Raw genomic sequence first — 54898 nt, 5'->3', positions numbered from 1 at the left:
GACCAGGGCGATCGGGAAGTCGTGCAGGTGCTTTTCGGGGTCGGCGGTGTAGCCGAGGTACATGGTGCCCAGCAGCGCCGCCAGGATGGTGACCAGGGTGATCGGGGCCAGCCAATCGCGGATCGGCATGTTGCGCTGTGTGCGGGTGGGCGCGGTGTTGTCAGTCATGGCAATCGTCAATGTAGTCAGCGACAACAAAGTAGTCAACGCAAACATTGGGTGTCTGTCGGATATCCTGCTCGTACCATGTCCCTGCACACCCCGTACCACCACGGAGACCTCCGCGCCGCGCTGCTGACGCGCGCCGAGGCGACACTGCGCGAGGCCGGCGTGGACGGGCTGTCGCTGCGTCAACTGGCCCGCGACACCGGCGTCAGCCATGCGGCGCCGAGTCGTCATTTCCGCGACAAGCAGGCGCTCCTGGACGCACTCGCCGTCACCGGGCTCGAACGCCTCGGCGCCTGCTTCGAACAAGCCGTGATCGAAGGACCCATCACGGCACGCCTGCAAACCGTCGCCTATGCCTACCTGCGATTCGCCGTCGACAACCTCGAGCTCTTGCCGCTGATGTTCGCGCGCCGAAACAACTCCACCTCGGCTGATATCCAGCAGGCCGCCGACCGGGCGTTCGCGGTGCCGATCACCCTCATCGCCGACGGTCAGGCCGCCGGCGAGATCGTGGCAGGTGACCCGAAACGGCTCGGCGTCACCGCCCTGGCCGCACTCCAGGGCTTGGCGACCTTCGTCGGCTCCGGCTACACCGCCGACTACGACTCCGAACAGCTACTCGACGACCTGGTCCGCCACCTCACCCTGGGCCTGCTCCCCCGGTCCTCCCCCAGCTGACGATCCACGGAACGCGGCGTGCGCGCCCAATGCTCAGTTGGATCCGGCCAGGACCACCGGCCGACCGTTGCGCGGCTGGGTGGGTCGGTTGCTGTGCGGGAACAGCGCGCGGTAATTGTCGACATCAGGGGCGGTGACCGGCGCAGGGTGGCGCAGCACGATCCACTCGACGCCTTCGGTGCACGGGGGCGTGGTCAGAGAGCCCTGGTAGCGGAACTGGGCGCGGTCGGCCGGGAGGAATTCACGCGGATCGACCGTGGTCACCGCGCGGGTGAGCCCTGAGCGGTTCGGGGCGGCGGTGAGTATTCGACTCAGCGGGGTGGGGTCGGTGTGGGTGTTCAGCAGGACGGCGAGAACGGCCAGTCGGCCCGATTGGGCGGTGTGGACGAAATGCAGTTCCATGGCGGTCTCGGCGCCGTCGACTGTGTGCTCGCTGGGGAGATGGAAGTGAAACTGGGTCAGGGTGAACGGCGTTCCGTCGACGACGATGCGGTTGCCGGAGTCCGCCGGGGCGCTCACCTGCAAAGTGTGTCCGTTGTTGAGCAGGTTCACGGACGGAATGGGGCGGTAGTCGATCTCGATGTGATCGGACGGATGCAGTTCGGTGGGGCTGTCCAGGTCGATCGGCGATTGGGCGTGGCCGACCCGGCAGGCCGAGTAGCCGCGGTCGAGGTCGGCCCAGTGCTCGGGACCCTCGGCGTCGTAATCCCAGTGCGGCTTGCCCGTGGTGGCCGCGACCGAACCGCCGCAACCGGCGGCAGCGAGCAGTGCCAGTGCGGCGAGGGCGCCGCGGCGGGTGAGGACGGGGCTGAGGTCATTGTGACGAACCGGCACCGGTGTAGCTCCTTGCCATGATTCTGCCGTCGGCCCGGAGGTACACGTCCCGGGACGGCAGTGTGCGCGTGTCGAAATCTGCGAGTCGTCCACCGACCGATAATGTCCGGTTTGCACCGAATATCCTTCTAGTACAGTAGATTTCGCCCCTGCGCGGGGTCTCAGGCTATGCCGGTCGTCACCGCGCAGGCCAGACTCGAGGGCGGCGAGATACGTCACATCGGCGGTGGCCGCGGCTCGAGCTAGGCGCCTAGGGTCGGATCATGATCGAGATTCCACAGGTCTTCGCCCGCGCAACGATCAGTCGCGAAGGCGAACCCGGGCGGGCATGGATCGCGGGACTGCCCCTACTGGCGGAGGAGTTACTGCAACGGTGGTCGTGCACGCCTGACGGGCCGCTCATGCACGGCCATGTCGGCGTCGTCATTCCGGTGTCGCGTCCGGATCTGGCGCCCGCGGTCGTCAAGATCTCGTTTCCGCACCCGGGCAACGTGTTCGAGCCGGACGCGTTCGCCACCTGGAACGGACGGGGTGCGGTGCAATTGTTCGACCGTGATGACGCACGGTTCGCGATGCTGCTCGAGCGCACCGGCCACCGAACTCTGGCCGACATCACCGACTTCGACGAGGCAGTCGGCATACTCGGGCAGCTGTCCCGTCGCTTGGCTGTCGACGCCCCTGTCGGGCTTCCGCGCTCGAGCGACCTGGTCGCCGACTGGACGGACGAGATCCGCACGACGGCCGCCGAACTGGGCGATCCACTCCCCCGCCGCGTTCTGGATGCCGCGTTCGAAACCTTGCGCGACCTCGGTCCAGGTCAGCCCGAGACCCTCGTCCACGGTGACCTCCATGATGCGAATGTGCTGGCGGGCGAACGTGAGCCTTGGCTGGCGATCGACCCCAAGGGATACGTCGGTGATCCTGCCTACGACACGATCACCGTTCTTCGCAGTTACCGGTTCGCGCCGCTGTTGTTCGCCGCCGATCCTGGTGCCGGTGTTCGTCGCGGGCTGGACTTGTATTGCGAGGCAGCGGAGATCGACCGTGATCGTGCCCGCCGGTGGGCGCAGGTGCGTGCGGTCAAAGCGGCGCTGTGGGGTCGGTGTCACGGCGATCCCGACTGGTTGATCGCGGCGACCGACCAGCTGGCCGGAGTCCTGATGTGAGAACCCGAACGGTTCAGGCGGGGTTGGACGGCCAGTTCTTTTCCATCCACTGATCCGGTTTCGGGTGCGGGGTGAAGCCGTAGGCCCGGTACAGGTCGTGGGCGTCGCCGGTCGCGAGGGCCATGCGACGTAGTCCCCAGTCGTCCGCGTCGGCCATGATGCGATCGAGCAGGTGCTTGCCGACACCTTGTCCGCGCTGGGAACGGTCGACGTAGACGTCGGAGAGCCAGGCGAAGGTGGTGCGGTCGGTGACCAGGCGGGCGAAGGCGATCTGGGAACCGTCGCGGAACACGCTGTAGGGCAGGGAGTTCTCGACGAGGCGCTGCACCCGCTCACGGCTACGACCGAGTGCCCAGTACGCGTCGGTGGACAGCCGGTGGTGGAGCCAATCGAGGTCGACGGCGGCGGGATCGGTGGAGAAATCGAGCATCGGTCCAGGATAGGACTGTTCGCCGGTACCGCCATTGCGTATCAGTCACCAGGCGCCGCGTTGGGCATGGCAGTGATCTTGCGGGTGCTCACCGCGTGGCGGGTTCTGTCCCGATGTGCTTCCCCGGAAAGTGGCCCCAGGGAAGCACATCGGGTGTTCAGGCGCCGACGTAGGTGGCCAGGTGTTCGCCGGTGAGCGTGGAGCGGGCTTCGACGAGGTCGGCGGGGGTGCCTTCGAAGACGATATGGCCGCCGTCGTGGCCCGCGCCGGGGCCGAGGTCGATGATCCAGTCGGCGTGGGCCATCACCGCCTGGTGGTGTTCGACGACGATGACGGACTTGCCGGATTCGACGAGGCGGTCGAGCAGGCCGAGGAGTTGTTCGACGTCGGCCAGGTGCAGGCCGGTTGTCGGTTCGTCGAGGATGTAGACCCCGCCCTTGTCGGACATGTGGGTGGCGAGCTTGAGGCGCTGGCGTTCGCCGCCGGACAGGGTGGTCAGTGGCTGGCCGATGGTGAGGTAGCCCAGGCCCACTTCGGTGAGGTGGGTGAGGATCTTGTGGGCTGCGGGGGTGCGGGCTTCGCCGTCGCCGAAGAACTCGCGTGCTTCGTCGACGGGCATCGAGAGCACTTCGCTGATGTTCTTGCCCGCGAAGGTGTATTCGAGGACTTCGGCCATGAAGCGTTTGCCCTCGCACACCTCGCACATCGTCGACACGCCGGCCATCATCGCCAGGTCGGTGTAGACCACGCCCGCGCCGTTGCAGTTCGGGCAGGCGCCCTCGGAATTGGCGCTGAACAGGGCCGGTTTGGCGCCGGTGGCCTTGGCGAACGCTTTGCGGATGTGGTCGAGCAGACCGGTGTAGGTGGCGGGATTGCTGCGGCGCGAGCCCTTGATCGGGGTCTGGTCGATGGAGATGACGCCTTCGTCGATCGGGATCGAGCCGTGCACGAGCGAGCTCTTGCCCGAGCCCGCGACGCCGGTGATCGCCACGAGAATGCCGAGGGGGATGTCGACGTCGACTTTGTCGAGGTTGTTGGCGGTGGCGCCACGAATCTGCAAGGCGCTGGTCGACTTTCGCACCGAGTCCTTGACCGAGGCGCGGTCGTCGAAGTGGCGGCCGGTGACGGTGTCGCTGGCGCGCAGCCCGTCGACGGTGCCCTCGAAGCAGATGGTGCCGCCCTTGGACCCGGCGGCGGGACCGAGGTCGACGATGTGGTCGGCGATGACGATCGTTTCGGGCTTGTGCTCGACGACGAGCACCGTGTTTCCCTTGTCGCGCAGGCGCAGCAGCAGGTCGTTCATCCGCTGGATGTCGTGCGGGTGCAGGCCCGCGGTGGGCTCGTCGAAGACATAGGTGACGTCGGTGAGCGAGGACCCGAGGTGGCGAATCATCTTCACGCGCTGGGCTTCACCGCCCGACAGGGTGCCCGAGGGGCGCGACAGCGACAGGTAGCCGAGGCCGATCTCGACGAACGAGTCCAGGGTCTGACGCAGCGACTCGAGCAGCGGCGCCACCGACGGGTCGTCGACCTGCTTGACCCATTCGGCGAGATCGGTGATCTGCATGGCGCAGGCGTCGGCGATGCTGATGCCGTCGATCTTGGACGAGCGGGCCGCGGCGGACAGCCGGGTGCCCGCACAGTCGGGGCAGGTGCCGAAGGTGACGGCGCGTTCGACGAAGGCGCGCACATGCGGTTGCAGCGAATCGATGTCCTTGGACAGCATCGACTTGCGCAGTTTGGGGATGAGTCCTTCGTAGGTGAGGTTGATGCCCTCGACCTTGACCTTCGTCGGCTCTTTGTACAGCAGGTCGGCGAGCTGCTTCTTGGTGTACTTCTTGATCGGCTTGGCCGGGTCGAAGAAGCCAGAACCCTTGAAGATGCGGCCCATCCAGCCGTCCATGCTGTAGCCGGGGATCTTGAACGGGCCGTCGTCGAGGGAGAGGTTCTCGTCGTAGAGCTCGGTGAGGTCGATGTCGTTGATCTGGCCTTTGCCCTCACAGGTGGGACACATGCCGCCGGTGATGGCGAAGCTGCGGCGTTCCTTGACGGTGACCCCGTTCTTCTCGACCTCGACCGCACCGGCGCCGCTGATCGAGGCGACATTGAACGAGAACGCCTGCGACGACCCGATGTGCGGGTCGCCGAGGCGGCTGAACAGGATCCGCAGCATCGCGTTGGCGTCGGTGACGGTGCCGACAGTGGATCGCGGGTCGGCGCCCAGCCGGGACTGGTCGACGAGGATGGCGGTGGTCAGACCCTCCAGGACGTCGACGTCGGGGCGGGCCTGGCTGGGCATGAAGCCCTGCACGAACGCGCTGTAGGTCTCGTTGATCAGGCGCTGCGATTCGGCGGCGATGGTGCCGAAGACCAGGGAGCTCTTACCGGATCCGGACACGCCGGTGAAGACCGTCAGCCTGCGCTTGGGGATCTCGATGCTCACATCGCGCAGATTGTTGACCCGCGCGCCGTGCACGCGGATCAGATCGTGGCTGTCGGCCGGCTCTATTGTGGTGCCGGTCTTCTTGGCCGTGCTCATGGGTCTCCCTCGATCAGTCGACATCGCCGGATTTCGAATCTACCGGCGCGATGGCTTACTTGGTCTGCTGGATGCGGACCATATTTCCGGCGGGGTCGCGGAAGGCGCAGTCACGGACGCCGTAGGGCTGATCGGTGGGTTCCTGGACGATCTCGATGTCTCCGGCCTGCAGCTTCTCGAACAGGCCGTCGAGGTCGTCGGTGGCGAGGTTGACCCCGGCGTAGGTGCCCTTGGCCATCATCTCGCTGATGACGCGGCGTTCGTCGTCGGTGAGGCCGGGGTCGGCGGCCGGTGGGTGCAGCACGATGGAGGTGTCGGGCTGGCCGGTGGGGCCCACGGTGATCCAGCGCAGCCCGTTGTAGCCCACATCGTTGCGTACCTCGAAGCCGAGCGTGTCGCGGTAGAAGGCGAGCGCGGCGTCGGGATCGTCCTGCGGCAGGTAGCTCGAGTGAATGGTGAGGTTCATGCCGACCACGCTAATTGTCGGCCGGAGCGGAAGCTTCTCGATTCCTGATCGGTCTGGTCACCTTCTTGACCACGCACGACGGCATGCCCGCGGTCTGTTCGTCCTGCAGCTGTTTGTAGGTGCTGGGCGGCACACCGACGAGTTCGGTGAAGCGGGTACTGAAGGTGCCCAGCGAGGACGAGCCGACCGCGAAACACACCTCGGTGACACTCAGGTCGCCGCGGCGCAGCAGCGCCATCGCCCGTTCGATGCGGCGGGTCATCAGGTAGGAGTACGGCGATTCCCCGTAGGCGAGACGGAATTGCCGGCTGAGGTGCCCGGCCGACATGTGGACGCCGCGGGCGAGCGCTTCGACGTCGAGTGGCTGGGCGTATTCACGGTCGATGCGGTCGCGCACACGACGCAGCAGCGCGAGGTCGCGCAAGTGCTGTGGTTTCGCGGGTGGGCCGGTCACATAGCCGATCGTCCCACGTCGGACGGTGTTGCCGACACCGGCGGGTCGGTGTGGGTGTCGAGGACCCCGGCGAGTTCGGCGCGGAAGTGAGGGCAGGTGCGGAAGTCCTCGGCGTCGCAGTCCAGGACGTGGGTGACGGCGTCGAGGGCGGCGCGCGTGCGGGCGATCTGGTCGGCGAGGCGGTCGCGATGGGCTTCGAGTACTTCTCGGCGGGTGCGCCGATCGGGGGAACGGATGAACAGGATGGCGAGATCGTCGAGGGACAAGCCTGCCTTCTTGCCCAGGACGATCATCGCGATCGTGTCGATGTCGGTGCTGCGGTAGTGGCGGCGTCCGGCCGAGTCACGGGCTGGAGTGAGCAGTCCGCGGTCTTCCCAGTGGCGCAGCACGTGGGTCGCGAGCCCGAACTGTGCCGCCACCGCACCGATCGTGGTGTGTTCCTCGGCCATCCGCCGAGCCTATGCGGTGACGCGGTAGCAGGTGATCACGGCGACGGGATGCCAAGGCAGACGGACTGTTTCGGTGTCGACCGAGCCGAATTCGGTGCTGAGTGCGCGCCGGATCTCGCGGGTTCGGGTGAAGCGGAAGTCGAAGATCGCGGCGGCGCCGCCGGGGCGGAGCACTCGACGCAGTTCGGTGACGGCGGCGGGCAGGTCCGGCCATTCGTGCATGCTCAGGCTCGACACGGCGAAGTCGATGCTGTCGTGCGGGTGGGGCAGCTCGGCGACGTCGGCGACGGCCAAATCGATCGGCTGTCCAGCGAGGGTACGCCGGGCGATCTCGATCATGTGCGGGGACAGGTCGATGCCGTGCAGGCGCAGGTCGGGGCGACGAGTTGCCACGTGGGACAACAGCTTTCCCGGACCGGTGCCGAGGTCGAGGACCGTGGCCGAATCGGGGGTGTGGGCGTCGATGTCGGTGGCGATCCGCCGGTACAGGCCGGTGAGGAGCCGGGTGGCGCGCCGGTCGTAGCCGAGGCTCTGTTCGTATCCGAAAGTGGTCATGAGACCACCGTGGTTGTTCAGGTCGACCTGAAGTCAAGCTCGTCGGTCGGGCGCACGGCCGCGGTGCGACCGGGCGCTTGCTGGAATTGCCAGTACAGGTTCGTGTGGGCGATGACGTCTTCGGGTTTCGGTGCGCCCCACCGGGTCTTGTCGCCGGTGGTGTGGGCGTCGGCGACAAGGGTGACGTCGTAACCGCGCACGAACGCGCCGTGGATGGTCGAGCGGACGCAGGCGTCGGATTCCGCGCCCGTGACGACCAGGTGGCCGGCGCCCACCGCCGCGAGCAGTCCCTCGAGCTCGGTGTCTTCGAAGGAGTCCCCGTAGTGCTTGTGCACCAGCGGTTCGGTGTCGGTGCGGGTGAGTTCGGGAACGTAGTGCCAGGGATCGCTGTGTTCGACCAAATCCTCGGAGGAGTGCTGGATCCAGATGATCGGGACATCGGCGGTGCGGGCCCGGTCGACAAGGGCGTTGATGTTCGCGACGACCTCGTCGCGGCGGGGTGCTTCGTCGACGACACCGTTCTGCACGTCGACGACGAGCAGTGCGGTGTTCGGGCGGTCGGGCAGCGTGGTCATGGCGATTCCTCTGCGGCGGTCAGAGCGGGCGAAGGACGACGACGCCCGGGACGGTCTGGAGATACTCGGTCAAGGGGGTGTCGACGACCTGGTTGTTCGCCGCGAGCGAGGAGGCGTTGCGGAAGACCGGACCGGTGGGGGTCGCGACGATGATGCCGACATGGGTCACGTCGAGACCGGCGTCGGGGGTGTAAGCGCCGAGGAAGTCGCCGGTGCGAAGGGCGGCCTGGACTGTCCCGTCGACGGCGGCCGCGGGAATGTGGGTGACGGCACGGTCGACCACGGCAACGCCGGGCAGGTAGGTGCTGCCGTCCGCTTTCGCGTTGAGGTGCTTGGTGGTGGTCACCGCGGCGGGGCTCAGGCTCGCGGTGATGTCGGTGGCGGCGAGCCGTTCGCGGGTGGCCCAGTCGGTGAAGAAGTGCTTGCGCTGGGCGAATTCGACGCGACCGTCGATGTAGCGAGTGGCGACCAGGTTGGTGAAGAACTCGTCGCGGGTGCTGGAGCGGGAGGCGGCATCGATGTAGTCGAGGTAGGTGAAGCAGTCGACCCGGCGCAGATCCGCGACGAGCTGTTCGGGCTCGGTGGCCGAACCGATCAGCATGTTCGCGCCGTACGGGGTGCCGAGCAGCCGCGCGGAGAGTCGTTCGAGGAGTTCGCCACGGCCCAGACCGCCCGATTCGGCGCGCACGGTGAGGAGTTCGTCGATCTTGCGTGCGGAAGCGTCATCGACCGACGGTGCGGCCGAGGCCGGTGCCAGCGCGCACACGAGCGCGGCGAGCACGAGCATGATCCGGACGATGATGCGCAAGACGCCTCCAGCTGGCCACGGGTCGATCGGTGCGAGCGCTGTCCACCGTAGCCGAGGCAGCGGACAAGATCGGTGACTCTGGTTCCCTGTGCCGCGATGATGGAAGAGTGTGCCGTTCTGCCATCGGCGATGCCGATTGTTCGCGAATGGTCTCGTATCGACCGGGCGATGGGTTGTTCGCGTACCGTTGTCGCAGGTAGTCCGTGTTCGCGGCGAGTTCGCGATGGGGTTGCTCCCCCGGGTGTCGTGGATGTGGTTCGTGCAGACGTCGACCGTTGGCCCGTCCGGGCGGAAGGGATGCCGAAATGCGTGCGTTGACAGTGGTTCCCATGCAGAAGCAATCGTTGCGGGTGGAGGATGTGCCCGACCCGGTCGTCGGTCCCGGCGAACTGCTCGTCGACGGGATCTCGCTGGGCATCTGCGGCACCGACCGCGATATCGCGCAGGGCAACTACGGCTGGCTGCCACCGGGCAAGTCACAGATGGTGCTCGGGCACGAATCTCTGGGCCGGGTGAAGACCGCGCCCGCGGGCAGCGCGTTCGCCCCCGGTGACCTCGTCGTCGGGATCGTGCGCAGGCCGGATCCGGTGCCGTGCGGGGCGTGCGCGCGCGGCCAATGGGACATGTGCCGCAACGGGATGTACGTCGAGCGCGGGATCAAGGAGATCGACGGGTACGGGTCGACATCCTGGGTGGTGCGCGAGGACTTCGCGGTGCGACTCGATCCGGCCCTGGAGAAGGTCGGGGTACTGCTGGAACCGACGACCGTGGTCGCCAAGGCCTGGGATCAGATCGAGAAGATCAACAACCGCGCCTGGTTCGATCCGCGCACCGTCCTGGTCACCGGCGCCGGGCCGATCGGTCTGCTGGCGGCACTGCTCGGGCAGCAACGCGGCCTGGACGTGCACGTCCTCGACCGGACCAGCGGCGGGACGAAAGAAGAGCTGGTCAAAGCGTTGGGCGGCACGTTCCACACGGGGACGGCGGCCGCCGCCGCGAAAGAGATCAGCCCCGACATCGTGATCGAGGCGACCGGTGCGCCCGCGGTGGCGTTGCAGGCGATGGAGATCGACAACCCCGGCGTGATCGTCTGCCTGACCGGGGTGTCGACCCCCGGTGTCGACACCGATGTCGATGTCGGCGGTTTGAACCGCAACATCGTGCTCGACAACGCGGTGGTGTTCGGTTCGGTGAACGCGAACCGCCACCACTACGAACAGGGCGCCGAGGCGCTGGCCAAAGCGGACGAGTCGTGGCTCGAACGCCTCATCACCCGGCGGCTGCCGCTGGAGAGGGCGCTCGAGGCGTTCGACCCGGGCGGGTCCGATATCAAGGTCGTCATCGACCTGGCCTGATTCGCCGAAACGCGGGGCCGCGGTGGTCAGTCGGCCGCCGCGGACTCGGTCGTGGGGACCGCGCAGCCGTCAGGTCCGCAGCTGTCGCCGTCGGCGATGAGCTGGGGAGCAGGTCGATCGTTCCAGGCGGTGTTCAGTGCCCGGGTGAACGTTTCGGGGGGCTGGGCGCCGGAGACCGCGTACTTGCCGTCGAAGACGAAGAACGGGACGCCGGTGGCACCGAGGGCGGCGGCCTCGGCTTCGTCGCGGCGGACCGCGTCGGCGTAGGCGTCGGGGTCGGCCAGCAGCGCACGCACCGAGTTCTCGTCCAGGCCCGCGCGCACAGCCAAGGCCACGAGGCGTTCGGTGTCGCCGAAGACGGGCTCGGGTTCGGCGAAATTGCCTGCGTAGAGAGCATCGAGCATGGCTTCCTGCTTGCCCTGGTCGAGGGCGTAGTGCAGGAGCCGGTGCATATCGAAGCTGTTGCCCGAGTCGCGGCCTGCGGTTCGGTAGGGCAGACCCATCGCCGCGGCCTGGGCGCCGATGCCGCGTTCGTTGGCAGCGGCCTGGTCGACGGTGATGCCGTATTTCTCGGCGATCGCCGGGATGACCGGGCGCGTGGAACCGGCGGGCAGCGTTGGATCGAGCTCGAAGGACCGGTGCACCACCTCGACGTCGTCCCGGTGCGCGAAGCCGGCCAGCGCTTCTTCGAAGCGGGCTTTACCCAGGTAGCAGAACGGGCAATTGATGTCGGTCCAGATCTCTACTCTGGTGGACAAGCGGGCCTCCTGCGGCGCATCGAGGGGTGCGGCGGTGGTCCGCCGGACAGTTCTGGACAGGCGTTCGAATTCGGGGAATGTAACGCCGGCAACGAGGCCGCTATTCCCTGGCGCGTCCGGGCACGACGGGACGAGCACGAGGGGTATCGATGGGGTTCGAGCAGCGGAGGGGGTGGGTGCAGGTGCCCGAAGGATTGGTGGTGCCGCGCGCGCTGGGTGGATTGTGGGCGGTGCGCCACGCGCAGAGTGAGGCCAATGTGTGGTTCTCCGACCCGGCGACCGAGCAGCGGCCGATGCAGGGCACCGATTCCGGGGTGGAACTGACCGCACACGGGCAGTGGCAGGCGCACTGTCTCGGCGATTGGCTGGCCGGGTTGGCGGGCACGCAGCGACCCACGCTGGTGGTCTGCTCCCCCTACCTGCGCACCAGAGTCACCTGGGCGGTGATGGCCGAGGCCGCCGCCACCCGCAACCGGCACCTGCACCCGATCCGCACCCTGGTCGACGAACGGTTGCGCGACCGGGAGATGGGGGTGTTCGAACTGCACCCGTATCGGGCGATCCGGCGACGCGCACCCGAGGAGGGACTGCGTCGTGAACGGGTCGGCAACTGGGTGTATCGGCCGCCGGGAGGGGAGTCGCTGGCCGATGTGGCGTTGCGGGTGCGCAGTTTCCTCGACGAGCTCGATGTGGTGGCCGCGGGCGAGCAGGTGCTGGTGGTGACCCACGACGCGGTGGTGGTGTCGTTGCGCTACATCCTCGACGGACTCGGTGCGCCGGTACCGGATTCGCTCGAGCCGGTGCCCAACGCGTCGGTGTCGCAGTGGCGGCGTGAGGGCCCACGACTGGCATTGCGCGTGTGGGGCTCGGTCGACCACCTCGCGAAGGACGCGGAAACGGGATAGGGGTCGGCGCCACAGACCGATGTCGTCCGCAACTGTTTTCGTGGCGGTCGGTACCGGCGCGGCTGTCGTGGGCGGCGTCGACGGACTGATGGGTCCGTGGGTGGGAGAATGCGCGAGTGGATGTCGCGATCGGTCTGGTTGTCCTCATCGGCTCGGCGACCGCGCTGGCGGCGCTGGCGCGGCGATTCGGGGTGTCGGAACCTCTGGTGCTGACGTTGGCCGGGGTGGCCGCGTCGTATCTGCCGATGGTGCCGCAGGTGCACCTCGAGCCGGAGGTGGTGCTGCTGGGGTTGCTGCCGCCGCTGCTCTACACCGCCGCGCTGCGCACCTCGCTGGTCGATTTCAAGGACAACCTGCGCACCATCGCGTCGCTGTCGGTCGGTCTGGTGCTGTTCAGCACGTTCGCGGTGGCGCTGGTGGTGTGGTGGTTGCTGCCGGTGCCGTTCGCGGCGGCGGTCGCGTTGGGTGCGGTGGTCGCTCCCCCGGACGCGGTGGCAGCGACCGCGGTGGCCCGACGCACGGGGATGCCGCGCAGCATCGTGACGGTGCTCGAGGACGAGTCGCTGTTCAACGACGCGACCGCGCTGGTGGCGTTGCGTTCGGCGATCGCGGCGATGGCCGGTGCGGTGACCGCGTGGCAGATCGGCGGCGATTTCCTGCTCGCGGCCGTCGGTGGTGGTGTCATCGGGGCCGTGGTGGCGGCGGCATTGGCGATGTTGCGCCGGCGGATCACCGACCCGGTGCTCGATACCTCGGTGTCGCTGCTGGCCCCGTTCGTGGCGTATCTGCCCGCCGAGCACTTCCACGCCTCGGGCGTGATCGCGGTCGTGACGTGCGGAATGATCCTGGGCCACGGCGCGCAACGGTGGCAGGGCGCGGCCTCGCGGGTCGCCGAGACCACCAATTGGCGCACCATCCAGTTCATTCTGGAGAGCGCGGTGTTCTTGATCATCGGGTTGCAGGTGCGCTGGATCGTCGACGCCGCCTGGCACAGCGGGTTGGATCACGCCACGCTGGTCGTCGCGGCGGTGGGCGTACTGGCCGCGGTGATGCTGGCGCGCCCGGTGTGGGTGTTCACGCCCGTGCTGGTGGCCAGGCTGTTCGGGCGCGCGACCGAACCGTTGAGTCATGCGGCGGTGGTGTCGTGGGCGGGCATGCGCGGGGTGGTGACTTTGGCGGCGGTGTTGTTGCTGCCCGAATCGACACCGCAGTTGCCGGTGCTGGAACTGCTCGCCCTGGTGGTAGTCGGCGGCACGCTGCTGGTACAGGGCAGTTCGCTGCCGTGGCTGGTGCGGTTGCTGCGGTTGCGCGGACCCAGTCGCGAGGAAGACGCACTGGCCAAAGCCGATCTGCTGCAACAGGCTTCGACCGCCGGTCTGGCCGAACTCGACCGCAGCATCGGACCCGACACTCCCGAACCGGTGATCGAATCGCTGCGACAGCGACTGATCTGGCGCTCCAACGCCGCCTGGGAACGGTTGGGCCGCCCGGAGGCCGAACTGGTGACACCGACCGCGGAGTACCGGCGGCTACGGCTGGCGATGCTGGCCGCCGAACGCGATGCGGTGCTGAAGGTTCGCGACGCGGGGGCGGTGGATTACGAAGTCCTCCAACATGTGCTGGCCCGGCTCGACCTCGAGGAGTCGATGATCGACCGTTTCGACGAGAGCGACGACGATCGCCGCGCCGAACCGCTGTCCACTGCCGCCGGTGCGGTGGGGTGCGCCCATCTGGACGACGCGCCGCTACTGGCGGAGCCGCCCGTCGGCGAACTGGTGTGTCAGACGTGTCTGGACGAGGGTCTGCGCTGGGTGCATCTGCGAATGTGCACCGCCTGCGGGAACATCGGCTGCTGCGAGTCCTCGATCGGCGACCACGCGAGCGCGCATTTCCGGGACTCGGCGCATCCGGTGATGCGCAGTGTGGAGCCTGGGGAAGCTTGGCGATGGTGCTACGTGGACCAACTGCTCGGCTAGCTCACCGACGAGGTCTCACCGACGTGGTCGTCAGCCGCGGTGGGAGTAGATCAGACGCGCGTATTCGGCGAGCAGGTGGTCGAGTTCGGTGGATTCGCCCGCGGCGGCGAGCTGTTGGTAGCCGATGATCATCGCCATGCCGAATTCGGTGACGACGGTGGCGGTGGCCGTGTCGTCGACGACACCGTCGATGACACGGTGCACGGTGCGCCGACGCGACTCGTCGACCCGCTTGACGGTGACGTGTACCGATTCGTCGTTGGCCGCCCAGGCGCGCAGCGCGGCTTCGGCGCCGTGTTCGAGTCCGCTGGCGAGCACCGACATCGCCCGCACGTCGGCGTCGGCGTCACCGTGGCCGACGTCGAGCGCGCGTAGCTCGACCATCTGACGGTTCTCCCAGTGTTCGAGCAGGGTGTCGACGAAGCCCTGCCAGGAGCCGAAGTGGTGATAGAACGAGCCGCTGGTGACGCCGAGGCGACGGCACAGCACCCCGATGTTGAGACCTTTGAAACCGAACTCTGCGAGCACCGCCACCGCGGTGTCGAAGTACTGCTCCTTGGTGACCACTCGGGACATCGCGATGCCGTTCTGTTCGTGCGGGCAGGGCCGAAGAATCCGAACAGTACCCCATCGTATCGAGCCCTCGCGCGTACATAACGTTGTCTACGCTGTGCTCCAACGGGCCGACCGAACAACGAAATACCAAGTGGCGGAACGAAATACGTGCACAAAGGCCCAAAAGCCCATCCGAATGGAATAGCAGAGCGGACGCTCTGTAAACTTTTGTTCATGCCGAGACCGCGTACCCACGACCCGGAGACCGTGCTGGACGCCGCCGAGAAGCTGGCAGCCGGCGCCGGACCCGCCGCTGTCACGGTGCGCGCGGTCGCCGCCGCAACCGGAGTATCCAATGGCGCGCTCTATCACACATTTCAGTCCCGCCAGGTTGTCCTGGCGCGCACGTGGTTACGCGCCGCGCACCGATTCCTCGCCCTCCAGTCGGCCGATATCGACCGCGCCGTCGCCGCGCCCGACCCCGAGACCCGCATCGACGCGGTCCTCGACGCCGCCGAGGCACCGGCGCGACTGGCCGAAAACCATCCCGACTCCGCGCGTCTGCTGCTGATCGTCGACCGCGCCGAACTGCTCGCCGGCGACATCGCGCCCGCACTGGCACAGGAGATCGCCGACACCGAGAAGGCTCTCGTCGCCGCGCTCAACCGGCTCGCGCGCGCCCTGTGGGGTCGCGCCGACCGGCGCGGCGTCGCCACCGCCACCACCTGCCTGGTAGACCTGCCCACCGCGTTGCTGCTGCGCCGCGACCGGCTCACCGACCCCCTGGCCCGCGCTCAGCTGCGTGCTGCCGTGCGTGCCGTCCTCGACCTCGGTCCCCACTGAAAAGGAAACAGTTCCATGCCCACACTGCGCCACCACGATTCGATCGCCGTGCTCGACCTCGGTGACGGCGAGAACCGCTTCTCCCCCGACTTCCTCGACGAGATGAACACCCACCTCGACGCGGTCGTCGCCGAGGGCGCGTCCGCGCTGGTGACCACCGCGACCGGCAAGATCTACTCCAACGGTCTCGACCTGGACTGGCTCTCGGCCAACGGTGACCGGGCCGCCGAATACGTCGCGGCGGTGCACACCCTGTTCGCCCGGGTCCTCACCCTGCCCATGCCGACGGTCGCCGCGATCGGCGGACACGCCTTCGGTGCGGGTGCGATGGTGGCGATGGCGCACGACTACCGGGTGATGCGCGCCGACCGTGGTTACTTCTGTTTCCCCGAGGCCGACATCCGCATCCCGTTCACCAACGGCATGGCCGCGCTCATCCAGGCCAAGACGACCCCCAAGACCGCCGTCGCCAGCATGACCACGGCCCGCCGCTTCGGCGGCCCCGACGCGCTGGCATTGGACCTGGTCGACGCCACCGCCGCGGAAAGTGAAGTCCTCGACACCGCACTGGCTTTGGTAGCGCCGCTGGGCGGCAAGGACCAGACCACGATGACAGCGATCAAATCCGTGATGTTCGCCGAAGTCCTCGACGCGCTGCGCAACCGGGACTGAACGGATCAGGGCAGCCGGGGGCCCTTGCCCAGGTAGATGTCGCCACGGTCATCGCCTGCCCAACCGCCCCCGGTGTAGTCGCCCAGCACGAAACACGCGTCGCAGAACTGCTTTCCGAACACCGTCAGGTAGATGCTGCGGTAGGAGCTGATGGCCCGCATCTTCACCGACTTGTAGGCCGCCTGCGCCGGTGGTTGTGCTTCCAGGAACGCGTAGCGTCGAAAGTCGGCGACCGGTTCGGTGGAGAAGCGGACCAGTCCGAGGCGACTGAGGTTGCCCAGGTAGTGGTGGTCGCGGTCGGGTAGGGCGCACCCGGCCATGGCGGCGATCATGTTGATGCCGTCGGCCAGCCGTTGCGAGCCGATCCCGAACGGCGCCTTGGTGCGGATGTCGATCGCGGGCTGCGGCCCGGCGACGGCCAAAAAGCGCAGGATCCGGGCTTCGTCGGGTGTCAGGTCGTGCAGGATCGGCACGAACGAGGGGTGCAGCTCACGCGGTTGCTGCGCGGAGTCCCAGCCCTCGGTGATCATCGCGTCGCCCATCGCCTTGAGATCCTCGGCGTCGACCTTGGTCTCGACCGGGCCGTAGACGCCGGTGGCGGTGCTGGTCAGACCGAGCGCGCTCAACGCCGCCCGACGAAACAGATCCACGCGCTCGTCGAAGATCTGCGATATCGGTTCGCCGGAACGGAGGTCGTCGACGAGATCGGTGGCGGTGTGCACAGCGCCCTTGGTCACCGCGCCGACGATGTGGCGCAACGACAATCCCGCGATCCGCGCCAAACCGAGCAGATCGGTCGGGATCCGGGGTTCGCGATCAGGGTTGGGCTCCATTGCTCACGCTCCGAAGATCAGCAGGTGCAGCGCACCGATGAAGGCACCGAGCACGCCACCGTGCAGATACAGCAGCCAGGCGTCCTGTTCGATGGCGGTGTAGAGCATTTCGACGAACTCGTCGGGTGGAAGTTCGCGCAGTTTCTCGGTGGCGAGCCGGTCGACGCTGGCCGCAGTGGTCTGAGAGAACTCCACGTCCTCGACCAACCACGGCTTCATCTCGGTGGCCAGGCTCGCGCCCGCGGTGGCCTGGATGGCGTCGAAATGGCGGGGTCCGATCGCGAGCCGGGTCACCGACCGCAGCGGGCCCAGGATCCGGTCGATCTCGGCCTCGAGGAAATGGGCGATGACCGCACGCGTCTTGTCACCACTGGGCCCGTCGAGCAATTGCTCGGTGACGACATCGAGGGTGACGATCTGATACCCGATCGCATGCCCCAGATCCGCTGCCGCCTGGTACTGCCGTTTCGCGAATTTCGCGACCCCCCACGGATATCGGTAGCGCGGCTGCGGCACGGCGGGCTCGAACACCACCTTGATCGCGATGATGTTGACCAGCACACCCACCGTCGCGCCACCGGCGAGCACCCATGCCCACGCGGGCAGGAAATGCAGGATCTCGTAGAGCCAGCCGGGCAGCGAGATCACCGCGGGGGTGTCACCGTGGGGGGTGCTGTAGTGCAGCAACGACAACCACAGCGCCACGATCACCCCGAACGGGAATCCCAGCACCCCACTGCGGATCATGAACCGCAATTCCGGGGCGCCGAGCCCGTAGATCACGTCCTTGAGCAGTTCGGGCCTGCGCCGCAGGTAGCCCACGACCATCAGCTTCACGTCGAGGAGCTGGTCGATGTTCTCGCCGATGAAGTCGAACGCGCGATCGGTGATCGCGGGCAGCTCGGCCTCGACCCGCGTGTAGATGGCTTCGCGTGCGCGCGGCGGCATGTCGGCCCACAGGCGCGGATGCTCGGTGACCATGATCGAGTCGACCATCGAGCGCACGTTCGGCATCGCCACCAGCGCGACCTGCGCGGAGATCTTGCGCGGATCCATCTGGTCGAAGAAATCCTTGGCGGTGCCGATCTTGGCGACCGCGTTGTCGACCATCAGGCTCGCCATCTTCTCCGAGCGGGCCGGAATGAAGCCTTGGAAGCCGAGGATGCCGCCGGGGGCGAAGGTCGGCAGGATCTGCACCTTGCGCGGCAGCAGCGGGAAGATCGTTTTCAGGCCCGGCACGTAGAAGCCGGTGAACCGCACCGGCGCGAACAGCATGATCACCCCGGTCCAGTTGGTGATCAGACCGGCCATGGCACTGAAAATCGGGATGGTGATCATGTCGACCCAGAACTTGCTCAGACCGGTCGTCTTCTCCCAGTCCAGCAGGCCGAAGAAACCCGCCGCCTCGATCCCAGCATTCATCCGGCGTCCACTCCGTTGTGTGGCGAACATCGCGCGTACGGTCATCATAGGCGACCGAACTCCCCGGTCCGGGCAAGTTCGGCGGTTACCCGCTAAACCGGAGCAAACACCCGATCAAGACCAATCTCGGCACTCTCACCACGCCCGTTCGAACGGCGATCGCCACGAACGTGGTGTCCACCAGCTGATTGGCGGCCGACACCTTACCGAGGCTCCAGCGCGCGACGGCCGGAGACTCAGTGCGTGGTGTTGACCAGCAGCAAGTTGGTGTCGATGTCGTGGGTCACCTTGTTGGCCACCGAGCCCAGAAGACGTGCGGGACCGCTCATTCCACGGTTGCCGATCACGACGAGGTCGTATTTCCAGGCCGAGTTGCAGATTGCCTCCGCCGGGGGGACCCCGGTGAGGATGTCGCGTCCGAACAGTTCCGGGTCCTCGACCGCGATCTGACCTTCGACGTCGATCAGGATGTCGGCACCGTCGTCGTCGGTCTTGGCGGAAGTCACCAGGAACGGGCGCGCGCTCAGGGCCAGGGCGAGCTCGTAGCCGCGACGGACCGCGGTCAGCGAACTCGCCGATCCGTCGGTGGTGAGCCCGATGGTGGTCCAGCGTTTGGGGACCTTGTTGGTGAACACGACATCGGTCTGACTGTGGTGGGAGACGTAATTGGCTGTCGAGCCGAGCAGTCGTGCCTTGGAACTGCCCAGGCTGCCGCCACCGATCACGAGCAACGTGCCGGGTTCGCGTTCGGCGATCTCGAGCAGCAACGCCCCTGCCGTGCCGTCGAGTTCGGTGCGGGCGACCTCGGCCACACCGGCTTCGAGCAGGGCTTCGGCGGCCGCCCGAGTGTTGGCTTCGGCCCAGTCGGCGTCGGTGGCCGACTTGCGCCCCGCGTCCTTCCACACACTCACCGCGGTGACCGCGACACCGAGGCGCACCGCGAACTCCCCCGCCACCGCTACCGCCGTCTGCGCGGCCTCCGAGCCGTTGGTTCCCACGACGATGCGCTGATAGCACCCCATGTGACGCTCTCCGATCGACGGCAGGTCAGCTGCGCTGTGGCCCACAGTATAAGCGCAGCACACTGCGGGCAACCGGCGCGGCCGTGCCCGTCCGCGAGGTTGCGGCCTTCACTTGCGCTGGGGCGCGGAGGGCAGCGAAAGGCGTTTGAGGTGCAAAGCGTTGAGAGCGACGATCAGGCTCGACCCCGACATCGCCATCGCGGCGATCTCCGGGCGCATGGTCAGACCCCACGGGGCGAAGACACCGGCCGCGATGGGCAGGGCGATGCCGTTGTAACCGACTGCCCAACCCAGGTTCTGGCGTTCCTTGTGGACGGTGCCGCGGCCGATACGCAGGGCCGTCGACACCGCGTACGGGTCCGAGCGCATGAGCACCACGTCGGCGGTTTGGATGGCCACATCGGTGCCGGCGCCGATGGCGATACCGAGATCGGCGCGGGCCAGGGCGGGCGCGTCGTTCACCCCGTCGCCGACCATCGCGACCTTCTTGCCGGTGCGTTGCAGATCGGCGATCCGGTCGGCCTTGTCCTCGGGTAGGACATCGGCGATCACCGTGTCGATGCCGAGGTCGTGGGCGATGCGTTCGGCGGTGCCCGTGTTGTCACCGGTGAGCATGACCACGCCGACACCGAGGTCGTGCAGTGCCCGCACGGCGTCGGCCGAGGTCGGGCGTGGTGCGTCGGCCAGCGCGATCACCGCGTGCGCGTGACCGTCGACGGCGACCAGGACGGCGGTGTGGCCCGAAGCCGCCAGCTCGTCACGGTGTTTCGCCAACTCGCCCAGCTCGATGTGGTCGGCGTCGAGCAGTCCGCGGTTGCCCACGATCACGTGCTGCCCGTCGACCGTGGCCGTCGCGCCGCGGCCGGCCACATTCTGGAACTCGGTGGCCGAAAGGGTGTCCGCACCATGGGCTTTCGCGTAGTCGACGATGGCCTCCGCGAGGGGATGCTCGGATTCGAGTTCCACCGCCGCGGCCAGTGCCAGCACCCGGTCGGTGTCCACGCCGGGCGCGGTGATCACGTCGGTGACTTCGGGTGCGCCCTTGGTGAGGGTGCCGGTCTTGTCCATCACCACCACGTCGATGCGCGCCGCGTCCTCCAGCGCCGTCGCGTTCTTGAACAGCACACCACGTGTGGCGCCGAGACCGGTACCGACCATGATCGCCGTGGGTGTCGCCAAACCGAGCGCGTCCGGACAGGTCACCACCACCACGGTGATCGCGAACAACAGTGCTGTGCTCAGCGAAGCCCCGACGAGCAACCACACCGCCAGGGTGGTCAGGCTGCCCAGCAGCGCGACCAGGGTGAGCCAGAACGCGGCCCGATCGGCCAGCCGCTGACCCGGAGCCTTCGAATTCTGTGCCTGCTGCACCAATTCGACGATCTGAGCCAGAGCGGTGTCGGACCCGACTTTGGTGGCCCGCACTCGCAGGCTGCCGGTGGTGTTGATGGTCGCGCCGATCACCGCCGAACCCGGCTGTTTGGGCACCGGCATGCTCTCACCGGTCACCATCGACTCGTCGACCTCGCTCGACCCGTCCACCACGATGCCGTCGACGGCGATCTTCGCGCCGGGCCGCACCAGCAGCACCTCACCCACCCGCACGTCGGCGGTCGGCACCCGCACTTCCTGACCGCCGCGCAGCACAACGGCTTTCGGCGGCGACAGATCCAGCAGACTCGTCACCGCGTCCCCGGCACCGCTGCGCGCCCGCATCTCGAACCAGTGACCCAGCAGCACGAACGTCGCCAGCATCGTAGAGGCTTCGTAGAACACCTCACCGCCGCCGGTGTACGTCACATACAGCGAATACAGCCATCCCGTCCCGATACCCACCGAGACCAGCACCATCATGTCGAGGGTGTGGGCCTTCAATGCCGCCCACGCCCCGGTGAAGAAGATCGTCGAGGAGTAGAAGATCACCGGCAAGCTCAGGACGAGCATCCAGAGGTCGGCGCGCATCCCGAACGGGACGGGCAGGTGCAGGCCGAGCATGTGGGTGGCCATCGGCGACCAGAGCATCACCAGGGTGGAGAAGACCAGCGCGACGAGGAACCGGTTCCGCATGTCGCGAGCCATGTCGTCCATCGACATCGACGCGTGCCCGCCGTGTGTGTGCCCACCCCCGTGCTCGGCTCGGGGCTGATCCCGCGTCGGCGCGCGATGACTCGGGGACTCGCCATGCGGTGGCATCGCAGGCGGCGCGTGGCCGACCACGGAATCGGTGGACTGCTCGGGTGCGGTGGCGGATTCGGCACCGTACGTGGTGGGCCGTGTGCGGGTGGTCGGCTCGCTCGCCGGGTCGCAGACGTGGGTCGGGACCGAGCGCCCCGCGCAGTGATAGCCACAGTCGCGGACCCAGGTGCGCAGGTCGGCGACCGATGTTCGGGTGGGGTCGTAGGTGACAGTGGCGGTTTGGGCGACCGGATTGGGGTCGACAGCGATGACGCCGGGCCGGTGGCGCAAACCGTTGGTCAGTATCCCGTGGGAGCTGGCGCGCAGTTGCCCGCCCACGTGCAGGACGGTTGTGGCGGAGGCCGGTTGATCCTGCGGGTCGGGCATCGCCGCTCCTGTCGCCGGTCGTGCACACGACGCGACAGCGCCCCGCGCTTCACTTCTCGGCGACTCTACCGGCAGCGGGTCACAGGTCGGCGCAGGTCAGCGCGGCATCAGGAAGGCCCTCGCCGCGCTGACCCGCGATCGTGTCAGAGACCGACGCCCAGGAGCGCGTCGACAGCGGCGCGGATCAGGGCGGGGGCTTCGGTGTCGGCGCCGCCGTAGGCGATGGCCTGTTCGGCCCAGTTGTCGATCGCGTCGAGTGCCTTCGGGGTGTCGAGGTCGTCGGCCAGGTGCTGCCGCAGCCGGGCGACGGTGTCGGTGGCCGAGGGGCCCGAAGCCAGCGACACGGCTTCACGCCAGCGGTCGAGGCGGTGCTGCGCGGCCGTGAGCACCTCGTCGGTCCACATGCGATCGGCGCGGTAGTGACCGGCGAGCAGGCCGAGGCGGATCGCGGCAGGGTCGACACCGGCGCGGCGCAGCTTCGACACGAGAACGAGGTTGCCCCGGGACTTCGACATCTTCTCGCCGTCCAGGCCGATCAGGCCGGCGTGCACGTAGTGGCGGGCGAAGCGGCGGGCGCCGGTGATGGCCTCGGCGTGCGCGGCGGAGTACTCGTGGTGGGGGTACATCAGGTCCGAGCCGCCACCCTGGATGTCGAACTCGGCGCCGATGCGGTTGAGCGCGATCGCCGCACACTCGATATGCCAGCCGGGCCTGCCCGCGCCGAAAGGCGCCTCCCACGACGGTTCACCGGGGCGTTCGGCCCGCCAGAGCAGCGCGTCGATGGTGTCGCGTTTGCCCGGCCGGTCCGGGTCGCCGCCACGTTCGGCGAACAGCGTCTCCATGGTGGCGCGGTCGTAGCCGGATTCGTAGCCGAACTGCTCGGTGGCGTCGGTGCGGAAGTAGATGTCGGGGTATTCGGCATCGTCGACGATGTAGGCGGCGCCGGCGGCGAGCAACTTCTGCACCAGCTCCACCACCTCTTCCACCGATTCGATGGCGCCGATGTAGTGGCGCGGGGGCAGCACCTGGAGTGCGGCCATGTCTTCGCGGAACAGGTCGATCTCGCGGCTGCCGAGGTCGCGCCAGTCGATACCGTCGCGCTCGGCGCGCTCGAACAGCGGGTCGTCGACGTCGGTGACGTTCTGCACGTAGTGCACGTCGTGGCCCGCATCGCGCCAGATCCGGTTGACCAGGTCGAACGTCAGGTAGGTGGCGGCGTGACCGAGGTGGGTGGCGTCATAGGGCGTGATGCCGCAGACGTACATCTTCGCGGTCTCGCCGGGGGTGACCGGTCGGATCTGACGGTCGGCGGTGTCGTACAAACGCAACGGCGGCCCTGTTCCGGGGACTGTCGGCAGGGCGATATCGGACCAGGACTGCATGTCTTCGAGGGTAGAGCCCCTGTCGAGGTGCTCGGCTCGCGGCCCGGCCCATGGGGTTGCTCGCGGCGTCGCGGCACGGCCCGCTACCTGCACACAAACGTGTCACGGCGGCCGCGTCAAGGTTTGCGCTCGAGCAGATCCGCTGGTCACGGGGGTAGCGGGGCGAATCGTGCGTGTCGTGCCCAGTGTGCGGTCCCACCTGGGCGAACGGTTGCCATCGCGATCATTGTCACAGTCCACAATTCACAAAACATCCCTATTGATCCCTATAGGTACCTCCGTTTACGGTTGTTTCATGACAGATCGTCTCTATTCGGTGGAGCAGGTCGCCGAACTGCTCGGACTGCATGTCCGCACCGTGCGCAGTTATGTGCGCGACGGCAAACTGCCCGCCGCGCGCATCGGCAAGCAGTACCGCATCACCCACGAGGACCTCGAGACGTTCACCGGACTGCCGATCACCACACCGCAGACGACACCGCGTCGGCATGCCGAGTCCTCCTGCATCGTCGAGATCGACGACATCGACCGCGCCACCGTCGACCGGATCACCACCCTGCTCACCGCCACCGCCGGGACCCGAGGCGGCGGCGGTCAGCGGATGCGCGTGGAAACCAGCTACGACCCGGCCCGGCACCGCCTCAAAGTGATCCTGCTCGGCAGCCTCGCCGACAGCTCCCGCCTGCTCGACTACCTGGACGGAATCCTGCGCTCATGATCTACAAATCCGACGAAGGCCGACGGCTCGTCGAGCAGCGCTACCGCGAACACCTCGACGCCTGGCCGGTTCCACGCGAGGAAGTGCGGATCGACACCGGCATCGGCGAGACGTTCGTCGTGGCCTCCGGGCCGGTGCACGCACCGCCGCTGGTCGTACTGCACGGCTCAGGAGCCAACGCGAGCACCTGGCGCGCCGACATCGCGGACTGGTCGAGAAGTTTCCGCGTGTACGCGGTGGATCTGCCCGGCGAACCCGGCTTCAGCGCCCCCACCCGGCTGGCCTTGGACAGCGATGCGACCGCGAACTGGCTCGACGAGGTCGTCGACGGACTCGGCCTCGAGACCGTGGCGCTGGTCGGCATGTCACTGGGTGGGTGGACCGCACTCGATTACGTCCTGCGCAGACCGGGCCGGGTCACGACGTTGGTTCTGCTGTGCCCGGGAGGACTGGGCAAGCACCGCTACGGCTGGCTCGTGAAGGCGATCGGGCTGCGGATGATCGGCAGGCACAGCGTGCGCGACATGGCACGCCTCGGCCTCGGCCTCGATGGGGCGCAAGCGGATCCGATCCTCGACGACATCGAATTGACGTTCACCCATTTCTCGCCCCGACCCGGGAAACTGCCCATGTTCCGCGACGAACAACTACGCGAAGTGGACATCCCGGTCCTGATAATCGTCGGCGAACGCGACGCCCTATTCGACTCCGCACGCACCGCCGAACGCGCCCGTGCCTTCACCCGAGGCGAGGTGCGGCTCTTGTCCGGAGCCGGGCACGCGCTGGTGAATCAGACTGCTGCGATCAGCGAATTCGTGCTCTCGCACGCGGGATGAGACTTCGGTGCCACCGCTCCCCGACGTGCGGCGACACCGAACATGATCACATCACAGTTCGCGGCACTGCATCTGCGCCGCGTCCGGGCCGAGCTGCTGGGTCGCGTAGTACGCCGCGCCAACCTCGTTGCCGGCCTTCACCGTAACGTCGGGCAGCGGCGCACCGGCCTGGTTGGTGGACGAACACACGTAGGTCTTCTCAGCCCACCAGCCGGCGGGGAACGCCTGCGCGGGCGCGGCCACAGCAGCGGCAGCACCGGTGAGCAGCAACGCGGCTGCGGAGGCGGTGACGATAGAACGGGTCGACATAGGTTTCCTCAGATCTCACGGGGATAACGAAAGTGCTTGGAGCACACTAGCACCGGCGCTGACCAGGCAACAGAGCCTCGGACACCGCGAGAAACACCAGCTACAGCCGCGGTGAGCGGACCTCAGTCGACCTGATAGCGCAGCAGCATCACCGTTTCGAAGCGCCGCGTCTCGACCAATCGCAGCCCGATCCGCTGGTCCAGTGCCGGGAACATCGGTGTGCCACCGCCGAGCACTATCGGCGAGACGTACAGGTGGTACTCGTCGATGAGCCCGTGTGGCATCAGCGCGGACGCGAGGCTCGCACCACCGACCTCCATGACGCCGTCGCCTTCGGCCTTGATCCTGCGGACCTCCTCGACCGCGTTCTCGCTGACCAGGGTGCTGTTCCAGTGGACCTCGGTGAGCGTGCGGAAGAAGACGACCTTGGGTGTGCGGGTCCAGAGTTCGCCGAACTCGCGCTGGATGGGCGGGGCGTCCTCGGGCACGTGCGGCCAGTACTCGGCCATCAGCTCGTAGAGCCTGCGACCGTTCACCGCGATCTCGAGCCCGCGGAATCTGTCGTTGTGGTACTGGTGCAGCTCGTCGTCGGGTTCGGTCCAGTCGATTCTGCCGTCGCGGTCGTTGACGTAACCGTCGACCGACACGCCGAACCCGTAGATCAGTTTCCTCATGACCGTGTAGACCTCCTTCGCGCTCGAAACTCATCGGCCTCACCTCGACGTTTCGGACACTACGGGAAGGTGTCCGACCGGATCCGTCAGGCGACACCGAGCACGAGCGCGGCACCCTCTCATCCGACTGAGGCTTCGGTGGTCAGATACACCACGAGATCGCGGGGCAGACCGTGGGTGTCGTGCAGGTAGTGGTAGTCGCTGTCGGTCAAGGGTCCGCTGAAACGACGGTGGGACAAGACCTTTCGCCCACGCTGGAGCAGCAGACCGAATTTGTGTTCCTCCTCGACCAGCAGGGTTCGCACGTCCTGGGAGCGCACGGATTGCCGGAAGTGCCCGAGGGTGTGGTCCACCAGCTCGATCGGCAGGTCGGTCAGGCTGCGGGTCGGATCGTCGCGCCACACCGTGGTGAGGGTGCGGCGGATCAAACGCCGCAGGATGTGACCACGCCCCGAGGGGGACGGGGTGACCCCGTCGCCGAGGATGACGATGCTCGATCGCAGATGGTCCGACAGCACGCGCAGCGACCGATCATCGAGCGGACCCCAGATTCGGGGCAGGGTGGTCAGCCAGGGCTCGAACAGGTCGATCTCGAAGACAGACCGCGTGTTCCGCAGGATTCGCACCAGCCGTTCCAGCCCCAGCCCGGTGTCGACGCAGGGTCGTCGCATCGGTTCGAGGCTGCCGTCAGGATGGCGCAGGTAGCGCATCATGACGTGATTCCACACCTCCACCCACCGGTCATCGGTCATCGGTGTGCCCTGCGGCATGTCGTCGCCGGTCCAGACGAAGATCTCGGAGTCGGGCCCGCACAGGCCGGTCGGGCCGTTGGACCACCAGTTCTCGTCGACGGTCGGTTCGACCGGCAGACCCAGCTCGTCCCAGGTGCGCCAGGACTCGTGGTCGGGCCCGACATGGTCGTCACCGCCGAACACCGTGACGTGCATCCGGTTCGGGTCGATACCGAAGCCGTCACGCAGCAGTTCCACTCCCCACCGCAGGCTCTGCGGGCCGCTGTAGTCGCCGAGTGACCACGATCCGAGCATCTCGAACACGGTGAGATGGGTGTCGTCACCGACCTCGTCGAGATCGGTGGTGCGCAAGCATCGCTGCAACCCGGTGAGTCGCCGGCCCAGCGGGTGGGGCCGGCCGCTCAGATACGGGGTCAACGGGTGCATCCCGGAGCTGGTGAACAGCACCGGATCCCCCGGCGAGGGGATGAGCGATCCGCCCGGTGTGAGTTCGTGCCCGCGTTCGCGGAAATAGTCGAGGAAGGTCTGAACGGTCTGGTCTGTGGTGATCATGGTGGTTGCTCCATCGAGGTGACATCGACCGGAAGCGGCCACCATGACGAACAGCGACAAGACCGACGCACGCCAGCGGACCGTTTCCGGTCGCCGGCGTGGGAGAGAAGGTCAGGCGGCAGCGACCGGCGAGCTGAGAGCTCGTGCGGTCGCGGCAGCGATTCGTGAATCGACCTTCATGGCTGCAATGTAGCAACCGGGCCGGGCGGAGCACGACCGATTATCGGCTCCGGACCTGCTGTCAGAAAGCGGGCCAGGGGATCGGACGCGAAGAGTTCGGGATCGGCATCACCGGGTGATCCAGCAGGGCCTTCGCCCGTTCGGCCAGGGCGGTGATCTCGGCGTCGGTGATGTGGATGGCCAGCGAATCGGCCACGGCGCCGGGCAGATTCGCGGCGAAGGTGGTGATGTCGGGGATCAGCGACTCGTGCACCGGCCGCCCCGCCCAGCCCCACAGCACGGTGCGCAGCTTCGGTTCGGCGTGTAAGCAGATGCCGTGGTCGACGCCGTAGACCTGCCCGTCGACACCTTCGAGCGCGTGCCCGCCTTTGCGATCGGCGTTGTTGAGCAACAGATCCAGCACCGCCATCCGCTGCAGGCGCGGATCGTCGGCGTGGATGAGCGAGACCTCGTTGCCCTGCTCGTCGAGCGCGCGCAGCACTTCGCAGAATCCCTCGGGCACTGTTCCCGGCGTGCACAGATCGACCAGGTCGAGGCGCTGACGGGCGTCGGTGCGGTTATCGACCGAGGTGACCCAGCGCTGCACCATGCCCGGCCCCAGCGGCCCGTCACGCAGCACCGTTTCCGGGATCACACCCCAGCCGAGGTGTTCGGAGATCAGATACGACGCGACTTCGCGGCCCGCGAGGGTGCCGTCGGGAAAGTCCCACAGCGGCCGTTCACCACGCACCGGCTTGTACACCACCCTCAGCGGGGCACCGTCGGGTTCGGGTGCGGCGATCTCACACACCAGCGTGAGGTTGCTGGCGACGCCGATCCGGCCGACGATGTCGAGGTCACCTTCGGTGAGTACCGGCACAGGAGATCACTCCTCTTCGAGCTCGGCAGCGCCGAAGATCTCGCCGCGCTTGTACCCGTTGGTGCGCACACACATGTGCCCCCGCGAGGACAGCGGTTCCCCGCACAGCGGGCACGGTGGGCGGCCCGCCGCGATCACCCGCGCCGACCGCAACGCGAACTCGCGCGCCTGGATGGGGGTCAGGAAAACCCGCACCGCGTCGGGGCCTTCGTCGGTGTCGTCGAGCACCACCGATTCGTCGACCTCGGTCTCGGTGATCGCGAGCAACTCGACCACTACGGCGTTGGCGTCGGAATCCCAGCCCAGACCCATGGTGCCGACCCGGAATTCGGTGTCGATGGGGGTGACCAGCGGCGCGACATCGCGCACGTCCTCACCTTCGGGTGGCACCTCGGCGCCGAAGCGGCGCGCTACCTCGTCGAGCAGCAGACCCATCCGGTCGGCGAGCACCTTCACCTGCTGCTTCTCGAGCAGCACGCTCACCACCAGCGGCTCCTGCACAGCCTGCAGGTAGAACGAACGATCGCCCGGTTCACCGACGGTCCCGGCGACGAAACGATCGGGGGTGCGAAATACATGGATTGCGCGTGACACATGCACCTCCTGATACGTGACCCTGATCGACACTCACGAACACACTCCTCTAAGGAGAATCGCGGTGCCCCGCATTCCCATTATCCGCGTTCGCGGCCGCAGGTACCTCTCCACCGGGTGTCGGTGTCGTCGGTGCGGCCGCGGCCAGCGCGGAAAGATCGGCGCCGGTGTCGTTGAACTTCCACACCGACGGCCCGTGTGGGCTGTAGCGGACGACGCTGATCGAGGCCGGTTCCACCGCGATCCGCTGAAAGCTGTCCAGGTGCAGGCCGAGAGCGTCGGCCAGGATCGATTTGATGACGTCGCCGTGCGCGCACGCCACCCACAGCACATCCCGGCCCGCTTTCTCGGCCAGGGTGCGTTCGATGTCGCGGATCGCGGCGACCGCGCGCTGCTGGACCTGGGCCAGCCCTTCCCCACTGGGGAACACCGCACCCGAGGCGTGACCCTGCACGATCCGCCACAGCGGTTCGGTGACCAGTTCGGCGATCGGGCGCCCGGTCCAGTCGCCGTAGTCGACCTCGATGAGGCGTTCGTCGTGGTCGGGTTCGAGACCGAGTTTCTCGGCCAGCGGCGCCACGGTGCGCTGGCAGCGCAGCAGCGGTGAGCTGGCGATGTGTTCGATCGGCAGCATCGCGAGCCGGTCGGCCACCGCGGCGGCCTGTTCGGTGCCGCGCTCGGTGAGTTCGACACCGGGGGCGCGGCCCGCGAGGGTGCGCGCGGTGTTGGAGGTGGACACTCCGTGCCGGAGCAGGATCACCGTCATGGGACCAGCCTAACCGTGGGTCGGGGTCGGGATCAGGTGGCGGAGACGACGCCGGCGGCCAGCAGTCCCAGCATCGTGATACCGAGGATGATCCGGTAGCCGACGAACCAGTAGAACGAATGCTTGCCGACGAACTTCAGCAACCACGCCACCGAGGCGTACCCGACGACGAACGCCACCACGGTGGCGACCAGCAGCTGCGGCCCACTGGCATTGAGGCCCTCACCTGCCGGTTCGAACGCGTCGGGCAGACTGAACAGGCCCGATGCCGTCACCGCGGGGATGGCCAGTAGGAACGAGAACCGCACGGCCGCTTCGCGCTTCAGGCCCAGGAACAGACCCGCGGTGGAGGTGGCGCCGGAGCGGGACACGCCGGGAATCAGCGCGAGGCATTGGGCCAGGCCCATGAGGATGCCGTCGCGGGTCGTGAGCTGTTCGATCGGACGTTCCTTCTTGCCGAAGTACTCACCCGCGGCGATCACCAGCGCGAATGCGACCAGCATGAACGAGACCAACCACAAGTTGCGGGCACCGGTGCGGATCTCGTCCTTGAACAGGTAGCCCAACACCCCGATCGGGATGGTGGCGATGATCACGTACCAGCCGATGCGGTAGTCGAGTTCGCGCTGGGTGTCGCGTTCGTGCGCGTCACGGGCACTGCGGTCCATCACCGGCAGCTTCGTGGTGACCCGGTCGCCCACCGCGACCTCGCGCTGGGACCGTTCGCGCCAGCGCATCCCGAGCGTGGTGAACCAGGCGACGAGGATGCGCCAGATGTCCTTGGCGAAGTACACCAGCACCGCTGCCTCGGTTCCGAGCTGGGTGACCGCGGTGAACGACGCACCCGCGTCGTCACCGAAGAACACGCCCGACACGATGCGCAGGTGCGCCGAGGACGAGATCGGCAGGAACTCGGTGAGTCCCTGCACCAATCCGAGTACCAATGCCTGGAACCAGGTCATCGACTCGCCCAACACGTCCTCCTGCTGACTCGCGCCCGAAAGACGGCGTCCTCCTGGGCTTTTCCTTCACCTGTGGCTGTGACCGCCACGATCTCGCAGCGACCCTACCCGTCGTCGCGGTCGGTCGTCGCCCGCCCGTCACCGAGATCGCGTTCTGCCGCGCCGTGGCACGGGTCGCCGAGCGAGGCAGCGGTGGTGCGCGCATTAGGCTGTCGCCGTGACGAATGCGCGGGCGCGGTGATGGAACAGCGAACGGTGGGACGCAGCGGACTTCGGGTGTCGCGAATCGGGTTGGCGACCCATACCTGGGGGACACATACCGATGCCGACGAGGCATCGGTGCAGTTGGCGGCGTTCACCGAGGCCGGTGGCACGCTCGTCGACCTCTCGCCCGTCTACGGCGAGGGAGCGGCGCAGCGGATCCTGGCGGACCTGCTCGGCGACCTGGTGTCGCGTGACGAATTGGTGCTCAGCGGCAGCGCGGGTGTGGTGATGCACGCGCCCGGCGCCGGGGTCGGCGACTCGGTGCCCGCGCCCGCGGCGATGGGCCCGGTGGTCGACGCGTCGCGACGCACGCTGCTCAAACAACTCGATCGGACCCTGCTCGAACTGGGCACCGACCATCTCGACATCTGGAGCATCGCCGCCTGGGATCCGTACACCCCGCTCGATGAGGTCGCGGCGACCCTCGAGACCGCGGTGCGTACCGGCCGCACCCGGTACGCGGGGGTGCGTGGCTTCGCGGCGTGGCAGTTGGCGAGTCTGGCCGCGATCGCGCCGATCAGCGCCGCGCAGACGCCGTATTCGCTGCTCGCGCGTGGTACCGAGAGCGATGTGATTCCCGCCGCCCGCCACCACGGGGTGGGCGTCATCGCGTCGGCGCCGCTGGCGGGTGGAATCCTGACCGGCAAGTATCGCGACGGTGTCCCCGCGGATTCGCGGGGTGCCGACGAGGCGACCGCGGCCGAGATCCGGCGCAGACTCGACGACGATCGCGCGACCAGAGTGGTCGACGCGCTGGTCACCGCCGCCGACGGGCTGGGCACGTCACCGTTGGCGGTGGCGCTGGCCTGGATCCGGGATCGGCCGGGCATCGCGAGCATGATCGTCGGTGCCCGCGATATCGGTCAGCTCACCGGTGTGCTGGCCGCCGAAACCCTCGAGTTGCCGCGGGCGATCGCGGCGGCACTGGACGATGTGAGCGCCCGTTCCGAATGATGGCTAGCCTTACCTACATGAAACTGCGTGGTGTGCTGACGGCGATGCTCGCGGCGACGGTACTGACCGGCGCCGTCGCTTGCACCGGAAGCAATCCTGCATCGACTGCCAATTCCGGTGGGCCGGTGACAGCCCAGCTCGCCGACCTCGACCCCGTGCCGATCGGACCCGCGCCGAGTCCACGGTTGCCGGTGACGGTGAAGTCCCATGACGGCACCGAGGTGACGATCGCCGACACCTCGCGGATCATCGCCGTCGACCGGTACGGCACCCTCGCCCAAACCGTGTGGGCCCTCGGACTGGGCGCGAACCTCGTCGGTCGCAGTACCTCGGCGTCGTTCCCCGCCGTCGCGTCCGTGCCCAATGTGGCCGGCGGCAACGGCAGCCTCAGCGTCGAAGCGGTCCTGAACCTGCGCCCGTCGGTATTCCTCACCGACACCACCAGCGCGGCCCCCGCCGTACGCGAGCAGCTACGCGCGGCCGGGGTGACCGTCGTCTACTTCGACCCCGATCGCAGCATGGACGGTGTCGTCCCGCAGATCGAGGCGGTGGCCACCGCGCTGGGCGTTCCCGAAGCGGGCAAGCAGCTCGGCGCGCGCACCCACGACGAAATCGCCGCTGCGACCGCCCGCGTGCCCGAGCAGGATCCACAGCCCAAGATCGCCTTCCTGTACCTGCGCAGCGCCGCGATCACCATGATCGCCGGGCGCGGCTCGGGCGCTGATTCGCTGATCACCGCGATCGGTGGCGTGGACGCGGGCACCGCCTCCGGGGTGAACGAACCGTTCGTGTCCATCACCAGCGAGGCGATGATCGCCGCCGCCCCCGATGTGTTGCTGGTGATGTCGGACGGGCTGAAATCGGTGGGCGGGGTCGAGGGACTGGAGAAGGTGCCCGGCATCGCCCAGACTCCGGCGGGCCGCAATCGACGCGTGGTCGACATGTCCGACGCGGTGATCCTCAGTTTCGGTCCCAACACCGGCCGCGTCGTCTCCGCACTGTCCGACGCCGTCTACGGCAAATCGGCATGAGCGCTCAGCAGTCGTGCCGGGCGGACCCCGCATGAGCGAAGTTCCCGACCTGACCAAAGCCGCGGACACCCCGCGGATCACCGACGCCACCCCCGATCCCCTGCCGCCCACGGGGCACCGGGGCACGCGCGTGACCGTTGTGTTCGCGGTGGCGTTGCTCGCCCTGCTCGTGCTGGCGCTGGTCTCAGCGGTGCTCGGGCAGGTCCCCACGACCGCCGCCGAGGTGCTCGGCAGTGTGGCGCACCGGATCGGCCTGGACATCGGGCCCGTGCCCGCGCATCCGGCCGGTGAGGTGACGCTGTGGGAGGTGCGGTTTCCTCGGGTGGCCCTCGCCATCCTGGTCGGGGCTTGCCTGGCGACAGCGGGTGCGTTGTTGCAGGGGGTGTTCGCCAATCCGCTCGCCGAACCCGGCGTCATCGGGGTCTCGGCCGGTGCGGCGGTCGGAGCGGGCACGGTGATCGTCGTCGGCGGCGCGTTCGTCGCCGCGTGGTCGGTGGCGGCGGCCGCCTTCGTCGCCGGGTTGATCACCACCGCCCTGGTCTATGTGCTGTCGAGGTCGAACGGACGCACCGAAGTGGTGACGCTGATCCTCACCGGTGTCGCGATCAACGCCTTCGCCGGCGGGTTGATCGCGCTGCTGCTGTTCGTCGCCAGCCCCGCCGCGCGGGATCAGATCGTGTTCTGGCAGCTCGGCAGCCTCAACGGCGCCACCTGGCAGTCGGTGGCGGTGGTGGCGGCGCTGGCCTCGGTCGGCATCCTGGCCGCGATCCTCATCGCACCACGCCTGGATCTGCTCGCGCTCGGCGATTCCGCGGCCCGCCACCTCGGTGTCGACGTGGAGCGGCTGCGCAGGCAGGTGATCGTGGTGGTCGCCGTGCTCACCGCCGCGGGCGTGGCGTTCAGCGGCATCATCTTGTTCGTCGGCCTGATCGTGCCGCACCTGGTGCGCATGATGGTCGGCCCCGGACACCGGGTGCTCGTCCCACTCAGCGCGATCGTGGGCGCGGTGGTGCTGCTGGGCGCCGACGTCGTCGCCCGCACGCTGGTCCACAACGCGGACCTGCCACTGGGCATGCTCACCTCCCTGATCGGCGGCCCGTTCTTCTTCTGGCTGCTGCGCCGCACCCGCGCCCGTGCAGGAGGCTGGGGATGACCGACACCACCCGCGAGCGCCGCGCCTGCTGGCGTTCGCTGTTCGCACGGACCCCTGACGTGCCCACGCGCCCGGAGCTCGGCACCGTCACCCTGCGCGCCACCGGGCTCACCGTCGAGCGGGGCGCCCGTACCGTCCTCGACGAGGTCGACTTCCAGGTCGCGGCCGGCGAGATCGTCGCGCTCGTCGGCCCGAACGGCGCGGGCAAGTCCAGCCTGCTCGCCGCCCTCGCCGGTGAACTCGAGCCCAGCGCCGGCGCGGTGAAACTCGAAGGCCACGCGCTCTCGCACTGGACCCCCGCCGACATGGCCCGCCGCCGCGCGGTGCTCCCCCAATCGCACGCCGTGGGCTTCCCGTTCACCGCGCGTGAGGTCGTCGCCATGGGCCGTGCCCCGTGGCTGCACACTGCCGCCGCCGGCGACGACGACGCCCTCATCACCGCGGCACTGGCCGCCACCGACGTCACCCACCTCGCCACGCGCGTGTTCCCGTCGCTGTCGGGCGGCGAGCGTGCCCGGGTGGCCCTGGCTCGCGTTCTGGCTCAGGACACCGCCACCCTGCTGCTGGACGAACCGACCGCCGCCCTCGACCTCGGGCACCAGGAAGCCGTCCTGCGCTTGGCTGCCGCCCGCGCTGCCGAGGGCGCCGCTGTGGTCGTCGTGGTCCACGACCTGGGGGTCGCCGCCGCCTACGCCGACCGGGTCACCGTCTTGGACGCGGGACGCGTCGCCGCCGACGGACCCCCGCGCGAGATCCTCACCCGCGAATTGCTCACCACCGTTTACCACCACCCCGTCGACGTCTTCGATCACCCGACCACCGGCGCCCAGCTCGTCTTGCCCGAACGCGGTCACCCCTGACGCGACGGGTTCGTCCTGATCGACCGCGACCGTGCTGAGGAAGCGTCGACACGCGGGCTTCGGCAGCGACGGAGGGCTGAGCGGGGCTGAGTAGGCTGGGCGCCGAGGTCATTCGTCCACCGCGGTCACCATCGCACACGACGATCGGTCCCACTCGTCGCTCGCGAACGTGGCTCGCTCCTATCGCAAGAGGAGATCCGATGAGCCCCACCATCGCCAGCGTCGTCATCCCCGTATCCGATCTGGCCGCGACGAAAGCCGTCTACACCACCCTCTACGGCGAACCCCACACCGACGAGCCGTACTACGTCGGCTGGGCGGTCGGAGACGTCCAGATCGGCCTCGATCCCAGCGGTGACGTCGCGGCGGGTCCGGTCGCCTTCGCCGGAGTCGACGATGTGGACAAGGCCAGAGCAGCGGCGATCGCCGCGGGCGCGACCGAACGGACCGCCCCGCGCGAAGTCAGCCCCGGCGCCCGTATCTGTGTCCTGGAAGACACCGACGGCAACGCTTTCGGCATCATCGGCAAGTAGCGCACGAGATCGTGGCACGCACGGCCACGATCTTCGGCCCGAATTATTGACCTACAGGTATAGAACGTCTACCGTCGAGATATGGCCCGGCCCCAGAACTTCGACACCGACACGGTCCTCGACCGTGCGATGGACCAGTTCTGGACCCACGGCTACGCCAACACCTCCCCCGCACAGCTCGCCGAAGCCACCGGCATCGGAAAAGGCAGCCTGTACAACACCTTCGGCAGCAAACGCGCCCTGTTCGACATCGTTCTCGACCGCTACGGCCGACTCGGCGTGGCCATGGCCGAGGACTACATGTCCCGGCCCGGAACCACCCGCGAGTGTCTGCGCGAATACCTGCGCGCCGCGGTCGATCTCGACATGGCCTCGCCGACCCGACGTGGCTGCCTCGCTGTCAACACCGCGGCAGAACTCGGCGGTCACGACGCGGCAGCCACCGCGGTGTTGCGCGGCATCGAACAGCGCATCGTCGCCACCCTGGCCGCTCGTATCGACCAGGGCCGCCGCGACGGCGACGTCGACCGTGAGGTGGACCCGAATTCGATTGCGGCCCTGTTGTTCACCGCCAGCGCGGGCCTGCGTCTCATGGCGAAGACCAACGATGCCGCCCAGCTCTACCACCTCATCGACGTAGCACTGACCACCCTCTGAAACTCTCGTCCCGCCAGCACTTTTCGCATGCCCTAATTATTGACCTGTAGTTCAAGAAAGGTACGAGCATGGATCTCGAACTCACCGGCAAGACCGCCGTCGTCACCGGAGCCTCGCGCGGCATCGGTCTGGCCGTCGCCGAAACACTCGCCGCAGAGGGCGTGCGCGTCGTCGGCGCCGCACGCACGATCACTGCCGAGCTCGACAAGGTCGCGGCCGCGACGGTCGCCGCCGATCTGGGGACCGCGCAGGGCGTCACCACGGTCATCGACACCGCGCTGGAGGAACTCGGGGGCATCGACATCCTGGTCAACAATGTCGGCGGCGGCGACCCGGATCGGCTCACGCTGGCCGGGTTCCTCGACACCACCGACGACCAGTGGCACCACTTCCTCGACATCAACCTGTTCAGCGCGATCCGGGCCACCCGCGCGGCGCTACCGAGTCTGCTCGACCGCCGCGGCACCATCATCAACGTCTCGTCCATCAACGCCCACCTGCCCGCGGTGGGCCCCACGGGCTACAGCGAAGCCAAAGCCGCCCTCACCTCCCTCGGCAAACGACTCAGTGAGGAGTTCGGCCCGCAGGGCGTGCGGGTCAACACCGTCTCCCCCGGCCCCGTCGGCACCAGGATCTGGCGCGACGAACACCGCATCGGCGCCAAACTGGCTGCCGCCCAGGGCATCTCCCACCAGCAACTGCTCGAGGCGCTGCCCGAACAGTTCGACATCGCCTCGCGCCGGATCTCCGAAGCCGACGAGATCGCCGCGCTGATCGCCTTCCTCGCCTCGGCCAAGTCCGCCAACATCCTCGGCGCCGACGTGGTGATCGACGGCGGCATCATCAAGACGATCTGATCTCACTCGCGCAGTACCTCGGTATCGGATCGAGGTACCGCGCGGGAGGGATGTGGTCGGGCATGTGGCGTTCCTAGCGTGAGTGACATGCCCACAGTCTCGAAAATCGCCGCCACGATCGCTCTCGCCGGAACCGTCGCCGGTGCCGGAATCGGTGTCAGCTCAGCCGACTCCGCACCGGCCGGTGCCGCGCAGCGAGTCGCGGTGATCGGCCTCGGCGGCACCATCGCGGGCACCTCCGACCGGCGCACCGACCTCGAAACCTATCGGCCGGGCACCCGCCCGATCGCCGAACTCGTCGACTCGCTGCGCCCCGAAATCGGTGATGTCGCCGCCGTGACGACCGAGGACTTCGGGCAGAAGGGATCTGGCGAATACACCGTCGCCGACCTCTACGACCTGGCGCAGCTGGTCGAACGTCGCCTCCGCGACCATGATTCGGTCGTGGTCAGCACCGGCTCGGCCACCATGGAAGAACTGAGCTACTTCCTCGACCTCACCGTGCGCAGCACGAAACCCGTGGTCGTGACCGGGGCGATGCGACCGTGGACCGCGATCGGCAGCGACGGACCGATCAACCTGTACAACGCGATCCGCCTCGCGGCGAGCAACCGCACCACCTGCTTCGGCACCGTCATCGCCCTCAACGAGCAGATCCTGCCCGCACGCGACGCCACCAAGACCGACTCGACCCGCGTACACACCTTCACCACCCACGAATACGGCGACCTCGGCACCATCGACCAGGCGGGCATCCGTGTGCAACGCGCCCCCGCCCGCGTCCAACGCTGCGACGACCCCGCCCGCTGGACGACCCCGTTCGACCTCACCACGATCCCCCGCGACACCCTCCCGCGTGTCGACATCGCCCACAGCTACCTCGACGCCCCCGCCGAGGCGATCACCGCCGCCGTCGCCGCGGGCGCCAAGGGCATCGTGTTCGCGGGCACGCCGTCTCCGAGCCAGGCCAACGCCGCGATGGCGACCAAGGGCATCGCCCTGGTCGCCACCAACGGCTACGGCTCGGGCGCGATCACCGTGGACCCGAAGACGGGCGTCGTCAGCGGCGGCGACCTCGCACCGAAGAAGGCGCGCCTGCTGCTCCTGCTGGCCCTGGCCGCAACCGCCGACCACGACCACGACCACGACCAGATCGTGGCCTGGTTCCGCGATTACGGCAATCAGCAGTTCTGAGCGGGCTATTTCCAGATGATCTTCAGCAGGGCCGGGGTGAGTACCATCCGGATGATCGTGGCGTCGATGATCAGGGCCACGATCATCCCGTAGGCGATGTATTTCATCAGCACCAGATCCGAGAACCCGAACGCCCCGGTCACCACGATCAGGATCGCGGCCGCCGAGGTGATCACCCCACCGGTGTGGGCCACGCCGTAGCGGATGGACTCCGCGGCATCAGCGCCCGCGGCCCGTTTCTCGGCGATCCGCGACAGCAGGAACACCTCGTAGTCGGTGGACAATCCGAAGATCACCGTCACGATCAACGCGACCACCGCGAACATCAGTGGTCCCGGCGTGAACTGGAATGCCCCGGACCCGTGCCCTTCCACGAAGATCCAGGTCAGCACACCCAGGGTCGAGACCAGGCTGAGCGCGCTCATGGCGACGGCCTTCACCGCCAGGACCACCGACCGGAACGCCACGATCATCAATGCCAGCGCCGCCGCGATCAGGATCGCCAACAGCAGCGGCAACCCGTCGATCAACCCGTTGATGCTGTCGCGTTCGAGCGCGGGGATGCCGGCGACCATCACCTGCACGCCCGGCGGGGCGGGCAGCGCACGCAGTGCGTCGATCACGCGGTCGGCGTCGCGTTTGTCGCCGAGCCCGGCGGAGAGCACGTTGACATTGTCCTTGGTCGCCGCCGCGGGTTCGAACCGCCCGGTGAGTCCGGGAACCTGGTTGGCCTCGAACCGGATATCGCTCAACTGCTGGGGTGAGGCACCGACCACGATCAGTTTCAGCGGTTCGGTGCGAAAACCGGGAAACAGGTGATCGAAGTCTTCCTGGGCCACCCGCGCGGGGTTGTCGGCAGCCAGGTACTTCTCGCTGATCCCACCGAACTCGATGTGGCGCAACGGAATACTCAGCGCCAGCAGTCCGAGCACGATCGGGATCACCACCGCCCACGGCCGTCGCATCGCCCACTGCGCCAGCCGGGAGAAGAACCCGGCATCGATCTCGGCTTCGGTCTTGCTGCGCGAGAAACGTTTCCAGCCCAGCCAGTCGATACGGTGGCCGGCGATACTCAAGGCGGCGGGCAGCGCGGTGACCGACAGCAGCGCCGCCAGCATCACCGCGGAGATGCCGCCGTAGGGCACCGAGCGCAGCACCCCGTTCGGGAAGATGAACAGCGCACCGAGGCTCAAAGCGATGATCGCCGCGGAGAACAGCACCGTGCGCCCCGCCGTGGCGACGGTCCGCGCGGTCGCGTCCTCGACCGATCGCCCGGCCGAGAGTTCCTCCCGGAACCGGGTCACCGTGAACAGTCCGTAGTCGATCGCCAACCCGAGCGCGACCAACGTCATCACCGCGCTGGCGAACACGTTGACCTCGATATGGGCGGTGAGCACCCGCAAGATCCCGGAGGTGCCGAGGATGGTGAGCCCACCGATCAGCACCGGCAGCAGTGCGCCGATCACCCCGCCGAACACGAAGTACAGCAGGATCGCCACGATCGGCAGGGCGATGATCTCGGCGCGCTTGATGTCGTGCTGCATCCCGATGTTGATGCCCTCGACCACCGGCTGTAGCCCTGCCAGCTGCACTGTCGTCCCGCCGGGCCCGGCGCCGGGGACATCGGCGTGCAGGTGGGGCTTCAGCGCGAGGTAGTTGTTGACCGTCGCGGTTCCGCCGCCCCCGGCCAGCCCGATGCTGGCGAAGGCGTGCTGTTTGGTCGGGTCGGAGGCATTGGCGGAGAAGGGGCTGTCCCAGTAGCTGTCGATCTTGTGGATGCGCTCACCGTGTTGTTTGCGCAGGTCGGCCAGAGCGGCCGTCACCGGTCCGCGGACGGCGGGATCGTCGACAGTGGTGCCGGGTGGGGCGGTGTAGATGACGATCAGATCGCCGTCGGTGTCGCGGCCGAAAGTGTCATCGGCCAGTTTGGACGCCGCCACCGACTGACTCGACTCGTCGAACCAGCCCTCCTGGGTGTAGCGGTCGGCGAGGTCGCGACCGAACCACCCCGAGATCAGCACGGTCAGCACGAAGAAGCCGAGCACGAGGAATCGGTGGCGGTAGACGAACCTGCCCCACCGCACGGATCGAGATTCGCGCATCTCAGCCGCAGGCGGCGGTGCGGTAGTCGGCCGAGCGCAGGATGCCACACAGGTCGGTGCGCGAGATCTTCCACTTACCGTCGAGCAACACGAAATGCACGATGGTGGTGCGCACGTTGGTACCCGAACCGTCCTTGTCCAGGCGCATGGTGGCGGTGAGTGTGCCGTCACGGTTGTCGAAGACCGGGTCGACGACGCCGTACACCGCGTGGGGGTTGTCGCGCAGCGCCTTGTACATGTCGGGGATGGCGTCGGAGAACGCGGCGCCGTCTTCGATCAGTTCGGTGCGTTCGACATCGGGCAGGCCCGGGTCGAGCGCGCGTTTGATTTGCGCGTCGAGCTGTTGGGCGGTCGGCAGCGGCACATTGGCCTTGCTGGCCGAGGTCGCGACGGAGGAAGCGAGGGAGGCGTTGGCCGAAGACCGTGCGGCGTCGACCGAGGCCTCGTCGGTGGTTCCCGCGCACGCGGCGAGGGCGACGAGGGCCGTGAGGCAGGCGGTGGCCGCAGCGGCCCTGGCGGAAAGTGTGGAAGACATCACCATCTACATACCATCAATGACGGCACTGATCCGCCCCAGGATGGCGCGAACTGTGGAGATGTCACTGGTTGCGGGCGCCTCGACAGGGTCGGCGTCGAGGAGCAGATCGCGCACGAAGGCGCTGACGCTGCGTTCGTCGCCGAGGTCGATGTCGGTCACCTGAGCCTGGGCTTGGGCCACCACGTCATCGGATCTGGGCACCGCGTCGCCCAGGTCGGCACGATAGATCTGCACCGTGAGGGTGGCGCGGTGGGTGCGGAAGGCGAAGGGGTGACCGTCGTCGGTGGTGCCGAAGCCGTGGGCGAACGGTCCCACGGAGATGTCATCGATGCCGAAACCCGCTGGTGTCCGGTCGGTCATCGTGGGGATCTCCTGCCGTTGCATGGCAATCAATTGCTCGACACGTCAACAGTAACGCGCGTCACCGACAGCTCCGACGCCAGATACCCGGTCGGAGCTACTGGTGAGTCATCATGGTCAGATGGTGATCAAGGCAGTCACCTCGTGCGGATTGAAGGAGTTCGGTGCATGCGCCCTCGTGGCTCGGTCGCCTCTGCGTTGGTCGGCGCGGCGGTTTTGGTGGTACTGACCGGGTGCAGCGGTGAAGACGGCGGCGCCGATGTGCCGACCAGGGCGCCGGCGACCGCGGCGGTCTCGCCCGCCGCGGTCGATCCCGCGGGGCAGGTCTTCGCCGCGGTCGCGACCAAAGCACTGCTCGCCGAACGCTCGACCGGTCTGCTCGCCGCCCTCGATACCGCGGGCACCACGCTGTCGCTGATCGACCCCGCCGCTCCGGCAACCTCACGTGCGGTCGCCCTCCCCGCCGCCGGCGCGTCGCTGGCCCAGGGCAAGCCGGGAGAGGTCCTCGTCGCCGCCCCCGACCGGGTTCTGCGGGTAGACGCGGGCACGGGCGCGCTCACCGAGACCGCTGTCGCCGGTGACGTGCACAGCGTGCACACTCGCACCGACGGCACACTCGTCGTCGGTACCGCCGACGGCACCGTGCGCGAACTGAACGCCGACGGCACCGTCACCCGCACGATCACCGGCCTCGTCTCGGCCGACGCGATCGCGGTCACTGGCGAGAACATCACTGTGCTCGACCGCAAGCAGACCGCCGTCGTCGCGGTGGGCGAGGACGCGCTCGGCTTGATGCTGCGCGCCGGCGACGGTGCCACCAACGCCATCACCGACCCGCACGGCCGCATCATCGTGGCCGACACCGCGGGCGGTGAACTGCTGGTCTACACGGCCGGTCCGCTCGTGCTGCGCCAGCGTTTCCCGGTATCATCATCGCCTTACGCGCTCGCTTACGACTCGCGGTCGGAGCTGGTGTGGGTGAGCGCCACGCTGAGCAACGAGGTCGTCGGCTACGACCTGTCGACCGGCATCGGTGTCGAGGTGGCCAGGCTGGCGACACTGCGCCAGCCCGACGCGATCACCGTCGACGAACGCACCGGCGACCTGTTCGTCGCCTCGGCCGCGGGCGATGGCCTGCAGCGGATCGGCGTGCAAGAGCAAAAGAGAGGGCAGTGATGGCCACACCTCGCAATGCGCGCTCGGCGCTACCGTCGAGCTGGGAAACCAGCAACGACGACTACGAATACGTACCCCTGCGGCTGCCACCCGAGGTCAACCGGGTCACCGCCTCGATGCGACTGGCCATCCAGGCCGAATTCGGTGGCTGGGAGTTGTCCCGGGTACGCGCCTACACCGACGGCAGTCGCCGGGTGCTGTTGCGCCGCCGCAAGAATGCCGTCCTGCCTGTGCCCGAACCCGGATTGTGAGCCGACCATGTACGCCCTCCTGTTACGCCTGATGTTCCTGATCCCGCCGGAGCGGGTGCATCACCTGGTGTTCGCCGCGCTGCGTTTCGCCACCTGGTTCCCGCCGACGCGCTGGCTGGCCCGCAAGCTCACCGTGGTGCAGGATCCGATCCTGGCCACCACCGCGTTCGGTGTCGACTTCCCCGCGCCGCTGGGTCTGGCCGCCGGTTTCGACAAGAACGCCGACGGCGCGAATGCCTGGGGCACACTGGGTTTCGGTTTCGCCGAGATCGGCACGGTCACCGCGCACGCCCAGCCCGGCAACCCCGCGCCGCGACTGTTCCGGCTACCGGCCGACCACGCCCTGATCAACCGGATGGGTTTCAACAACCACGGTGCCGCCGCCGCGGCCGCTCGCCTGCACGGCGCGCGCCCCACTGTCCCGATCGGCGCGAACATCGGCAAGACCAAGGTCACCGAACCCGATGCCGCGGCCGGCGATTACGCGACCAGTGCCCGATTACTCGGTCCGCTCGCGGACTTCGTCGTGGTCAACGTGTCCTCCCCCAACACCCCCGGCCTGCGTGACCTGCAGGCCGTGGAGTCGCTGCGCCCGATCCTGCAGGCCGTGCTCGACAGTGTGTCGGTGCCGGTCCTGGTGAAGATCGCCCCCGACCTGTCCGACGACGACATCGACGCCGTCGCCGACCTCGCGGTCGAGCTGGGTCTGGCGGGCATCGTCGCCACCAACACCACCATCCGACGCGACGGCCTGGCCACCCCGACAGCCGAGGTCGAAGCCATGGGCGCGGGCGGGCTGTCGGGCGCCCCCGTGGCCGAACGCGCCCTGGAGGTCCTGCGCCGCCTCTACGCCCGCGTCGGCGATCGGGTGGTCCTGATCTCGGTGGGTGGCATCGAAACCCCCGAGCAGGCCTGGGCCCGCATCCTGGCCGGGGCCACCCTGCTGCAGGGCTACACCGGGTTCATCTACGGTGGCCCCTTCTGGACCACGCGTATCCACAGCGGCATCGCCGCCAACCTGCGCGCGGGTGGTTACGCCCGCCTGTCCGACGCTGTCGGCGCCGAGCACCGCGCCCACTCGGCCTGAGTTCTCAGCCGTAGTTAGCCTGGGGCGCCCGGTCGTCGTGCATCGGTCGCGCCGGGCGTAGCCGGGACAGTTGCGCCGGTGGATCGTGCAACGACTCCCCTGCTGCCGCGTTGTCGCCGTCCCGGCGAGTATCGATGCGCTTGGCGAGCTTGATCAGAGCCTGCTGCCAGATGATGCCGAGCAGGTCGGCGCGGGCACTGATCTCGGCGTGCGCGAGCCGGTCGTGCACGGCGGCGAGATCGCTGACGAGTTCGTCGAGCTCCATGCCCGCCCAGGCCTGCTCACGGGTCAGGGTGTACTCGGGCAACCAGCTCAATCGCCAACCGCCGGTGTCGGTTCGCTGGGCGAATTCCGGCGTGCGGTCGCTGCGTAACGTGTCGTCGGTGCCTTGAATAACCATCGCGGACCTGCCTTCCCCGGCGGGGCGCTGCGCCCTCCCCGAGCGTCTGGCGGGGCATCCACTCCCCGTAATCCAGTGTGGCATTTGCCAATTGTCTTGGTCAATTGCCATTGTTAGGAGGTAATTGCCGGATTTCGGGCGTGGCAAACCCGGCATTGTGGCGATCGCAGTGCGGCGTCCGCCCCGATCGGGTGCGCGCCGGCCTCGACAAGTGGACGGGAGGCAGCATGCCGATGGTTCCCCAGGACGCCCGTGTCGCCGCGATCCGCAGCATCCTGGCCAGGCTGGGCAAGTACGCGGGCTTGAACGCAGAACGCCTGCGCCACACCGAGATCGACGCTGCGCCGCTGCTAGAGCTGCTGTCGGTGCGCCGGCACGCCCGGCGTACCGGGGCCAGTGTCGAGGCCTCGATCCTGCCTGTGGTGCGCGAGGTCACGCAGTGGCTGGCGCCGACGGACCGGCTGATCGTGGACGCGGCACTCTCGCTCGGGCTGTTCCGCGACCGCTCCGGCGTGGGTGTCGATGTCGAACGCCTGTATGCAGACAACCTCGGGGAACGTCGAGAGGCCTTGACCGAGCAGTGGATCGCGCTGCACACCCTGCTCGACGTCGACCCCGTACCCGAGGCACCCACCGTCAAACGGTTGCGTACGGTCTCCGAACACAACGCCTTCACCGCGCTCGCCGGGCTGCTCGCCACCGATTCCGGCTATCCCATGGCCGGACCCTCCGTCACCCAACCCACCGCCGTGCCCGCGCAACGCGGTGTCGTCACGGTCTTCGGTGACGCCGTCATCGATCACCTCTACCGGGTCGACTCCTTCCCCGCCGCCGACAACGCGGCCAGCGGCAGCTTTACCGGCCACCCCGGCGGCAAAGGGCTGAACCGGGCGGTCGCGGCAGCCCGTCTCGGCATCGGCGTGCATCTGGTCTGTGCTGTCGGCGGCGACGAATACGGCCGTCGCATCCTCGAATTCATCGAATCCGAACGCGTCCACCTCGACCTGGTCAAGGTCGTCCCGTTCGCGACGTCGCTGGTCACCGCCGTGGTGATCACCCCCAACGGGGAGAGCCGCATCATCGGCTGCCGTGACAATCGCGTCCAGCTCCAGGACGAAGACCTCCACCGTCCCGAACTCCGCGCCGCCCTGGAAGCCTCGGATGCGGTGATCCTGAGTTTCGAACCGCCACCTTCGGTGATCGAGCAGGTGCTGTCGATGGTGTCGCAGATGCGACCCAAACCACCCGTTATCGTATGTCCGACACCGGCCATGCCGGTGCCGCAGAGCCTGTATCGACATCTGGGCGCGGTCGACTATCTCGTCGGCGCCGCCGCGGATCTCGACGCGCTGCTGCCCGATGTATCTGCCGAGTCCGCCGCCGATATCGCCCGGCTGTTGCGTGGCCTCGGAGTCGGTACCGTGTGCACGGTCGAGAACTTCCGGTGTGTGGTCGCCTCCGACACGATCGAGACAGTCATCGACCATTTCCCGCAGGTACTCAAGGCCTCGGTCGGCGCCGCCGCCGCCTTCACCGGTGCGCTGGCCTATCGTCTCGTCAATTCCGGAACTCCGCTCACCGCAGCTGATTTCGTGTGGGCGACCGCGGCGATGATTCCGACCCAGAATCTGGGTGCGGTGGCGGTGTCGATGCCGAGTGTCGAGGAGATCGACCGCATCGTGCGCCTGTACGCGCCCCCGGCCTGATCCGGGGGTAAGGTCGCGACATTCAGCTCACGCCTGTCCGGCATCGGCGCCTTGTCGCCCTGTCCACGCACGGAGGATCGTTGACCATTCTGTCGTTCGGCGGTGCCAGAACCGGGGAACCCGGTGCCGATACCGCACACCGACTGGGTCGCCAGGGCAAGCAGCTACCGATTCGGGTGATCGAGATCCCGGGCCGCGACGACGGCGGTCACCTTTTCCTCTTCGGCGAGCCCCGCGACGGCTGCCTCGTGCGGGTGCACTCGCGCTGCCTCTACGGCGAAGGCCTCGGCTCCGACGACTGCGACTGCGGTGGGGAGCTCACCGAGTCGATGGACCGCATCCAGGCCGAGGGCGCCGGTGTGCTCGTCTACCTCGAACAGGAAGGTCGCGGGGCGGGCTTGATCTGGAAGGCCCGCGGCTATCGGGAGAGCGAACAGTCCGGTACCGACACCTTCGACAGCTATCGGCGCCTCGGCCTCGACGCCGACACCCGCCGCTACGACGCCGCCGCGCACGCTCTGCGCGACCTCGAACTCACCCGGGTCCGGCTGCTCACCAACAACCCCGACAAGTGCCGGGCGTTGACCGAGGCCGGGATCACCGTCGAGCCCATCGCCCTCACCATCGCCCTGCACTCCCCGCGTGGCAGGCAGTACCTGCAGGCCAAACGACGCCACCGTCAGCACACCATCCCCGCCGATCCACTCGCCGACGAGCAGCGATCGCAGCGGGCGCGGTCGTGGTGGCGACCACGAGGTCGCCGGTAACCCCCCTCGCAATCCCGTATGTCCGGTTACGATAAGTGAGCCACGCCACTGTTGCCGCCCCTGTCTCGAGACAACGAGGCAGTTTCGCTCGCATTGGCTCGGCGTCCGGCTCGGCCTATGGGAACAGGGATATGACAGACATCGGTTTCGCGCACGCATCCGGGGTCACGGTGCACACCGTGCCCGCCGCCTTCCAGCAGACCGCCGCGTTGCGGCCCGACCAGATCGCCTTGCGCACGGTCGGTGGCACCCAGGAGATCACCTGGGCCGAATATGCGACGAGGGTGCGCGCACTGGCCGCCGGGTTGGCGAAACTCGGTGTGCGTCACGGTGACGCGGTCGGCATCATGCTCACCAACCGGCCCGAGTTCAACCTGATCGACACTGCCGCCCTGCACCTGGGCGCCATCCCGTTCTCGGTGTACAACACCAGCTCCACCGAACAGATCGCGCACGTGTTCGCCAACGCGGGCAACAAGGTCGTCATCACCGAGCAGGCGTTCCTCGACACGATCCGCGCCGCGGGCGCCGAGATCGAGCACACCGTCATCGTCGACGGCACCGCCGAGGGCACCGTCACGTTGGCCGAGCTCGAATCCGATCCGGCACCGGACTTCGATTTCGACGCGGCCTGGCAAGCGGTCCAGCCCGGCGACCTGGCCACCCTGATCTATACCTCCGGCACCACCGGCCCGTCCAAGGGCGTCGAGCTCACCCAGAGCAATGTGATCGCCCAGGTCGTCGGCCTGGTCTCGGGTCCGCTGCCGGTCGGTTTCGACGACCGCGCGGTGTCGTATCTGCCCGCCGCGCACGTCGCCGACCGCATCTCCGCGCATGCGATGAGCCTGCTCACCGGCATCCAGATCACCACCGTCACCGATCCGCGCGAGATCGCCGCCGCCCTGCCCGATGCCCGCCCCACGGTGTTCTTCGGTGTGCCCCGGGTGTGGCAGAAGATCAAGGCCGGCATCGAGAACAAACTCGCGGTCGAGCCGAGCCCGGTCAAGAAGGCACTGGCCAACTGGGCGATCGGTGTCGGCGTCGCACAGGCCAGGGCGAAACTGGCCGGTGAGAACTCGCTGGTGCTGGGCGTGCAGCACAAGATCGCCGACACCCTCGTGCTGTCGAAGCTGCGCGAAGCGCTCGGGTTCGCCGAGCTGAAGGTCGCCGCGTCCGGTGCCGCTCCGGTGCCGCCGGAGACCCTCGAATACTTCCTCGGCCTGGGCTTCGCGGTCAGCGAGGTGTGGGGGATGTCGGAAACCGCGGGCGTGGGCACCTACACCGAGATCGACAAGCCGCGCCCCGGCTCGGTCGGACGCGTCATGGACGGTGTGGAGCTGCGCCTCGACGCCGACGGTGAGGTCCTCATCCGTGGCCCGATCATCACCCCCGGCTACCGCAACATGCCCGACAAAACCGCCGAGGCGATCGACGACGCGGGCTGGCTGCACACCGGCGACATCGGCACCCTCGACGCCGACGGCTACCTGCGCATCGTGGATCGCAAGAAGGAACTGATCATCAGCGAAGCGGGCAAGAACATCGCCCCCTCCAATATCGAGAACGCGATGAAGGCGGCCTCGTCGATGATCGGCCAGGCCGTCGCGATCGGCGAGGCCCGCGCCTACATCACCGCCCTGATCATGCTCGACCCCGACGTCGCGGCGTTGCGCGCCAAGGACTTCGGCGCCACCGACGCCACCCACGCGGAACTGGCCCGGCGCAAGGAGATCGTCGACGAGGTCAGGGAAGCGGTACTCGCGGGCAACCGCAAGCTCTCGCGGGTGGAGCAGATCAAGCGTTTCGTGATCGTCGAGAACCTGTGGGAGCCCGGTGGTGACGAGCTGACCCCGAAGATGTCGCTCAAGCGGACCCCGATCTCGAACAAGTACGCCGAGACCATCGCCGAGCTCTACGCCGCGACCCCGCCCGAGTATGTCGTCAACGTGAAGTAGTTGCGAAAACGGCGGTGGCCCTGGAAGTCTCAGGGCCACCGCCGTTGTACGTTCTCAGTTCTGTTCGTAGGTCCCGATCAGGGTTGCCCTGGCCAGGGTGTGGAAGAACAGGTTGAACCCCAGGTAGGCGGGCGTGGCGTCGGGCCCGACCTCGAGTTCGGGCACGTCGACGGCATGCACGACCACGAAATACCGGTGTGGACCGTGGCCTTTCGGCGGTCCCGCACCGACGAAGCCGGGAAAACCACCGTCGTTGCGCAAGCTCACCGCACCGGCGGGCAGGCTCCCGCCTTCGCTGCCCGCACCGGCATCGAGGGTGGTGACCGATGCCGGAATGTTGGCCACGGCCCAGTGCCAGAACCCCGACGCGGTCGGTGCGTCGGGGTCGTACACCGTCACCGCGAAACTCTGCGTGCCCTCGGGGAATCCGGACCAGCTCAGCTGCGGCGAGATGTCCTTGCCGCCGGCACCGAACACTCCCGACACCTGATCGTTGGCCAAGGGCTGACCATCGGTGATGTCGGCGGAGGTAACGGTGAACGAGGGCACCTGCGGCAACGCGTCATACGGGTTGTAAGTCATCGAGGACCTTTCGGGTCGAGGTCAGCTGTGCAGAAGGAAGTGTTCCAGCACCCGGGTGCCGAATTCCAGTGATGCCACCGGTACCCGCTCGTCCACCCCGTGGAACAGGGCGGTGAAGTCCAGCTCGGGAGGCAGCTGCAACGGGGCGAAACCGAAGCAGCGAATCCCCAAGCGGGCGAACGCTTTCGCGTCGGTGCCGCCCGAGAGCATGTAGGGCACGGTGCGGCCCTGGGCGTCGTGGGCCAGGACCGCGTCGTTCATGGCGTCGACGAGGTGGCCGTCGAAGGTGGTCTCGTAGGAGTCGAGTTTGGTGATCCATTCCCGCTCCACGTCGGGTCCGATCAGCTCGTCGACCTCGCGTTCGAACGCCGCCTGCCGTCCCGGCACCACCCGGCAGTCGACCACGGCCTCCGCGGTCTGGGGGATGACGTTGGCTTTGTACCCGGCCTGCAGCATCGTCGGATTCGCGGTATCGCGCAGGGTGGCGCCGATGATGCGCGAGATGGTGCCCAGCTTGGCCAGCTGACCTTCGATATCGGGCCCGTGCGGGTCGAAGGCCAGCCCGCTCTCCTCGCTGACCGCGGCGAGGAACTCGGCCACCGAGTCCGACAGCACCACCGGGAAGGTATGGCGGCCCAGGCGCGCGACGGCTTCGGCGAGGATGGTGACGGCGTTGTCCTCGTGCAGGAACGAGCCGTGCCCGGCGCGGGCCTTGGCACGCAACCGCATCCAGCCCAGGCCCTTCTCCGCGGTCTCCACCAGGTAGAGCCTGCGTTCGGTGCCGTCGGGGCGGGGCACGGTCAGCGAGAACCCGCCGACCTCACCGACGGCCTCGGTGACACCGTCGAACAGGTCGGGCCGGTGCTCCACCAGCCACTGCGAGCCCCATTTGCCGCCGTTCTCCTCGTCGGCCAGGAACGCGAACACCAGATCGCGCGGCGGTACCGTGCCCTCGGCTTTGAACTGGCGGGCCAGCGCCAGCGTCATCCCGACCATGTCCTTCATGTCGATCGCGCCGCGCCCCCACACGTAGCCGTCGCGCACCGCGCCCGAGAACGGGTGCACGCTCCAGTCGGCGGCCTCGGCGGGCACCACGTCGAGGTGCCCGTGGATCATCAGCGCCCCGCGGCTGGAATCGGCGCCCTTCAACCGCGCGAACACGTTCCCGCGCCCGGGCGCACCGGATTCGACGTATTCGGTCTCGTAGCCGACCTCGTGCAACTGCGTTGCCACCCACTCGGCGCATTGCCGCTCGCCCTTGGTGGTGGACAGCTCGCCGGTGTTGGAGGTGTCGAACTGGATCAGCTTGCTGACCAGCTCCACCACCTCGTCTTCCGCGCGGGACCGCTTGTTCGAACCAGAATTCTCGCCAGATGCCGACACGTCCCCTTTCCTACCACCATTCGCGCACCCGTCGCGCCATCTGCCGCCCTCAGCACCGTTGCGCCGCTGCTCGCGCCCCGGACTCGGCGTGAGCAGAACTACGAATTCGCCTGTGTCCAGGTGGCGTGCTTGGCTGATGTGATGAGAGCGCAGGTTGTCCGAGTCGGTGTCCGCGTGCTGGCCGGTGCCGCGACGACGATCGGCGCCGCCGGGGTCGCCTTGCATTTCACCCGCTGGCCGCTGGAGCCGCTCGTGCTCGCGGCTTCGGGGGCGCCCTATCTGATGGCCGGTGCGGTGCTCGGCGTCGCCGGTTTCGCGGCGACCAGGCAGTGGATCGCGACCGGTGTGGCGGTGGTGGTGGCGGGTGCGGGGATCGCGACCCAGGCGCCGCTGTATGTCGCGCACAACGGTGGTCCAGGGCAGCCGATCGTGGCGATGCAGGCCAATCTGCTCTTCGACGGTGCCGATCCGCGGGCACTCGTCGACCAGGTGCGTGCGCACGACATCGCCGTTCTGACCGTCAACGAACTCACCCGCGCGGCCGTGGCCAGCTTGTCGCAGGCCGGCCTCGACGAGCTGCTGCCCCACCGTTACCTCGCACCGGGCCAGACTGCCAGCGGTACCGGTATCTGGAGCCGGTTCCCGTTGTCGGACACTGTCGAATACGACGGCTACGTCCTCAATCAGATCTCGGCCACCGCAGCGGTCCCCGACCTCGGCCCGGTCGCGATCTATGCCTTCCACCCCGTCCCGCCCGTTTACGACACCGGTGTCTGGGCCGACGAGCTCGCCCGCTTGCACGAGATCCTGCGCCGATCCCCCACCGATCGGCCTGTGATCGCCGGCGGCGATTTCAACGCCACCTACGACCATGCCCGCTTCCGCGCCCTGGCGTCGGGGCGTTTCGCCGACGCGGCGGTTCAAGCCGGCGCGGGTCACCTGGTCACCTACCCGACCGACAAGGCCGTCCCGCCGCTGGTGGGCATCGACCATTTCCTGCTCGCGAACGCCCGCGCAACCAGCGTCGAAACCGTCGCCGTTCCCGGCGCCGATCACCGCGCGCTGGTGGCGCGGATAGTCCTCACAGCCCAGGGTTAGACCCCGGTATTCGGCTGTTGCAGAACGTATTTCGGCGAACCGGAGACGACCCGGCGGCCGGCAGGCGATGCACGGGGTCGCGCGATCGCTACTCGCGTTCGGCGCTGCGTTCGGCCAGGCGCACTCGCCACTGCTCCATGGCCTGGCGCAGTGCCGCGCCGACGATGGCGACGAACTCGGCGGATTGTTCGAAGCGGGCGCCGGCCGGGGTGTCGGGGCCGAGGATCTCGACGCCGCGCCGGGTCATGGCCGATAACGAGTTCTGCATCTGCACCGAGGCGACGAGGTTACGCAGCCAGATGTCGTCGTCGACGAAGTAGCGTTCGCGCCGTTCGCCGGGGACCAGTTCTCGGCGCAGCATGCCCTGCTGTTCGAGGAAAGCGACCGCGTTGGAGATCGAGGCCGGGCTCACGCGCAGGCGCGCGACCAGCTCGGCGGCGGTGAGCGCCCCGGAGTCGGTGATCTGCAGGCAGGCAAGCACTCTGGCTTCCATCCGGGGCAGACCCTGTTCGATGAGCAGAGCGGTGAACGATTCGGTGAAGTCGGCGACCGCGCGAGGATCGCGCCCGTAGCCACCGTCGGGAATCGGTGGCGGGGCGGGGTCGGCCTGCTTGTGACGGCGGGCGCGCTGCTGGGTGGCGGCCTGCGCGCGTTCGGCCCGGTAGTCGTCGGGGCCGCCGTTGCGGGTGACTTCGCGCATGATCGTCGAGGCGGGCCGTCCGAGCGTGCGCCCGATCTCGGCGTAGCCGAGTCCGTCCGCGAGCCCCGCGGCGATGTGCTGACGGTCCGTGTCGGTGAGTCTGCCTCCGGGCATCGCTGCTGGTCACCTCTCTGTCGACCGGTACGTAGCGGGTGGCCCGCACCACGCCCAGTATGCATTCACCTTCATTCCATTGCAAAGCGCAACGCAAGAACCCATTGCATTCACGCTCATTGTCATTGCACTATCGACGACTAATCGTTATCTACCACGCATTTTCACCACAATTGACCGTTGACAGATGAGTGAACGCAATCTATCTTTTAGTAATCAGTAAATACCGAACACAGCAACGCAAGGACATGACAATGACTTCCTCGAACCCCACCAGCGTCGTCGCCCCCTGGACCGGCATGGTGAGCATCGACGACACCGAACTGGCCGTCACCGACACCGGCGGCACCGGAACCCCGGTGGTCTACCTCAACGGCCAGTTCGCCACCCAGGGCTACTGGCGCCGGGTCATCGCCGACCTCGGCCCCGGCTACCGCCACATCACCTTCGACGAGCGGGCCCGCGGCAAGTCGAAGAAGTCGGCCGACTACTCCTTCGACACCTGCGTGCGCGACATCGACGCGATCCTCGCGGCCAGGGGTGTCACCGACAAGCCGATCCTGGTCGGCTGGTCCTACGGGGCCTACCTCGGGGCGCACTGGACCAGCCGCAACCCGGCCGGTGCGCTCGGCGCGGTCCTCGTCGACGGCGCGTTCCCCTACGACTGGCTCGACGAGGCGATGGAGCTGCGCATCCGCACGCTGTTCAAGCGTTTGAGCTGGGTGCTGCCGCTGGCTCGCCCGACCGGGCTGGCGCCCCGCTTGACCGCACAGCAGCAGGCCGACAGCAATATCGAGATCGGCAAACTCTCCAGCGTCAACGCGCTGGGCCCGGTGCTCGATGCCATCACCGACCCGGTGCGGTACGTGGTCGCTTCGGGAACGTCGTTCGGCAGCCGTGGCGACGAGCAGGAGAAGATCCGCGCCGGCCTCGACGCGGCGCTCGATCGCAACCCCAACATCCGCATCAGCGCCAAGGTCGCCAGCAACCACGGTGCGATCCTGCGCAAGGACTTCCGCGCCATCGCCGACGCCGTCCGTGAGGTCGAGACGATCTCCTCGGCCGCCCGCTGACTCAGCACCGATCCCCTTCCCCCACCACAGAACCCCAGGAGATGACCACCATGTCTGTCACCCTCACCACCCAGGAAAAGGCCACTGTGCGGACCGCCGCGTACGGGGCGGTCTCCCTGCTCGCCGCCGCGGGCGGGGCTACCGGCAAGCCGCACAAGATCGCCACCACCGGCACCATCGCGCTGTCGTCGGCGACCGGTGTGGTCGGGCACGTCCTGGCCGAGAAGTCCGGCCGCATCGCCCTGAGCGGCTCCTCGGTCGCCGAACTCGCCGATCAGGTATTGCCCGCCCTCACCGCGGCGATGAGCCTGCTCGGCCGGCACGACCCGCTGGAGGCCGAGAACTTCCGCAACACCATCGCCGTCGCCCTCGACACCGCCCAGCTCTACCAGACCCGGCCCAACCCGACGATGGTCGACATGACCCACAAGATCACCGGAGCACTCGACGCCGCGTGATGAGATACCCACTCGCGCAACCACAGCCGTGTCACAGGGCCCGTGACACGGTTACGTGGTCTGGCGGGTGATCACCGATCGACGACAGCGATCTCGCACGCGGCGAGCACCATATCCACCCGTGCCGCCATCGCCCGACCGGCCGCACGCAACGGTTCGGCCGAACGGAGTGTGCGGCCCAGAATGAATGCCCCTTCCAGTGCGGACAGCATCGCCAGGATCAGCTCGCGTGCCGCGCCTTCCCTGACGCCGCGTTCGACGAAATACCGTGTGCCCTGCTCGATCCAGTCCAGCACGACCTCTGCGGCCACCTCCCGCAAGACCGGTTCGCTGTCGGCGATCTCGCCCGCGACGGTGCCGACGGGACACATGTTCATCCACCCCGAATCCTCGAGTGTGCGCGCGGCGTCGTCGAACGCGGCGGGCACGGCCACCCGCAGATCCTCGTGCGGGTCCATCAGCAGCGGTAGCAGCTGGATATAGGCCGCGCCGGTGCTGCGCAACGCCTCGGCCGCGATCTGCACTTTGCCCTGCGGAAAGTGGTGGTAGAGCGACCCCATCGGCGCCTCGGCGGCGGCGGTGATCTGTTTGACGGTGATCGCGCTGTACCCGTGGACACGCATCAATTCCGCGACCGCGCCCACCAGTCGCTCGCGGGTACTCGTTGACATCTGCTCGCTCACTCCACCAGACTAGAGCAAACACGCTAGAGCGAACGCTCTAGCGCGGAGCGCAAGGGAGGATGTCATGGCGACCGTCGAACTCGATGCGGGCCGGATCCACTACCGCGAACGCGGCGAAGGACCCCCGGTGGTCCTGCTGCACGGGCTGTTGATGAACCACACGGTCTGGGACTCGGTCCTCGACCACCTGCCCACCGGCTTCCGCTACGTCCTGCCCGACCTACCGCTGGGCGCCCACCCCGAGCCCCTGCGCCCGGGCACCGACCTGAGCTTGCGCGGCCTCAACCAGCTCGTCGCCGACTTCCTCGCCGCACTGGACCTGCACGATGTCACCCTCGTGCACTCCGACTGGG

The 54898-nt window shown here is 67.9% G+C and carries 59 protein-coding genes (2 of these 59 only partly in view); 27 read left to right on the top strand and 32 right to left on the bottom strand.

The window, feature by feature from the left end:
- A protein-coding gene (locus ACFTS5_RS09090) for a DUF3533 domain-containing protein (protein ID WP_378629117.1) crosses the window boundary here: on the bottom strand, positions 1-168 show its 5' end (the start). It extends 1128 nt beyond the left edge of the window; only the first 168 of its 1296 coding nucleotides appear in the window; it begins with the start codon at positions 166-168; its stop codon lies off the left edge, out of view.
- A gap of 78 nt (positions 169-246) precedes the next feature.
- Here ACFTS5_RS09090 and ACFTS5_RS09085 point away from each other — a divergent pair, with 78 nt between their 5' ends.
- Entirely contained in the window at positions 247-846 is a 600-nt protein-coding gene (locus ACFTS5_RS09085; protein ID WP_378629114.1) for a TetR/AcrR family transcriptional regulator, read from the top strand.
- Between the two features lie 33 nt (positions 847-879).
- On the opposite strand, the gene ACFTS5_RS09080 is transcribed toward ACFTS5_RS09085, so the two are convergent.
- Positions 880-1680 carry a carbonic anhydrase gene (locus ACFTS5_RS09080; RefSeq protein ID WP_378629112.1) on the bottom strand — a complete coding sequence of 267 codons (801 nt, stop codon included), beginning with the start codon at positions 1678-1680 and terminating at the stop codon, positions 880-882.
- Positions 1681-1943: 263 nt separating this feature from the next.
- On the opposite strand from ACFTS5_RS09080, the gene ACFTS5_RS09075 reads away from it, so the two are divergent.
- Positions 1944-2846, top strand: coding sequence for an aminoglycoside phosphotransferase family protein (locus ACFTS5_RS09075; RefSeq protein ID WP_378629110.1), 903 nt, complete (start codon positions 1944-1946; stop codon positions 2844-2846).
- Positions 2847-2859: 13 nt separating this feature from the next.
- On the opposite strand, the gene ACFTS5_RS09070 is transcribed toward ACFTS5_RS09075, so the two are convergent.
- From ACFTS5_RS09070 to ACFTS5_RS09035, 8 genes are all read right to left on the bottom strand, one after another.
- Positions 2860-3276 (bottom strand): GNAT family N-acetyltransferase, encoded by a 417-nt coding sequence (locus ACFTS5_RS09070; RefSeq protein WP_378629107.1) that lies wholly within the window; start codon positions 3274-3276, stop codon positions 2860-2862.
- Positions 3277-3433: 157 nt separating this feature from the next.
- A complete protein-coding gene (locus tag ACFTS5_RS09065; RefSeq protein ID WP_378629106.1) occupies positions 3434-5815 on the bottom strand; it encodes an ATP-binding cassette domain-containing protein in 2382 nt (793 codons plus the stop codon).
- 55 nt (positions 5816-5870) lie between these two features.
- Positions 5871-6281 (bottom strand): VOC family protein, encoded by a 411-nt coding sequence (locus tag ACFTS5_RS09060; RefSeq protein WP_378629104.1) that lies wholly within the window; start codon positions 6279-6281, stop codon positions 5871-5873.
- A gap of 10 nt (positions 6282-6291) precedes the next feature.
- Positions 6292-6735: a helix-turn-helix transcriptional regulator gene (locus ACFTS5_RS09055; protein ID WP_378629103.1), complete on the bottom strand. Its 444-nt coding sequence runs from the start codon at positions 6733-6735 to the stop codon at positions 6292-6294.
- A complete protein-coding gene (locus ACFTS5_RS09050) occupies positions 6732-7184 on the bottom strand; it encodes a MerR family transcriptional regulator (RefSeq protein WP_378629101.1) in 453 nt (150 codons plus the stop codon). The genes ACFTS5_RS09055 and ACFTS5_RS09050 overlap by 4 nt, the downstream gene beginning before the upstream one ends.
- Before the next feature lie 9 nt (positions 7185-7193).
- Positions 7194-7739 carry a class I SAM-dependent methyltransferase gene (locus tag ACFTS5_RS09045; RefSeq protein WP_378629100.1) on the bottom strand — a complete coding sequence of 182 codons (546 nt, stop codon included), beginning with the start codon at positions 7737-7739 and terminating at the stop codon, positions 7194-7196.
- A 17-nt stretch (positions 7740-7756) separates the two neighbouring features.
- Complete coding sequence (locus ACFTS5_RS09040; RefSeq protein ID WP_378629099.1) at positions 7757-8314, bottom strand: isochorismatase family protein; 558 nt, start codon at positions 8312-8314, stop codon at positions 7757-7759.
- A 19-nt stretch (positions 8315-8333) separates the two neighbouring features.
- On the bottom strand, positions 8334-9122 hold the full coding sequence (locus ACFTS5_RS09035) for a DUF1460 domain-containing protein (RefSeq protein ID WP_378629098.1): 789 nt from the start codon (positions 9120-9122) through the stop codon (positions 8334-8336).
- A 329-nt stretch (positions 9123-9451) separates the two neighbouring features.
- Here ACFTS5_RS09035 and ACFTS5_RS09030 point away from each other — a divergent pair, with 329 nt between their 5' ends.
- Complete coding sequence (locus ACFTS5_RS09030) at positions 9452-10477, top strand: glucose 1-dehydrogenase (RefSeq protein ID WP_378629097.1); 1026 nt, start codon at positions 9452-9454, stop codon at positions 10475-10477.
- A 26-nt stretch (positions 10478-10503) separates the two neighbouring features.
- Here ACFTS5_RS09030 and ACFTS5_RS09025 read toward each other — a convergent pair whose 3' ends face one another.
- Complete coding sequence (locus ACFTS5_RS09025) at positions 10504-11235, bottom strand: DsbA family oxidoreductase (protein WP_378629096.1); 732 nt, start codon at positions 11233-11235, stop codon at positions 10504-10506.
- Positions 11236-11411: 176 nt separating this feature from the next.
- On the opposite strand from ACFTS5_RS09025, the gene ACFTS5_RS09020 reads away from it, so the two are divergent.
- Complete coding sequence (locus ACFTS5_RS09020) at positions 11412-12140, top strand: histidine phosphatase family protein (protein ID WP_378629094.1); 729 nt, start codon at positions 11412-11414, stop codon at positions 12138-12140.
- 116 nt (positions 12141-12256) lie between these two features.
- Entirely contained in the window at positions 12257-14116 is a 1860-nt protein-coding gene (locus tag ACFTS5_RS09015; protein ID WP_378629093.1) for a Na+/H+ antiporter, read from the top strand.
- Between the two features lie 30 nt (positions 14117-14146).
- On the opposite strand, the gene ACFTS5_RS09010 is transcribed toward ACFTS5_RS09015, so the two are convergent.
- Positions 14147-14692: a TetR/AcrR family transcriptional regulator gene (locus ACFTS5_RS09010; RefSeq protein ID WP_378629092.1), complete on the bottom strand. Its 546-nt coding sequence runs from the start codon at positions 14690-14692 to the stop codon at positions 14147-14149.
- A gap of 213 nt (positions 14693-14905) precedes the next feature.
- Here ACFTS5_RS09010 and ACFTS5_RS09005 point away from each other — a divergent pair, with 213 nt between their 5' ends.
- Positions 14906-15514, top strand: a complete 609-nt coding sequence (locus ACFTS5_RS09005) for a TetR family transcriptional regulator (protein WP_378629091.1) — start codon at positions 14906-14908, stop codon at positions 15512-15514.
- Between the two features lie 15 nt (positions 15515-15529).
- Complete coding sequence (locus ACFTS5_RS09000) at positions 15530-16186, top strand: enoyl-CoA hydratase-related protein (protein ID WP_378629090.1); 657 nt, start codon at positions 15530-15532, stop codon at positions 16184-16186.
- A 5-nt stretch (positions 16187-16191) separates the two neighbouring features.
- On the opposite strand, the gene ACFTS5_RS08995 is transcribed toward ACFTS5_RS09000, so the two are convergent.
- From ACFTS5_RS08995 to mshC, 5 genes are all read right to left on the bottom strand, one after another.
- Positions 16192-17019, bottom strand: a complete 828-nt coding sequence (locus tag ACFTS5_RS08995) for an Abi-alpha family protein (protein ID WP_378629089.1) — start codon at positions 17017-17019, stop codon at positions 16192-16194.
- Between the two features lie 3 nt (positions 17020-17022).
- Positions 17023-18441 (bottom strand): hypothetical protein, encoded by a 1419-nt coding sequence (locus ACFTS5_RS08990; protein ID WP_378629088.1) that lies wholly within the window; start codon positions 18439-18441, stop codon positions 17023-17025.
- 236 nt (positions 18442-18677) lie between these two features.
- Entirely contained in the window at positions 18678-19463 is a 786-nt protein-coding gene (locus tag ACFTS5_RS08985) for a universal stress protein (RefSeq protein WP_378629087.1), read from the bottom strand.
- Positions 19464-19571: 108 nt separating this feature from the next.
- Positions 19572-22025, bottom strand: coding sequence for a heavy metal translocating P-type ATPase (locus tag ACFTS5_RS08980; RefSeq protein WP_378629086.1), 2454 nt, complete (start codon positions 22023-22025; stop codon positions 19572-19574).
- 143 nt (positions 22026-22168) lie between these two features.
- Positions 22169-23407 (bottom strand): cysteine--1-D-myo-inosityl 2-amino-2-deoxy-alpha-D-glucopyranoside ligase, encoded by a 1239-nt coding sequence (gene mshC / locus ACFTS5_RS08975; protein WP_378629085.1) that lies wholly within the window; start codon positions 23405-23407, stop codon positions 22169-22171.
- A 295-nt stretch (positions 23408-23702) separates the two neighbouring features.
- Here mshC and ACFTS5_RS08970 point away from each other — a divergent pair, with 295 nt between their 5' ends.
- Together ACFTS5_RS08970 and ACFTS5_RS08965 are read left to right on the top strand one after the other, a co-directional pair.
- A complete protein-coding gene (locus tag ACFTS5_RS08970; protein ID WP_378629083.1) occupies positions 23703-24125 on the top strand; it encodes a helix-turn-helix domain-containing protein in 423 nt (140 codons plus the stop codon).
- Positions 24122-24961 carry an alpha/beta fold hydrolase gene (locus ACFTS5_RS08965; RefSeq protein WP_378629082.1) on the top strand — a complete coding sequence of 280 codons (840 nt, stop codon included), beginning with the start codon at positions 24122-24124 and terminating at the stop codon, positions 24959-24961. Before ACFTS5_RS08970 ends, ACFTS5_RS08965 begins: the two co-directional genes overlap by 4 nt.
- A gap of 51 nt (positions 24962-25012) precedes the next feature.
- On the opposite strand, the gene ACFTS5_RS08960 is transcribed toward ACFTS5_RS08965, so the two are convergent.
- The 7 genes from ACFTS5_RS08960 to ACFTS5_RS08930 all read right to left on the bottom strand — a co-directional run bounded on the left by ACFTS5_RS08960 (position 25013) and on the right by ACFTS5_RS08930 (position 30621).
- Positions 25013-25270, bottom strand: coding sequence for a hypothetical protein (locus ACFTS5_RS08960; protein ID WP_194828263.1), 258 nt, complete (start codon positions 25268-25270; stop codon positions 25013-25015).
- Positions 25271-25392: 122 nt separating this feature from the next.
- Positions 25393-25944 (bottom strand): dihydrofolate reductase family protein, encoded by a 552-nt coding sequence (locus tag ACFTS5_RS08955; RefSeq protein WP_378629081.1) that lies wholly within the window; start codon positions 25942-25944, stop codon positions 25393-25395.
- Positions 25945-26063: 119 nt separating this feature from the next.
- The gene (locus ACFTS5_RS08950) at positions 26064-27248 is read right to left on the bottom strand and encodes an alanine--tRNA ligase-related protein (RefSeq protein WP_378629079.1); all 1185 of its coding nucleotides are present in this window, start codon (positions 27246-27248) and stop codon (positions 26064-26066) included.
- Between the two features lie 241 nt (positions 27249-27489).
- Positions 27490-28287, bottom strand: a complete 798-nt coding sequence (locus ACFTS5_RS08945) for an SCO1664 family protein (RefSeq protein ID WP_378629078.1) — start codon at positions 28285-28287, stop codon at positions 27490-27492.
- 6 nt (positions 28288-28293) lie between these two features.
- Positions 28294-28881: a DUF3090 domain-containing protein gene (locus ACFTS5_RS08940; RefSeq protein WP_056820470.1), complete on the bottom strand. Its 588-nt coding sequence runs from the start codon at positions 28879-28881 to the stop codon at positions 28294-28296.
- Between the two features lie 49 nt (positions 28882-28930).
- A complete protein-coding gene (locus tag ACFTS5_RS08935) occupies positions 28931-29647 on the bottom strand; it encodes a histidine phosphatase family protein (protein WP_378629076.1) in 717 nt (238 codons plus the stop codon).
- Positions 29648-29679: 32 nt separating this feature from the next.
- On the bottom strand, positions 29680-30621 hold the full coding sequence (locus ACFTS5_RS08930) for an undecaprenyl-diphosphate phosphatase (protein ID WP_378629074.1): 942 nt from the start codon (positions 30619-30621) through the stop codon (positions 29680-29682).
- 228 nt (positions 30622-30849) lie between these two features.
- Between ACFTS5_RS08930 and ACFTS5_RS08925 the strand changes: the two genes are divergently transcribed.
- The 8 genes from ACFTS5_RS08925 (at position 30850) to ACFTS5_RS08890 (ending at position 38112) form a co-directional block, all read left to right on the top strand.
- Positions 30850-31827 carry an aldo/keto reductase gene (locus ACFTS5_RS08925; RefSeq protein ID WP_378629072.1) on the top strand — a complete coding sequence of 326 codons (978 nt, stop codon included), beginning with the start codon at positions 30850-30852 and terminating at the stop codon, positions 31825-31827.
- A gap of 17 nt (positions 31828-31844) precedes the next feature.
- Positions 31845-32858, top strand: a complete 1014-nt coding sequence (locus tag ACFTS5_RS08920; RefSeq protein WP_378629071.1) for a hemin ABC transporter substrate-binding protein — start codon at positions 31845-31847, stop codon at positions 32856-32858.
- A 31-nt stretch (positions 32859-32889) separates the two neighbouring features.
- Positions 32890-34011: a FecCD family ABC transporter permease gene (locus tag ACFTS5_RS08915; protein ID WP_378629069.1), complete on the top strand. Its 1122-nt coding sequence runs from the start codon at positions 32890-32892 to the stop codon at positions 34009-34011.
- Positions 34008-34871 carry a heme ABC transporter ATP-binding protein gene (locus ACFTS5_RS08910; RefSeq protein ID WP_378629067.1) on the top strand — a complete coding sequence of 288 codons (864 nt, stop codon included), beginning with the start codon at positions 34008-34010 and terminating at the stop codon, positions 34869-34871. The genes ACFTS5_RS08915 and ACFTS5_RS08910 overlap by 4 nt, the downstream gene beginning before the upstream one ends.
- Before the next feature lie 200 nt (positions 34872-35071).
- Positions 35072-35404, top strand: coding sequence for a VOC family protein (locus tag ACFTS5_RS08905; RefSeq protein ID WP_378629065.1), 333 nt, complete (start codon positions 35072-35074; stop codon positions 35402-35404).
- Between the two features lie 81 nt (positions 35405-35485).
- Positions 35486-36061: a TetR/AcrR family transcriptional regulator gene (locus ACFTS5_RS08900; RefSeq protein WP_378629064.1), complete on the top strand. Its 576-nt coding sequence runs from the start codon at positions 35486-35488 to the stop codon at positions 36059-36061.
- A gap of 68 nt (positions 36062-36129) precedes the next feature.
- Positions 36130-36918, top strand: a complete 789-nt coding sequence (locus ACFTS5_RS08895) for an SDR family oxidoreductase (RefSeq protein ID WP_378629062.1) — start codon at positions 36130-36132, stop codon at positions 36916-36918.
- A gap of 87 nt (positions 36919-37005) precedes the next feature.
- Positions 37006-38112: an asparaginase gene (locus tag ACFTS5_RS08890; RefSeq protein ID WP_378629059.1), complete on the top strand. Its 1107-nt coding sequence runs from the start codon at positions 37006-37008 to the stop codon at positions 38110-38112.
- A gap of 5 nt (positions 38113-38117) precedes the next feature.
- Here the strand turns inward: ACFTS5_RS08890 and ACFTS5_RS08885 are convergent, their stop codons facing one another.
- The 3 genes from ACFTS5_RS08885 to ACFTS5_RS08875 are packed head-to-tail and all read right to left on the bottom strand — an operon-like array spanning position 38118 to position 41112.
- The gene (locus tag ACFTS5_RS08885; RefSeq protein WP_378629057.1) at positions 38118-40196 is read right to left on the bottom strand and encodes an MMPL family transporter; all 2079 of its coding nucleotides are present in this window, start codon (positions 40194-40196) and stop codon (positions 38118-38120) included.
- 19 nt (positions 40197-40215) lie between these two features.
- On the bottom strand, positions 40216-40749 hold the full coding sequence (locus ACFTS5_RS08880) for a hypothetical protein (protein ID WP_378629055.1): 534 nt from the start codon (positions 40747-40749) through the stop codon (positions 40216-40218).
- Positions 40750-40755: 6 nt separating this feature from the next.
- Positions 40756-41112, bottom strand: a complete 357-nt coding sequence (locus tag ACFTS5_RS08875; protein WP_378629053.1) for a hypothetical protein — start codon at positions 41110-41112, stop codon at positions 40756-40758.
- Between the two features lie 168 nt (positions 41113-41280).
- Between ACFTS5_RS08875 and ACFTS5_RS08870 the strand changes: the two genes are divergently transcribed.
- From ACFTS5_RS08870 to ACFTS5_RS08860, 3 genes are read left to right on the top strand one after another with little or no spacing between them, the layout of a single operon-like run.
- On the top strand, positions 41281-42288 hold the full coding sequence (locus ACFTS5_RS08870; RefSeq protein ID WP_378629051.1) for a YncE family protein: 1008 nt from the start codon (positions 41281-41283) through the stop codon (positions 42286-42288).
- Positions 42288-42539, top strand: a complete 252-nt coding sequence (locus ACFTS5_RS08865) for a DUF5703 family protein (protein ID WP_378630001.1) — start codon at positions 42288-42290, stop codon at positions 42537-42539. The genes ACFTS5_RS08870 and ACFTS5_RS08865 overlap by 1 nt, the downstream gene beginning before the upstream one ends.
- 7 nt (positions 42540-42546) lie before the next feature.
- The gene (locus tag ACFTS5_RS08860; RefSeq protein WP_378629048.1) at positions 42547-43626 is read left to right on the top strand and encodes a quinone-dependent dihydroorotate dehydrogenase; all 1080 of its coding nucleotides are present in this window, start codon (positions 42547-42549) and stop codon (positions 43624-43626) included.
- A gap of 4 nt (positions 43627-43630) precedes the next feature.
- On the opposite strand, the gene ACFTS5_RS08855 is transcribed toward ACFTS5_RS08860, so the two are convergent.
- Positions 43631-44026 carry a hypothetical protein gene (locus tag ACFTS5_RS08855; RefSeq protein ID WP_378629045.1) on the bottom strand — a complete coding sequence of 132 codons (396 nt, stop codon included), beginning with the start codon at positions 44024-44026 and terminating at the stop codon, positions 43631-43633.
- A gap of 227 nt (positions 44027-44253) precedes the next feature.
- Between ACFTS5_RS08855 and ACFTS5_RS08850 the strand changes: the two genes are divergently transcribed.
- The 3 genes from ACFTS5_RS08850 to ACFTS5_RS08840 all read left to right on the top strand — a co-directional run bounded on the left by ACFTS5_RS08850 (position 44254) and on the right by ACFTS5_RS08840 (position 48454).
- Positions 44254-45732, top strand: coding sequence for a PfkB family carbohydrate kinase (locus ACFTS5_RS08850; RefSeq protein ID WP_378629043.1), 1479 nt, complete (start codon positions 44254-44256; stop codon positions 45730-45732).
- Positions 45733-45812: 80 nt separating this feature from the next.
- Positions 45813-46499: a GTP cyclohydrolase II RibA gene (ribA, locus tag ACFTS5_RS08845; RefSeq protein ID WP_378629040.1), complete on the top strand. Its 687-nt coding sequence runs from the start codon at positions 45813-45815 to the stop codon at positions 46497-46499.
- Positions 46500-46630: 131 nt separating this feature from the next.
- Positions 46631-48454 (top strand): AMP-dependent synthetase/ligase, encoded by a 1824-nt coding sequence (locus tag ACFTS5_RS08840; protein WP_378629038.1) that lies wholly within the window; start codon positions 46631-46633, stop codon positions 48452-48454.
- 54 nt (positions 48455-48508) lie between these two features.
- Here the strand turns inward: ACFTS5_RS08840 and ACFTS5_RS08835 are convergent, their stop codons facing one another.
- Together ACFTS5_RS08835 and ACFTS5_RS08830 are read right to left on the bottom strand one after the other, a co-directional pair.
- The gene (locus ACFTS5_RS08835; RefSeq protein WP_378629035.1) at positions 48509-49036 is read right to left on the bottom strand and encodes a YbhB/YbcL family Raf kinase inhibitor-like protein; all 528 of its coding nucleotides are present in this window, start codon (positions 49034-49036) and stop codon (positions 48509-48511) included.
- A gap of 21 nt (positions 49037-49057) precedes the next feature.
- Positions 49058-50419, bottom strand: coding sequence for a M20/M25/M40 family metallo-hydrolase (locus tag ACFTS5_RS08830; protein ID WP_378629033.1), 1362 nt, complete (start codon positions 50417-50419; stop codon positions 49058-49060).
- A 141-nt stretch (positions 50420-50560) separates the two neighbouring features.
- On the opposite strand from ACFTS5_RS08830, the gene ACFTS5_RS08825 reads away from it, so the two are divergent.
- Positions 50561-51517 carry an endonuclease/exonuclease/phosphatase family protein gene (locus ACFTS5_RS08825; protein ID WP_378629030.1) on the top strand — a complete coding sequence of 319 codons (957 nt, stop codon included), beginning with the start codon at positions 50561-50563 and terminating at the stop codon, positions 51515-51517.
- A gap of 88 nt (positions 51518-51605) precedes the next feature.
- On the opposite strand, the gene ACFTS5_RS08820 is transcribed toward ACFTS5_RS08825, so the two are convergent.
- Positions 51606-52331: a helix-turn-helix domain-containing protein gene (locus ACFTS5_RS08820; protein WP_378629027.1), complete on the bottom strand. Its 726-nt coding sequence runs from the start codon at positions 52329-52331 to the stop codon at positions 51606-51608.
- Between the two features lie 254 nt (positions 52332-52585).
- Here ACFTS5_RS08820 and ACFTS5_RS08815 point away from each other — a divergent pair, with 254 nt between their 5' ends.
- Both ACFTS5_RS08815 and ACFTS5_RS08810 read left to right on the top strand, forming a co-directional pair.
- Positions 52586-53404, top strand: a complete 819-nt coding sequence (locus ACFTS5_RS08815) for an alpha/beta fold hydrolase (protein ID WP_378629025.1) — start codon at positions 52586-52588, stop codon at positions 53402-53404.
- A 50-nt stretch (positions 53405-53454) separates the two neighbouring features.
- On the top strand, positions 53455-53862 hold the full coding sequence (locus ACFTS5_RS08810; protein ID WP_378629022.1) for a hypothetical protein: 408 nt from the start codon (positions 53455-53457) through the stop codon (positions 53860-53862).
- A gap of 71 nt (positions 53863-53933) precedes the next feature.
- On the opposite strand, the gene ACFTS5_RS08805 is transcribed toward ACFTS5_RS08810, so the two are convergent.
- Positions 53934-54545, bottom strand: a complete 612-nt coding sequence (locus tag ACFTS5_RS08805) for a TetR/AcrR family transcriptional regulator (RefSeq protein WP_378629020.1) — start codon at positions 54543-54545, stop codon at positions 53934-53936.
- A 64-nt stretch (positions 54546-54609) separates the two neighbouring features.
- Between ACFTS5_RS08805 and ACFTS5_RS08800 the strand changes: the two genes are divergently transcribed.
- On the top strand, positions 54610-54898 hold the start of the coding sequence (locus ACFTS5_RS08800; RefSeq protein ID WP_378629018.1) for an alpha/beta fold hydrolase. Its footprint extends 560 nt past the window's final position; 289 of the gene's 849 nt are visible here — the first part of the coding sequence; the start codon lies at positions 54610-54612; the stop codon falls past the right edge of the window.

It is taken from the genome of Nocardia sp. NPDC056952 (assembly GCF_042674185.1).
GTDB lineage: Bacteria > Actinomycetota > Actinomycetes > Mycobacteriales > Mycobacteriaceae > Nocardia.
This window is presented reverse-complemented; position numbering and strand designations above follow the sequence as displayed.

Bases quoted from the DNA above. Each gene is read 5' to 3' on its own strand.
- ACFTS5_RS09085 (WP_378629114.1), top strand. From the start codon at position 247: ATGTCCCTGCACACCCCGTACCACCACGGAGACCTCCGCGCCGCGCTG.
- ACFTS5_RS09075 (WP_378629110.1), top strand. From the start codon at position 1,944: ATGATCGAGATTCCACAGGTCTTCGCCCGCGCAACGATCAGTCGCGAA.
- ACFTS5_RS09070 (WP_378629107.1), bottom strand. From the start codon at position 3,276: ATGCTCGATTTCTCCACCGATCCCGCCGCCGTCGACCTCGATTGGCTC.
- ACFTS5_RS09065 (WP_378629106.1), bottom strand. From the start codon at position 5,815: ATGAGCACGGCCAAGAAGACCGGCACCACAATAGAGCCGGCCGACAGC.
- ACFTS5_RS09060 (WP_378629104.1), bottom strand. From the start codon at position 6,281: ATGAACCTCACCATTCACTCGAGCTACCTGCCGCAGGACGATCCCGAC.
- ACFTS5_RS09050 (WP_378629101.1), bottom strand. From the start codon at position 7,184: ATGGCCGAGGAACACACCACGATCGGTGCGGTGGCGGCACAGTTCGGG.
- ACFTS5_RS09045 (WP_378629100.1), bottom strand. From the start codon at position 7,739: ATGACCACTTTCGGATACGAACAGAGCCTCGGCTACGACCGGCGCGCC.
- ACFTS5_RS09040 (WP_378629099.1), bottom strand. From the start codon at position 8,314: ATGACCACGCTGCCCGACCGCCCGAACACCGCACTGCTCGTCGTCGAC.
- ACFTS5_RS09030 (WP_378629097.1), top strand. From the start codon at position 9,452: ATGCAGAAGCAATCGTTGCGGGTGGAGGATGTGCCCGACCCGGTCGTC.
- ACFTS5_RS09010 (WP_378629092.1), bottom strand. From the start codon at position 14,692: ATGTCCCGAGTGGTCACCAAGGAGCAGTACTTCGACACCGCGGTGGCG.
- ACFTS5_RS09005 (WP_378629091.1), top strand. From the start codon at position 14,906: ATGCCGAGACCGCGTACCCACGACCCGGAGACCGTGCTGGACGCCGCC.
- ACFTS5_RS09000 (WP_378629090.1), top strand. From the start codon at position 15,530: ATGCCCACACTGCGCCACCACGATTCGATCGCCGTGCTCGACCTCGGT.
- ACFTS5_RS08995 (WP_378629089.1), bottom strand. From the start codon at position 17,019: ATGGAGCCCAACCCTGATCGCGAACCCCGGATCCCGACCGATCTGCTC.
- ACFTS5_RS08990 (WP_378629088.1), bottom strand. From the start codon at position 18,441: ATGAATGCTGGGATCGAGGCGGCGGGTTTCTTCGGCCTGCTGGACTGG.
- ACFTS5_RS08985 (WP_378629087.1), bottom strand. From the start codon at position 19,463: ATGGGGTGCTATCAGCGCATCGTCGTGGGAACCAACGGCTCGGAGGCC.
- ACFTS5_RS08980 (WP_378629086.1), bottom strand. From the start codon at position 22,025: ATGCCCGACCCGCAGGATCAACCGGCCTCCGCCACAACCGTCCTGCAC.
- mshC (WP_378629085.1), bottom strand. From the start codon at position 23,407: ATGCAGTCCTGGTCCGATATCGCCCTGCCGACAGTCCCCGGAACAGGG.
- ACFTS5_RS08970 (WP_378629083.1), top strand. From the start codon at position 23,703: ATGACAGATCGTCTCTATTCGGTGGAGCAGGTCGCCGAACTGCTCGGA.
- ACFTS5_RS08965 (WP_378629082.1), top strand. From the start codon at position 24,122: ATGATCTACAAATCCGACGAAGGCCGACGGCTCGTCGAGCAGCGCTAC.
- ACFTS5_RS08960 (WP_194828263.1), bottom strand. From the start codon at position 25,270: ATGTCGACCCGTTCTATCGTCACCGCCTCCGCAGCCGCGTTGCTGCTC.
- ACFTS5_RS08955 (WP_378629081.1), bottom strand. From the start codon at position 25,944: ATGAGGAAACTGATCTACGGGTTCGGCGTGTCGGTCGACGGTTACGTC.
- ACFTS5_RS08950 (WP_378629079.1), bottom strand. From the start codon at position 27,248: ATGATCACCACAGACCAGACCGTTCAGACCTTCCTCGACTATTTCCGC.
- ACFTS5_RS08935 (WP_378629076.1), bottom strand. From the start codon at position 29,647: ATGACGGTGATCCTGCTCCGGCACGGAGTGTCCACCTCCAACACCGCG.
- ACFTS5_RS08925 (WP_378629072.1), top strand. From the start codon at position 30,850: ATGGAACAGCGAACGGTGGGACGCAGCGGACTTCGGGTGTCGCGAATC.
- ACFTS5_RS08920 (WP_378629071.1), top strand. From the start codon at position 31,845: ATGAAACTGCGTGGTGTGCTGACGGCGATGCTCGCGGCGACGGTACTG.
- ACFTS5_RS08915 (WP_378629069.1), top strand. From the start codon at position 32,890: ATGAGCGAAGTTCCCGACCTGACCAAAGCCGCGGACACCCCGCGGATC.
- ACFTS5_RS08910 (WP_378629067.1), top strand. From the start codon at position 34,008: ATGACCGACACCACCCGCGAGCGCCGCGCCTGCTGGCGTTCGCTGTTC.
- ACFTS5_RS08905 (WP_378629065.1), top strand. From the start codon at position 35,072: ATGAGCCCCACCATCGCCAGCGTCGTCATCCCCGTATCCGATCTGGCC.
- ACFTS5_RS08900 (WP_378629064.1), top strand. From the start codon at position 35,486: ATGGCCCGGCCCCAGAACTTCGACACCGACACGGTCCTCGACCGTGCG.
- ACFTS5_RS08895 (WP_378629062.1), top strand. From the start codon at position 36,130: ATGGATCTCGAACTCACCGGCAAGACCGCCGTCGTCACCGGAGCCTCG.
- ACFTS5_RS08890 (WP_378629059.1), top strand. From the start codon at position 37,006: ATGCCCACAGTCTCGAAAATCGCCGCCACGATCGCTCTCGCCGGAACC.
- ACFTS5_RS08880 (WP_378629055.1), bottom strand. From the start codon at position 40,749: ATGTCTTCCACACTTTCCGCCAGGGCCGCTGCGGCCACCGCCTGCCTC.
- ACFTS5_RS08875 (WP_378629053.1), bottom strand. From the start codon at position 41,112: ATGACCGACCGGACACCAGCGGGTTTCGGCATCGATGACATCTCCGTG.
- ACFTS5_RS08870 (WP_378629051.1), top strand. From the start codon at position 41,281: ATGCGCCCTCGTGGCTCGGTCGCCTCTGCGTTGGTCGGCGCGGCGGTT.
- ACFTS5_RS08865 (WP_378630001.1), top strand. From the start codon at position 42,288: ATGGCCACACCTCGCAATGCGCGCTCGGCGCTACCGTCGAGCTGGGAA.
- ACFTS5_RS08860 (WP_378629048.1), top strand. From the start codon at position 42,547: ATGTACGCCCTCCTGTTACGCCTGATGTTCCTGATCCCGCCGGAGCGG.
- ACFTS5_RS08855 (WP_378629045.1), bottom strand. From the start codon at position 44,026: ATGGTTATTCAAGGCACCGACGACACGTTACGCAGCGACCGCACGCCG.
- ACFTS5_RS08850 (WP_378629043.1), top strand. From the start codon at position 44,254: ATGCCGATGGTTCCCCAGGACGCCCGTGTCGCCGCGATCCGCAGCATC.
- ACFTS5_RS08840 (WP_378629038.1), top strand. From the start codon at position 46,631: ATGACAGACATCGGTTTCGCGCACGCATCCGGGGTCACGGTGCACACC.
- ACFTS5_RS08835 (WP_378629035.1), bottom strand. From the start codon at position 49,036: ATGACTTACAACCCGTATGACGCGTTGCCGCAGGTGCCCTCGTTCACC.
- ACFTS5_RS08825 (WP_378629030.1), top strand. From the start codon at position 50,561: ATGAGAGCGCAGGTTGTCCGAGTCGGTGTCCGCGTGCTGGCCGGTGCC.
- ACFTS5_RS08820 (WP_378629027.1), bottom strand. From the start codon at position 52,331: ATGCCCGGAGGCAGACTCACCGACACGGACCGTCAGCACATCGCCGCG.
- ACFTS5_RS08815 (WP_378629025.1), top strand. From the start codon at position 52,586: ATGACTTCCTCGAACCCCACCAGCGTCGTCGCCCCCTGGACCGGCATG.
- ACFTS5_RS08810 (WP_378629022.1), top strand. From the start codon at position 53,455: ATGTCTGTCACCCTCACCACCCAGGAAAAGGCCACTGTGCGGACCGCC.